This window comes from Pseudomonas sp. S2_B07 (assembly GCF_054668435.1).
Genome location: NZ_CP162769.1, coordinates 1,944,876 through 2,001,960, shown reverse-complemented (window position 1 = coordinate 2,001,960; position 57,085 = coordinate 1,944,876). Strand labels below are relative to the sequence as shown.

Here is a 57,085-nt window from a genome sequence, read left to right as displayed (position 1 = left end):
GTAGGAAGTTTCCTACAGTCGAAATAGTCAGGACACTGTAGTTTTCGGAAATGACGGCAGGACTGCGCAACGGGCGAAGTCTTGCCGTCGTCATTTTCGACGTCAGAACAAGGGGATTGATTGATGGCGGCTGACGATTCGCAACTGCTTGCGCGATTACTGGCCGGCGAGCAAAAGGCTTTCAAGGAATTAGTCAGCACTTACCAGAGCGCCATGCGCGCGGTGGCCTATGCGATTGTGGGCAGCCGGCATGCCGACGAAATCGTCCAGGATGCGTGGCTGTCGGTGGTGCGTAACCTGAGCAAGTTCGAGGCGCGTTCGAGCCTCAAGACCTGGTTGCTGACCATTACCGCGAATGCGGCAAAGGGTCGATACAAACAAAACCGTCGTGAAGTGCTCCTCGATGACCTGCCGTCACCCCATGGCACCATCGATGATGATCGTTTCTCGTCCGGTGATGGTCATTGGCTGGTGGCGCCGTTTGCCTGGCACCAGGACACCCCGGAAGCGCTGCTGACCGAAAACGAGCTGCGCGAATGCCTGGAACACACGCTGCTCAGCCTGTCGGAACTGCAAAGCAGTGTGTTATTACTTCGCGAGCGTCAGGGGCTGGAGCTGGAAGAAATCTGTAATCTTCTGGAAATCTCGCTCTCCAATGTTCGTGTGCTGCTGCATCGGGCACGGTTGAAGGTCTTTGCGACCGTAGAACATTTTGAGGAAACCGGCGAATGCTGACCTGTAAGGAACAAGTGGCACGTTCCAGCGACTATCTTGACGGGCAGTTGAGTTTTCGTGAGCGGCTGATGGTGCGTCATCACCTGATGTTCTGCCCTAATTGCCGGCGGTTCATTCGTCAGATGCGGGTGATGCAGGCGACATTGCGCGCCATGCCGGAAGAGGTCGTGCCGGACGCCGATACGTTGGCCGAAAGTCTGGCTGCCGAACGTCGCAAGGACATTCCGTAGCCGAGGGGATTGTTGGCGGGGGGCAAGAAACAGGCTCGCGTGGATGAATCGAACGGATGATGGGGATCAACCCATCCACGCCAGACTGTAAAAGCAACCCGGGCTTCCTTGCCCGAGTCGTGTAACGGGGTAAATCAGAACTTTGCTTCGGCATCCAGTTGCAGGGTGTTGATGTCGGAGTCGGTCTTCTTGATGCTGGCGTTGGTGTAGTCGGAGTTAGCCATGAAGTACGTGGCGCCGAGGTTGAAGTTCTTGTCCAGTTCGTAGCTCACTTTCAACTTGCTGCCGCGCGAACCGGTGTAGCCGTTGGCGAAGTCGGAGTCGGTGAACGCGCCAACCACAGAGTTCTGTTGCACGTCGCGGTAGTTGTAGTCCACTGCGAAACCGTAGAGCTTGGTCTTGACGCCGGCCAACCAGCCAGTGTCCTGGTCGTTGCTCGCGTCTTTGTTGTTGACGTACTGGCCGTACAGCGAGAGCGGTACTGGCAGGTTGGTGAAGTCGAGCTGACCAAAACCTTCATACAGCTTGAACGTTTCGCCCGGGCTGTTGCCGTTGACGGCCAAGGCGCATGGCGCGGTGGCGGTGCCAGTGGTCGGGCAGGCGCTGTTGGAGTCGTTGTCGTACGAGTAGATGCTGCCGCCCAACGTCATTTTCATGCTGTCGGTGATGGCAAAGCGCGCACCCAACTGGCCAGCGTACAGGCGCAGGTCATGCTTGAACTGCACGCCTTCGCCGTCGACGTTGTCCTTGAGGGTGTAGTGACCGGCGCTGCCGAACAGTTCGGTGCTGCCGCTCAGCGGGTACTTGTAGGACGCCGACAGGCCTTCCGGGCTGATGTCGCTATCCCAGATGATGTCGCCCATGCTCACCCATTGTTGCGGCATCTTACCGCCAACGAGGTGCAGGTTCTTGATCGCGTCCGGGTGGTAGTCGACGTAACCCTGGTCCAGCCAGATCTGCTTCTTGTCGAAGTAGTTGTTCAAGTCCTGGTTGGTGGAGCGCGCGTCGTCGTTGCTGCCGGTGGCGATACGGATGCCGGTGTCGACTTGCGGGTTGATTTCGCTGTAGGCACCCAGGCGGGCACGAATGCGCTGGCGATCCTGGTCTTTGTTGTTTGGAACGCCATCGTTGTGGACGGTTTCTTCACGGAAACGAACGTCACCCTTGAATTGGGTCTTGGCGGCCCAGGCCAGTTTCTGGTCGAAGGCGCTCAGTGTGTCGGTTTTCTTCGCAGTTGCTGCGATCTGCTCGTTGGTCTCTTGCTGAGCCTGACGGGCGATTTGCTGATCTTTCTGATCCCGGGCCAGTTCGGCTTGCAGTTCGCTGTACTGGGCGTTGGTAATCGAGCCGTTAGCCTTGAGCATGTCGAGCAGTTTGGCGTCGACTGCGGCGCTGGCCGGAATGCTCATGGCCAGCAGCAGCCCGCCACACAGGACCGCCGCAGTTTTCGTGGAAGCAAGACGCATATCAATCTCCGAAGATGAGAGTGGATGGCTGAGCCATCCAGGGCACAACCGACCATTGATGGACGGAAAACAGTGGCCGGGTAATAACCAGGCGCTCTAAAAACAGGCGCCAGTATCGCGATGGTTTATGACAAAGCAGTGGCAAAGTGATGGCGTCTTGATGACGATCCAAAGGCTGTTTGAACTTTTTCATCGCAGGTCTGTCGGCGAAACGCGGGTGTGGAATGGACGGCGATAGGCGATACTCGCGAAGCTTTCACGCAAGAAGTGGAGAGGAAGTTGATGCCGCTGCAACGTTTGGAAAATCTGTCCGAAATCGCACCGCACACTTGGGATGCGCTCGTTCCCGAGTGTCAGCCTTTTCTGCGCCATGCTTTCCTCAGTGCCCTGGAGGACAGCGGCAGTGTCGGTCCGCATTCCGGCTGGCAGCCCGAGCATTTACTGCACATCGAGGGTGATCGACTGATCGCCGCGCTGCCCAGTTACCGCAAATGGCACTCCTATGGCGAGTACGTGTTCGATCACGCCTGGGCCGATGCCTGCGAGCGGGCCGGCATCGACTATTACCCCAAATTATTGACCGCCGTGCCCTTCAGTCCGGTCAGCGGCCCACGCTTGCTGGCGGCCAGTGTCGAGGACGGTTTCGAGCTACTCAACAGCCTGCCGGGCTACCTTGAGATCGAAGGACTGTCCAGCGCGCACATCAACTTCACCGACCCGTTTACCGACGCTGCGTTGAGCGAACAGCCAGGCTGGCTGCAGCGAATTGGCTGTCAGTATCACTGGCAGAATCGCGGCTATCGGGATTTCCAGGATTTCCTCGACGCCCTCAGTTCACGCAAGCGCAAGCAGATGCGCAAAGAGCGTGAGCAAGTGGCGGGGCAGGGTATTGATTTCGAATGGCTTGAAGGTCGGCAACTGGATCAGGCGCAGTGGGATTTCGTCTATGCCTGCTACGCCAACACCTACGCGGTGCGTCGGCAAAGGCCTTATTTGACGCGCGAATTTTTCAGCCTGTTGGCCGAACGAATGCCGGAATCAATTCGCGTGGTGCTGGCCAAACAGGGCTCACGGCCGGTGGCCATGGCCTTCAGCCTGGTGGGCGGCGACAGTTTTTATGGTCGTTACTGGGGCTGCCTGGCGGAGTTTGATCGCCTGCACTTCGAGACCTGTTTCTATCAGGGCATGGACTATGCGATTGCCAACGGCTTCCAGCGTTTCGACGCCGGTGCCCAGGGCGAGCACAAGTTGATTCGCGGCTTTGAACCGGTGATCACGCATTCCTGGCATTACCTGCGTCACCCGGGGCTGAAGGCGGCGGTCAAAGACTTTCTGCAGCAAGAGCGTGTCGGGGTGCTGGCCTATGCCGAAGAGGCGAGGACCGCCTTGCCTTATCGGCAAGACTGATCCTCGTCCGGGGCCTTAAGTGTCTTCTTTACCCAGCCAGCGATAGGTTACACCGCCAATCACCGCACCCAGCAGCGGTGCGACCCAGAACATCCACAGTTGTTGAATCGCCCAGCCGCCGACAATCAGGGCCGGGCCGGTGCTGCGCGCCGGGTTGACCGAGGTGTTGGTGACCGGGATCGAGATCAGGTGGATCAGGGTCAGTCCCAGACCGATGGCGATGGGCGCAAGCCCGGCCGGGGCGCGCTTGTCGGTGGCCCCGAGGATGATCAGGATGAACATCGCCGTCATCACCAGTTCACAGACAAACCCCGCCGCCATGGAATAGCCGCCCGGAGAGTGTTCGCCATAACCATTGGACGCCAGGCCCCCGGCCAGGTCGAAACCGGGTTTGCCGCTGGCAATGAAGTACAGCAATGCGGCGGCAATCACCCCGCCGATTACTTGCGCAATGATGTAGGCCGGCAGTTCCTTGGCCGGGAACCGTCCGCCGACCACCAGTCCCAGCGACACTGCCGGATTGAGATGACAACCGGAGATATGGCCAATGGCGAACGCCATGGTCAGCACCGTCAAACCAAACGCCAGGGACACCCCCAGCAATCCGATTCCCACATTCGGGAAGGCAGCGGCCAGCACCGCACTTCCACAACCCCCCAACACCAGCCAGAACGTGCCTACTAACTCTGTCGCAGAACGTTTGAATAGAGACATGAGAGCGTGCCCTTTCGAGGTTTTACTGCCTATCGCATCCAGTAGATGGACTGCAGAACCATCTCCAGAACCTTGGCTGAGTACAGCAGGGTTTTTTGAGAATTCCAGTGCCTGTAAAAAACCGCCAGAGCCCGTGGTTGAGAGGCTGTGGCGGTTTTTGGAGTGTAAAGGTCCCTGTAGGAGTGAACCTGCTCGCGATAGCGGTAGATCAGTCAACAAAGATGTTGAATGTGAAGCCCTCATCGCGAGCAGGCTCACTCCTGCAAAGGAATAGGGGTGGTTTTGGGTTAATCGATTCCTACGAAACCGCCGGTCTGGTGCTGCCACAGCCGTGCATACAACCCGCCATGGGCCAGCAGTTCGGCGTGGGTGCCGGTTTCGGCGATCCTGCCGTTTTCCAGCACCACCAACCGGTCCATCCGGGCGATGGTTGAAAGCCGGTGGGCAATGGCAATCACGGTTTTGCCCTGCATCAGGGTTTCCAGGCTCTCCTGGATCGCCGCTTCCACTTCCGAATCGAGGGCCGATGTGGCCTCGTCCATGATCAGGATCGGCGCGTCCTTGAGCAGCACCCGCGCAATCGCGATCCGCTGACGCTGGCCACCCGAGAGCTTCACCCCGCGCTCACCGACATGCGCATCAAAACCGGTGCGGCCTTCGGCGTCGGACAGTAACGGAATGAACTCGTCGGCACGGGCCTTGTGCACCGCTTCCCAGAGTTCGGCGTCGGTGGCGTCGGGTTTGCCGTACAGCAAATTGTCGCGAATCGAGCGGTGCAGCAGCGACGTGTCCTGGGTGATCATGCCGATGCGCTCGCGCAGGCTTTCCTGGCCAACGTCGGCAATGTTCTGGCCGTCGATGAGGATTCGCCCGCCCTCCACGTCATACAGGCGCAGCAGCAAGTTGACCAAGGTTGATTTGCCGGCGCCGGACGGGCCGATCAGACCGATCTTTTCACCGGCCTTGATGTTCAGGTTGAGGTCGCCAATGATCCCGCTCTTCTTGCCGTAGTGGAAATCCACGTGCTCGAATCGCACTTCGCCGCGAGCGACAGCCAGCGGTTTGGCTTCATCGCGATCGGTCACGCTGACCGGTTGCGAGATGGTCTGCAAACCGTCCTGGACCATGCCGATGTTCTCGAAGATGCCGGTGACCACCCACATGATCCAGCCGGACATGTTGACGATGCGGATCACCAGGCCCGTGGCCAGCGCAATCGCCCCCACCGTGATCAGCGACTGCGTCCACAACCACAGCGCCAGGCCAGTGGTGGTGACGATCAGCAGGCCGTTCATGCTGGTGATGACCACGTCCATGCTGGTGACCACGCGGCCGGCCAGTTGCGCCTTCACGGTCTGTTCTTCGATGGCTTCCTTGGCGTACTGCTGTTCGAAATTGGTGTGGGCGAACAGCTTCAGCGTGGTGATGTTGGTGTAGCCGTCGACGATCCGCCCCATGAGTTTGGAGCGAGCATCGGATGACACCACCGAACGCTCTTTAACCCGTGGCACGAAGTAATAGAGCGCACCCATGTACGCGGCGATCCAGCTCAGCAACGGGATCATCAGGCGCCAGTCGGCCTCGGCAAACAGCACCAGCGAACTGATCGCGTAGATCAGCACGTGCCAGAGCGCGTCCACCGCCTGCACCGCCGAATCGCGCAACGAGTTGCCGGTCTGCATGATGCGCTGGGCGATGCGCCCGGCGAAGTCGTTCTGGAAAAAATTGAGGCTCTGTTTGAGCACGTAACTGTGGTTCTGCCAGCGGATCATGCTGGTCATGCTGGGGCTCAGGGTCTGGTGCACCAGCAAGTCGTGCAGGCCCACGAACACCGGGCGCAGGATTAGCGCCACCACCGCCATCCAGGCCAGTTCGATGCCGTGTTCCTTGAAGAAATCGACGTTGGGCGTGCCTTGGGCGAGGTCGATGATGCGGCTCAGGTAGCTGAACAGCGCCACTTCGATCAGCGCACCAAACAGGCCGACGATCAGCAGGGCGGCGAAACTCGGCCAGACCTGCTTCAGGTAATAGGTATAGAAAGGTAGAACCCGATCCGGCGGAGCCGCCGTCGGTGCATCACGAAAGACGTCGATCAATTTTTCAAAACGGCGATAAAGCATCAGTTCTCCGCCCGCGCACGGGCTCTCCTTTGAACAGTGTGAGCGGTGCCGGAGGCCGGCAACCGCTCAAGACTTCCTGTGAAGCTTAGTCGATGACCTTGGCCGACTTGATGAATACAGGATCGGCGGGCACGTCTTTCATGCCGCTTTTGGTGGTGGTCTGGGAATTGACGATGACGTCTACCACGTCCATGCCTTTCACGACTTTACCGAACACGGCATAACCATCACCGCTGTCGAGGAAATCGTTGTCCTTGACGTTGACGAAGAACTGGCTGGTGGCCGATTCCGGGTCAGAGGTACGCGCCATGGACAGGGTGCCACGGACGTTATGCAGGCCGTTTTTCGATTCGTTCTTGATCGGTGCCTTGGTTTCTTTCTGCTGCATTTGTTGAGTGAAACCGCCGCCCTGGATCATGAAGCCCGGAATCACGCGGTGGAAAATCGTGTTGTTGTAAAAGCCGCTGTTCACGTAATCGAGGAAGTTCTTGGTACTGATGGGCGCCTTGACCGGGTCCAGTTCGATTTCGATCTGGCCGTTGGTGGTGTCCAGCAAGACGTGCGGTGCCTTGGCTGGCGTGGCAGCCATCAGGTTGGCGGCAAACAGAACGGAACCGGCGACGAGGGCGATTTTTTTCAGCATGGGTCAGTGATCCTGATTGGGGTGGTATCGACTGCGGTGAGAAACTCGAGCAGTGTTTGGTTGAAGCGTTCGGGTTGGTCCAGCGGGGTGGCGTGGCGCGAATCGGCGATCACCACCAGCCGCGCATCGGGCAGCAGTTTTACATAGGTTTCCTTCAGCGCTACCGGCGTGTAATCACGGTCGGCGCTGACGATCAGGGTTGGACAGGCAACCTTCGAAAGTCGTTCCTGAACCCCCCAGCCAACGATGGCATCGAAGCTGGCGAGATAAGCATGTTTGTCGTTTTTTGCCCAGCGCTCGGCCATCTTTTGACGCAAATCAGCTTGGTCCGGATTCGGGAACAATTTGCCGCCGAGGGCCTTGCCGATGGTGCCCAGGCTGAGGACGCGCATCAGGCTCCAGCGTTTGAACCACTGCCAGTAATCGTCGCGACTGCGCAACTTGACCTCTGGCGCGCTGTTGACGATGGTCAGGCTTTTGAGCAGATGCGACTGGTCCACCGCCAGTTGAAAGCCGATCATGCCGCCCATCGACAGCCCCACGTAATGCACCGGGCCGAGGTTCAGATGTTCGATCAGCGCGACCAGGTCGGCGCTGAAACCGGCAATGCTGTAACGCTCGCGGGGTTTGTCGGAGCGACCATGGCCGCGCACATCCGGGACGATCACCCGGTAGCGTGTGGACAGCGCCGGGATCTGCATTTCCCAGTCCAGCGTGCTGGACCCCAGTCCATGGACCAGGAGCAATGGCGTGCCATGGCCATATTCCTCATAGTGCAGGTTGCAACCTTCATGTTCGAAATAGGCCATGCATTCACTCCTTGTCAGGCTTGTTCAGGGGCGGCGAAAGGCGCGTCCAGCGGTGCGGTGTCGAAGGTGCGTAGCAGTTCGATGAGAATCTGCGTCGCCGGTCCCAAGGGTTTGTCCTTGTTCGAATACAGGTAAAAGCTCGGGTTGCGACTGCCGCCCTGATCCAACGGTAGCAGCTTGAGCGTGCCTTCCTTGAGTTCCCGTTCAATCATGTGCCGTGGCAGCCAGGCGAACCCCAGGCCGCTGCTGACAAACGTCGCGGCGGTGGCCAGGCTGCCGACGGTCCAGCGCTGTTCGGCGCCGAGCCAGCCGACGTCGCGCGGCTGCTGCCGACCGGAGTCACGGATCACCACTTGCATCTGGCTTTCCAGGTCCTGGAAGTTCAGCTCGCGGTTGAGGCGGTGCAGCGCATGGTCGGGATGGGCGACCGCGACGAATTCGACATCGCTCAATTCCGCGCCCAAATAGCCTGGAATGCTAAAACCGGTAATCGCCAGGTCGGCCACGCCTTCGAGCAGGACTTCCTCAACCCCCGACAGTACCTCTTCACGCAGGCGGACCCGGCAGCCGCGGCTCTGCGGCATGAACGCGGTCAGGGCGCGCACGAGGCGGGCGCTCGGGTACGCCGCGTCGACCACCAGCCGCACTTCGGCTTCCCAGCCTTGTTCCATGTGATGAGCCAGGTCTTCCAGTTGGCTGGCCTGTTTCACCAGTTGCCGTGAGCGCCGCAGCAATACGCCACCGGCTTCGGTGAGCACGGCTTTGCGACCGTCGATGCGCAACAGCGGCACGCCTAGCTGGTCCTGCATGCGCGCCACGGTGTAGCTCACCGACGATTGCGAACGGTGCAGCGCTTCGGCGGCCTGGGCGAAACCGCCGTGGTCGACCACGGCCTGCAATGTTCGCCATTGATCAAGGGTCACGCGGGGCGCTTTCATGAATAGCTCCTCTTGTCCTAAGCTGGCAGCCCTTTATGGAGACTGCTGAATGAATAAATTCTGTTGTGTGCTGCTGGCGATGCTGCCGCTGACGGCGTTTGCTTATCCGATTGATGTGCAGAAAGACCTCAACGGCTTGAAAGTCGACTACGAGACCTTCGACACGGATAACGACATCGGCTCTATCCGGGTGGCTAACTACGGCGACGTCGATGTCAGCTGCAAAGCGGTGTTCATTAATGGCCCGGAAGCGCCACGCACCCGCAAGATCGATGTACCGGCGGGCAAGCATAAAAATGCCACCGCGAAGTTCACCCGCAGCATTATCAAGCTGCGTATCGAGCTGACCTGCACCCCGAAATGAATTCAATTCCTTGTAGGTGTGAGCCTGCTCGCTTCTACAAGGTATGCTCAGCTTATAAACGAATTTATTGATGGGTTATAGCAGTTATTTGCGCTTTTTCATCGATATGACTCTGTTTAACCTTCACTCCATCGCCTTACAGCATTCTCAGATGGAGCCTACATCCCATGTCACGCGTTCTGATCATCGAAAGCAGCGCCCGTCAGCAAGACTCGGTTTCCCGTCAACTGACCCAGACCTTCATCAGCCAATGGAAAGCCGCGCATCCGGCCGATCAGATCACCGTACGTGACCTGGCCGTCAATCCGGTGCCGCACCTGGACATCAACCTGCTGGGCGGATGGATGAAACCGGCCGAGCAACGCAGCGACATCGAACAGGCTTCGCTGGAACGCTCCAACCAGTTGACCGATGAGCTGCTGGCCGCCGACGTGCTGGTCATGGCCGCACCGATGTACAACTTTGCCATCCCCAGCACGCTCAAAGCCTGGCTTGACCATGTGCTGCGTGCCGGCGTGACCTTCAAGTACACCGACACCGGCCCGCAAGGCCTGCTCAGCGGCAAGCGTGCCTACGTGCTGACCGCTCGCGGCGGGATCTACGCCGGTAGCACGGCGGATCACCAGGAACCGTACCTGCGTCAGGTCATGGCGTTCATCGGCATCCACGATGTGACCTTTATTCACGCCGAAGGCATGAACCTGGGCGGCGACTTCCAGGAGAAGGGCCTGAACCAGGCGAACGCCAAGCTTGCCCAGGTCGCCTGATCTTTTAATCGCCAGATAATCACCGGATGGTCTAGTGACCTGGCGCAACCCCTTCAAGGCTTTACGCGCAACGAACCTCCCTTTGCACTTGTTGCTCCTGAGTGCCGTCGCCCGATTGAACGCTTTAGCGAGATCGGGCTTTTTTTTGCCCGCGATTTAATAAACATCCAAATCCCCTGTGGGAGCGAGCCTGTTCGCGATACCAGGCAAAACCCGTTATCGTCGCCGCCATTCAAAACGAGGCGAACATGGGCTATCTACTTTTTGTCACGCTGATCCAGGCGTTTTCCTTCAGTTTGATCGGCGAATACCTGGCCGGTCACGTCGACAGCTATTTCGCAGTGCTGGTGCGGGTCGTGCTGGCGGGGCTGGTGTTCATCCCGCTGACGCGCTGGCGTTCGGTGGAACCGGCGTTCATGCGCGGCATGCTGTTGATCGGTGCGTTACAGTTCGGCGTGACGTACGTGTGCCTGTACCTGAGCTTCCGCGTGCTGACGGTGCCGGAAGTGTTGCTGTTCACCATCCTCACGCCATTGCACGTGACCTTGATCGAAGACGCGCTGAACCGGCGTTTCAATCCGTGGGCATTGATCGCCGCGTTGGTGGCGGTGATGGGCGCGGCGGTGATTCGCTACGACCGGATCAACCCGGATTTCTTCATGGGGTTCCTGCTGCTGCAACTGGCCAACTTCACCTACGCCGCCGGGCAGGTGCTTTATAAGCATCTGGTGGCGCGCCACCCGAGCGATCTGCCGCATTACCGGCGTTTCGGCTACTTCTACCTCGGCGCATTGGCCGTGGCCTTGCCGGCATTCCTGCTGTTCGGCAAACAGAACTTCCTGCCCGAAGCGCCGCTGCAATGGGGCGTGCTGGTGTTCCTCGGGCTGGTCTCGACCGCGCTGGGATTGTATTGGTGGAACAAGGGCGCGTGCATGGTGAACGGCGGAACGCTGGCGGTGATGAACAACCTGCATGTGCCTGTGGGGTTGCTGATCAATCTGCTGATCTGGAATCAGCATGAGGCGTTGGGACGGTTGTTTCTCGGCGGGTCGGTGATTCTGATGGCGGTGTGGATCAGTCGGTTGGGTGTCCGCAAACCACTGACCACCACATAACCCCTGTAGGAATGATGCGCATTACTTCTCGGCCAACTGCTCCACCAAAAACTCAATAAACGTCCGGGTCTTTTGCGGGACCCGACGTGCCGAAGGGTACACCGCGTTAATCGTGATCGCGGGTGCCTGCCATTCGCACATCACCGGCACCAGGCGGCCGGCCGCCAACGCATCCTCGACAATGAAATTGGGCAACAGGGCGATACCCATTCCGGCTTCGGCGGCCTGAGCGAGCAAGTCGCCATTGTTGGCATGCAAGGGCCCGGTTACGTTGACCCGTTGAGTTTCCTTGCCATTGCACAACTGCAGGCTGACGCCACTTTGCAGATACCCGTAGTTGAGGCACTGGTGGGCGCGCAAGTCTTGCGGGGTCTGCGGTATGCCTGCGCGCGCCAGATACGCCGGGGACGCCACCATGATGCGCGGGGCCGGCGCGAGTTGCCGGGCGATCATCGTCGAGTCGGGCATGCTTGCAATGCGGATGGTCACGTCGAAACCACCGCGCACGGGGTCCACCTGCTGATCGCTGAGCACCAGTTGCAACTCGATGTTCGGGTGCTGCTCATGAAACAGGGGTATCAGTGGCCCCAGTCGGCGCAAGCCAAAGGACATCGGCGCGTTGACCCGCAACACCCCACGCAACTCGCCAATGCCGTTACGCGCACGCTGTTCGGCCTCATCCAGCGAGGCCAGCACTTCGCGTGCTGCATCGAAGTATTCGGCGCCAGCCTCGGTCAAGTGCAGGCTGCGGGTGGTGCGCTGCAGCAGTTGCACGCCGATGGCTTCCTCCAGCGCCTGAATCTGTTTACTGACTTTTGATCGCGGCACATCCATTGCCCGTGCAGCCGCGGCGAAACCGTTCTCGCCGACCGTGACGACAAAGGCGCGCATACATTCGATGCGATCCATGATTGTCCCTATTTTAGAATCAATGATTCTCGATTTTAGGGAATTGTCCCCTTCTTTGCTAGCCCTTAAAGTGACATCCAAGCCGACGACAACGCCGCAGACGGCAGCGTCGACTCACCCATTACTCACTTTGAAATCGACATCAAAAGGAACGCGTCATGTCTATTCGTGAACTGCTCAACCCAACCAACTCCGCCCTGATCCTGATCGACCATCAGCCACAAATGGCGTTTGGCGTGCAGTCGATCGACCGTCAAACGCTGAAGAACAACACGGTAGGCCTGGCCAAGGCTGCCAAGATCTTCAACGTGCCGACTATCTACACTTCGGTGGAAACCGAAAGCTTCAGCGGTTACATCTGGCCTGAATTGCTGGCGGTTCACCCGGAGCAAAAGCCGATCGAGCGCACCTCGATGAACTCATGGGAAGACAAGGCGCTGGTTGACGCGGTGAAAGCCACCGGCCGCAAAAAACTGATCATTGCCGCGCTGTGGACCGAGGTCTGCCTGACCTTCCCGGCACTGGAAGCGTTGGCTGAAGGTTACGAGGTGTACATCGTGACGGACGCTTCCGGCGGCACCACCAAAGAGGCGCACGACATGTCGGTGCAGCGGATGATTCAGGCGGGTGCGGTGCCGGTGACCTGGCAACAAGTGTTGCTTGAGTACCAACGTGACTGGGCACACAAAGACACTTACGAAGCGGTGATGGAGTTGGTGCTGGAGCACAGCGGCGCCTATGGAATGGGCGTGGATTACGCTTACACCATGGTGCACAAGGCACCGCAGCGGCAGGTCAAGTAACCCGCCAGTCCCGGAAACGATGCGAATCCCTGTGGGAGCGAGCAAGCTCGCTCCCACATTGGTTCAGTGGTGTTTACATGATGTGTTTATCGGCGTCGGGAATGTGGCTTGCACCCAGCATCGCCGGCAGCAACCCCGCACGCATATCCCCACCGCTCGGCTGCTGATAAAGACTCAACCCGAACTCCGGCAGCACCGCCAGCAGATAGTCGAAAATGTCCCCCTGAATCCGCTCGTAATCCGCCCACGCCGTGGTGCTGGTGAAGCAGTAGATTTCCAGCGGAATACCCTGCGCGGTGGTCTGCATCTGCCGCACCATGCAGGTCATGCCGGGCTGAATCTCGGGGTGACTCTTCAGGTACGCCAACGCATACGCGCGGAAGGTCCCGATGTTGGTCATCCGCCGACGGTTGGCGGACATGGCCGCCACATTGCCTTGTGCTGCGTTCCAGGCCTTGAGTTCGGCCTGCTTGCGACCGATGTAATCGGTCAGCAGATGCACTTGCGACAACTTCTCTTCTTCGTCATCGCGGATGAAACGCACGCCGCTGGCATCGATGAACAGGCTGCGCTTGATCCGTCGACCGCCGGATTGCTGCATGCCGCGCCAGTTCTTGAACGACTCGGACATCAGGCGCCAGGTCGGGATCGAAACAATCGTCTTGTCGAAGTTCTGCACCTTCACCGTGTGCAACGTGATGTCGACCACGTCACCGTCGGCGCCGACCTGCGGCATCTCGATCCAGTCGCCTACCCGCAGCATGTCGTTGCTGGTCAGTTGCACGCTGGCCACGAACGACAGCAGCGTGTCTTTGTAGACCAGAATAATCACCGCCGACATGGCACCCAGACCCGACAGCAGCAACAGCGGCGAACGGTCGATCAGGGTGGAGACGATGACGATCGCACCCAGCACGTACAAGACCATTTTTGTCAGTTGCACGTAGCCCTTGATCGAGCGCGTGCGGGCGTGTTCGGTGCGCGCGTAGATGTCCAGCAAGGCGCTGAGCAGGGCGCTGATCGCTAGCAAGAGGAACAGAGTGGTGAACGCCAACGCCACATTGCCGAGGAAATTCAGGCTGGTCTTGCTCAGCTCCGGCACGAGGTGCAAGCCAAATTGAATCACCAGTGACGGCGTCATCTGCGCGAGGCGATGAAAGACCTTGTTGTGCCGGAAGTCGTTGATCCAGTGCAGCGCCGGTTGGCGGCCGAGTATTTTGGTCGCGTGAAGAATGAGGAAACGCGCCACTCGTCCGAGGACCAGTGCAATGACCAGCAACAACATCAGCGCCAGGCTTGAATGCAGGAGCGGGTGCTGATCGAGGGCACCCCAGAGGTCTTGGGCGTTGAGCCAGAGCTGTTTGATATCCATGGGCTAAAACGATTCTCCGGAAGGACACGATCGGGCGATTAGAGCATTTAAGAGGGTTTGGATGACGTTTGAAGACAAATCAGGCAACAAAAAGCCACTGTTTATCGTCGTTTTCGTAAAGAAACTCGGCCTGAGCGCTCGAAACCGTTACCCTATGCAGCTGTTTTTTTGTATTTCTTCGAGGTAGCACCCGTGTTTTCCCAATTCGCCCTGCACGAACGCCTGCTCAAAGCCGTGGCCGAGCTTAAATTTGTCGAGCCAACGCCAGTGCAAGCAGCGGCTATTCCGCTGGCGCTCCAAGGGCGTGACCTGCGGGTGACTGCGCAAACCGGTAGCGGCAAAACCGCTGCCTTCGTCTTGCCGATCCTCAACCGTCTGATCGGCCCGGCGAAAGTCCGCGTCAGCATCAAGACCCTGATCCTGCTGCCGACCCGCGAGCTGGCTCAGCAGACCATCAAGGAAGTGGAGCGCTTTGCGCAGTTCACGTTCATCAAGTCCGGCCTGATCACCGGCGGTGAAGACTTCAAGGTCCAGGCCGCCATGCTGCGCAAGGTGCCGGACATCCTGATCGGTACGCCGGGCCGGATGATCGAGCAACTGAACGCCGGCAACCTTGACTTGAAAGAAGTTGAAGTGCTGGTCCTCGACGAAGCCGACCGCATGCTCGACATGGGCTTTGCCGACGACGTACAGCGTCTGGTAGCTGAATGCACCAACCGCCAGCAGACCATGCTGTTCTCCGCCACCACCGGCGGTTCGGGCCTGCGCGACATGGTGGCCAAGGTGTTGAACAACCCTGAGCACCTGCAGGTCAACAACGTCAGCGACCTGAACGCGACCACCCGTCAGCAGATCATCACCGCTGACCACAACGTGCATAAAGAGCAGATCCTCAACTGGCTGTTGGCCAACGAGACCTATCAGAAGGCCATCGTGTTCACCAACACCCGGGCCATGGCCGACCGCATCTACGGTCGTCTGGTGGCGCAGGAATACAAAGCGTTCGTGCTGCATGGCGACAAAGACCAGAAAGACCGCAAGCTGGCCATCGACCGCCTGAAGCAGGGCGGCGTGAAGATCCTCGTTGCCACCGACGTCGCCGCCCGCGGCCTGGACGTGGATGGCCTGGACCTGGTGATCAACTTCGACATGCCGCGCAGTGGCGACGAATACGTTCACCGTATCGGTCGTACCGGCCGTGCCGGCAACGAAGGCCTGGCGATCTCGCTGATCTGCCACGGCGATTGGAACCTGATGTCGAGCATCGAGCGCTACCTCAAGCAGAGCTTCGAGCGCCGCACCATCAAGGAAGTCAAAGGCACCTACGGCGGACCGAAAAAGGTCAAGGCTTCGGGCAAAGCCGTTGGCGTGAAGAAGAAAAAAGTCGACGCCAAAGGCGACAAGAAGAAAACCGGCGCCAAGGCACCGACCAAGCGCAAAATCGCCAACCGCCCGAAGACCGACGCTCTGTCGCTGGTCAGCAAGGACGGCATGGCGCCGCTCAAGCGCCGCAAGCCGGAAGCGCCAGCTGCTGAATAAGCCGTTGTCGTGACCCAAAAAAACCGGACGGATGTCCGGTTTTTTTATGCGCGGGATTTGTCGGTTGATCAGCTCTCGGCCTTCTTGTCCGCCGTCTTCAGTTCCTTCAAGCGCTGATCAATCAGCTGGCACTTGTCCGGCAAATCCTTGCTCGCTGTGCCCAGGTCCATCTTCTGCAGCTCGGCATTGATCTCTTTGGCTTTGGCCGGATTCTGCTCGGTGAGCTTGGCCACTTCCTGGGCCAGTTGCTCGCGCTTGGCGGTGGCTTCCTCTGGGGTGCAGGCCCAAACGGGGAGGGCGCAGGCGAAGGTGGTGACGAGGGTGATGTTCAGCAGGGTTTTCATAAGTGAGCCTCAGTTCCGGTTAAGGCGGGTTAACCGGTTGAGGGTTGATGGCCTGGAAAAGTTCAGCTAATTGACCACCGCGTCTTGGGTGCTACTGGTCCTTTATGGCGATGCACATGTCCATTTCCAGTACACCGCTGTTCTCATCATAAGAAATCTCCACCGGGTAGCGTTCAAACCCAGGACGCTGGTCGTAGGCCAATCCGCTTTGCGGCATCCACTGTCCACAGAGTTCACCCCAAGCCGCCGGGATTTCACTGGCCGGGCCTTTGAAGTGGGCGACAGCGTAGCGGCCGCCGGGCAGATTAGTGACGGCAAACGGGTATTTCGGTTCGAAGTCGGCGGGCACTTCGACGCAGGCGTCGTAGCGGCAGTATTGCGCGGGTGTGGTGCTCGGGTCGTCGTGGCCGATGCCGTAGCGCACGCGGTTGAGCAGGTTGTTTTCGTTCATCCACGGGGCGACGGTTTCGCGCCAGAAGGTGCCGATTTCCGGGCCGTAGGGGCCGGTGTAGCGCAGGTAGGCGACTCGGGCTGGGGGGAGGGTTTTCAGGGTGACGTTCATTGTCTGGGGCCTTGGAGTCTGGTTCGTTTGAAGGAGCGGTGGCTGGGCGGGGCTCATCGTCGGAACGCCGCCCGGAGCAAGCTCGCTCCCACTGGGGATTTTTGGTGTTTTGAAATTGTGTGTTTGGCACCGATCCACTGTGGGAGCTGGCTTGCCAGCGATGGCCGCGCCTCGGTCTCTGAAGGCTAGCCCCCATGGCAGCAGCTGGCTGCGGCCTTTTCTTCATAGCGGTCGTGATGCCGCACCCATTCCATGATCTCTTCTTCGTTGCGGCCCTTGGGCGTGAGGTCGAGGTAATTGTAGGCGCCGACCAGCATGTCGAGACCCCGCGCATAGGTGGAATAGGTATGGAAAATGTCGCCGGCTTCATTGCGATAAAACACGCTCAAGCCTGGGAGTTCTTCTTCGGCCCCATCAGTTTTTTCGTAGTTGTAGGTGGCTTTACCGGCGGCGACCTCTTCGGCCCGCGCAGAGACGCCGAAGTCGTAGTTGAAATCGCAACCCTCTGACGACACCCAATCGAATTTCCATCCCATGCGCCGCTTGAAAGGCTGGAATTCGGCGAACGGTGCGTGGGAAACCGCCACGACGGCGATGTCATGGTGCGCCAGGTGTTGGTTGGCGCCGTCGATGTGGTCGGAGAGGAACGAGCAGCCTGGGCAGCCTTCGTCCCATCCGGCGGCGAACATGAAGTGGTAGATCACCAATTGGCTACGACCGCCAAACAGGTCGGCCAGTTTCAGTTCGCCGTGGGGGCCTTGGAAGTGGTAGTCCTTGTCGATTTTCACCCAGGGCAGGGCTCGGCGTTCTGCGCTGAGTTTGTCGCGCTCCTTGGTGAAGGCTTTTTCGTGGGCCAGGTGTTGTTTGCGCGCGGCGAGCCATTCTTCGCGGGACACGACGGGATGATGCTGAATGTTCATTGGCTTTTCTCCTGCGGGGGGCTGGGAGGTGACTTACACAGCCTAGTCGTTTGACCTGTGCCGGATTCGACATACCGCCGGTCGGTGCTGTTCAGCGCTCCGGCTGAACGGCTGCGAGCGGTACCGGTCACAACTTAAGAAGGCCATCACAATCACGCGGTCTGGAGGTTGAATCAGGATGACGACTTATAACTGGGATTTGATTGAACGCTTGCTGCACGAAGTGCAAAACGGTGCCAGCAGCTTCACGCCACGGCCCTATGCCGAGCAGTACGTGGCGGAGAAAACGGCGGAAGGCGAGCAGACGGAAAACCTCGATCACCTGAAAGCGGTGGCGGGTGAGTACGAAAAGCTGCTGCTGGCGCGTGGATACATCGAACCGCGGCCTGAGGATCAGGGCGGTTCCGGCTCGAATTACATTCTGACGCCGCGCGGCTCCAGTTTGTTGAGCCTGATCGACAGTAGCATTCCTGGGAATGACCATCCGCGTCAGGTGCTTGATGAGCAGGAAGATGCGCTGGATGCAGTGACGTTTGATGAAGTGGCGTCTAAAGCGCAGATTGCCTGAAGCCCACCACAAACTAATGTAGGAGTGAGCCTGCTCGCGATTGCGGTGTATCAGTTAACAGTAATTGACTGGTGTACCGCAATCGCGAGCAGGCTCACTCCTACGGGGGACCTGTGCCGGATTAGGATTGTTTGGCGGCTTTCAGGCACTTGAGGTCGTTGAAGTCTTTTCTCACGACTCCGATTTTCTTCAACAACCGCTGACGCTGGGCCGGTGTGCTCTCGGCCATCAAATCCACGATCAACCCACGCGCCTGAGCCTCGGTATTGGCGTAGGCCTGACGATAGGCTGGCGTCCACAAGCTCTCGCGATTGACCAGAAGTGTCTCGATTCGCTGTGGGAATTCGGGACTTTGGCGCTGGGCAACCGCCGCGCTGAACTGCGTCTGCCAATGCGCGCGGTTGGCGATCCATTGAGTGTTCTGATCACCCAAGGCCTTTGACCAAGTGACCACCCGTTGCTGCTGGGTAGGGCTTAGTGGGCCGAGCCAGTCATCCAGACGTTTTTCCATGCGATCGGCCCGTTGCTTGATCTGCTGATCGAGAGGGGGCTTGAGGTATTCGACCTGCCGTTTGCGCTGGTCTTTGGCGAAAGCGTCGTTCATTTCCGCGACTTGTTTGTCGTCCAGCCCCTGCAGCAACTCGATGGCCGACGGAGTAATTTCCCGGGCGGTCTGGGCAATCGCGGCTTTGGCTTCCTCGGTGCGGATTTGCAGGGCGTCGTCGCTGACCTGGTTGGTTTCGACCATGGTTTGCAGGCGGTCCAGCCAATCCAGATAACCCGGCAGTTGTGTGCTGCAGTGCCAGCTCAGGTGCTCTTTGAGGCGCTCGTTGAACCAGCCTTTTTGCTCGCCGTTCATGTCCAGATAGTCGCTGAGTGTCCATGGAATGATCACGTCGAGGTTGCGGTAGGCCAGGCCCACCCGGCTGCATGCGCCAAGGACGAGGCTCAAAATGATCAAAGCGGCGAAGCGAATTAGCCAGCGCGACATGGGCGGATCCTTGCGAAAGCCTGGGTATTCATGTGAACGCAAGATGAGCCCGGCAGTTCAGCCGTTCAATAAAACGCGTGTTCAGCCTTGAGAGTTACCAACCCGTCGCATTGGCCGTTGTGCCCGGAATAGGCTGAACAGTTGCTGCCGCTGAGGTTGGAGTCACTGTAGATGAGGTCCAGATCGATGCCCATGAATGGCCGGGAAAGTTGCACCGACCAGTCGGTAAAACTGTCGACGTACCCACCGTCGACCGACACCGGGGTGTAGAGCTGGTGGGTGGTGTATTTCATGCTGATCCCGATGCCGAACGGCTGGTTGCCTCCGAGGTCGGCGAACAGCGTTCTGTTCAGCTTGTCCGGGTCGTTGCTGAAGGCCGCGCCAAATCGGCTGCCGAGCAGGGTCAGGCCGCCGAAGAGCTCCTGGCTGTCGAGGGTGTCCACTTTCGGATAGCTGTAGTGGATCATGCCGACTTCGTAGCCGAGGGTTTGATCGAAGGGCTGTTTAAATCCCGCGTAGGAATCGACTTCGAGGTTTTTGCCCGGACTCAACCCCATGCTCGGTGCCCATTGGCCGACGTAGAAGCCACTGTCGTGGGTCAGGTCTAGGCCGCCATGGAATGAGCCGGTGCTGGAGGGTTTGACCAGCCCCTGGGCCATGCTGCGGCTGGGCGTGGTGCCGAGCTTGAGGTCGAAGTCGCCCAGTTCACGCTGGAAGATTTGCGCATTGGCGAGCGGACAGGCGAGCACTGTACAGAGCAGCAGGAGAAAGGGTTTGAGCATGCGTCACTCCATTGACAGCGAGGAGCAGGGATCGGGAACCTACTGGAACGCTTGTTCTAGACGTGTGCAAGGATACCGGCGAATGCTCGGCATTGAGGGCCGTTCGTCGTTTTCTGAAATTTAGAGGGGGTTGGCGGGGTGTTGCGAGAGGGTTCCAGTCCAAGCGCTTCGAAGCTCAAAGCGCTTTGGGACCAGTTAAAGCAGGGTGTTACTTCTTGCCGAGCGTGATCTGCTTGGACGGGCCGAACGTCTGGCCGCTGACGCCTTTGGCAATTTGCTGGATTTCACCACCGGACTTGAGGAACGCAGCAATCTGGTTGTTGATCGATTCGCTGGTTTCAACGGCTGGAGCTGGCTTTGCTTTGCTGTTGGATGCTTTTACACGCATGGCGGCCATTAACCTGTAGAAAATTAACTTGGCCAGGCATCGTACAGGAAATACTTGACAATTGCTTGGCTAATATCCCCTCAAAATACACAGCACAGGGCTGGAATTTATCTCAGGGTATTATCTGAAATAGGTCTCTAACACACTGTTTTAACTAACAACGTTGATGAAAATGGCCCGTGTTCGGGTGGGTTGGCAGGGGACAAAACCGCCTCGTCGGGCTGACGAGTGGCGAAGCCGTACAGGTCAACCCCTCAGGAAAATCAGGGATTGCGCAGTATTTTCGCCCGCCACCCGGCCGGCCGCCGAACGTCGCCCGCAAAACCGGGTAGAATGCCGCCCACGTAATGAGGGTATTTGAAATGGCTTTAGTCGGGCGTTACAACAGTTTGCAAGTGGTTAAACACACTAACTTCGGTTTATATCTGGACGGTGGGGCGGAGGGTGAAATCCTCTTGCCTAATCGTTATATCCCCAAAGATATTCCCAGCGAAGATGAAGACTGGCTCAACGTTTTTGTTTATCTGGACAGCGATGACAAACTCATCGCAACTACCGAAAAGCCGAAAGTTCAGGTCGGTGAATTCGCCAGTTTGAAAGTCGTTGAAGTCAACAGCATCGGCGTGTTCCTGGATTGGGGTCTGCCGAAGGACCTGCTGCTGCCGTACTCCGAAGAAAAACGCCAGATGACCGCCGGTGAGTATGTGGTAGTGCATGTCTACCTCGACAAGCACACCCGTCGCATCACCGCGACCGCGCGTCTGGACCGCTATCTGGACAAGACGCCGGCCAGCTACACCCCGGGCCAGGAAGTTGATTTGCTGGTGGCCGAAGCGACCGACATGGGCTTCAAGGCAATCATCAACAACAAGCACTGGGGCCTGATCCACAAGAACGAAATCTTCAAGTTCATGCGCGCCGGCAAAGAAGAGAAGGGCTTTATCAAAGAAGTCCGTGCCGACGGCAAGATCAGCCTGAGCCTGCAACCGGTGGGCGAAGAAGCGGCCACCAGCCTCAACTCGAAGATCCTCGCCAAGTTGCGTGAAAACAACGGCTCCCTGCCGGTCAGCGACAAGAGCGACCCGACGGTGATCACCAGTATGTTTGGCGTCAGCAAGGGCAACTTCAAGAAGGCCATTGGTGCGCTGTACAAGAATGGCCAGATCGTCATTCATGCGGATCGCATTGAACTAAGCTGACCCTGCACCAACAGTAATGAAAAGCCCCGGCCCCGTGCCGGGCTTTGCTTTTTGACTACCGGGTTTCTGCCATGGATTGTGTTGTCGAGGTGTCACAGTGAGCGCCAGCCGGCGTAGCGCCGACGGGTTTGCCCTGCAGGTGATGATCGGGTTGTGCCTGATCTGGGGCGTGCAGCAGGTAATGATCAAGTGGGCGGCACCGGACATCGCGCCGGTCATGCAGGCGGCGGGGCGGTCTGGCATGTCCGCAGTGCTCGTCGGCTTGCTGATCTGCTGGAAAGGCGGCTGGGATCAGGTCGGCGCAACCTGGCGCGGCGGTTTGCTGGCCGGCGCGCTGTTTGGCCTGGAATTCTTTTTCATTTCTGAAGGCCTGCAACTGACGACGGCCGCGCACATGTCGGTGTTCCTCTACACCGCGCCGATTTTCACCGCGCTGGGCGTGCATTGGTTGCTGCCGAGTGAGCGTTTGAGGCCGGTGCAGTGGCTGGGGATTTTCCTCGCCTTTGTCGGGATCGCCATCGCGTTTGCCGGTGGCGTGTCCTGGGATAACCTCGATCACCGCATGTTGCTGGGCGATGCGCTGGGCGTACTGGCCGGCGCCGCGTGGGGGGCAACCACGGTGGTGGTGCGCGCTTCACGGCTGTCGGAAGCGCCGGTGACGCTGACCTTGTTCTATCAACTGATCGTCGGTTTCTTCGGCCTGATGCTGATCGCGATTCTCAGCGGCCAGGTCACTCACGTCAGCCTGACCACCGTGGCGGTGGCCAGCGTGCTGTTTCAGGGGTTGGTGGTGTCGTTCTTCAGTTACCTGACCTGGTTCTGGCTGTTGCGGCGTTATCTGGCGGCGAACCTGGCGGTGTTTTCGTTCATGACGCCACTGTTCGGCGTCACGTTCGGCGTGGTGTTATTGGGCGAGGCGTTAAGCCTCAACTTCGTCATCGGTGCTGTGCTGGTCTTGCTCGGGATCACTTTTGTCAGCGCTGAGCAGTGGGTGCGCCGTCGTTTGCGCAAAGCCCTCGGGCAGTACTGAGCGGGCGCAGCAACAGGCCGCCGGCGATCAGTAATCCGCTGCCGGCAACCACCAGCGCGGGCTGCAAACCGCCACTGAAATGGCTGCTCAGGGCGGCCAGCAACGGCCCACTGAGCTGTCCCACGGCGAAGCATGCGGTCAGCAGCCCGGCGTTGCGCTGGGTGGCGTGGGGCGCCAGTTCGCGGGAGCGTTGCATCACCAGTTGCATGCAGGCCAGGAATGGCGTGCCACACAGCAGCACGCCCAACGCCAGACCCGTTCCGCTGCCCAACAGGCACGCGAAGACCCCGACAGCTTGCAGCCACAACGTGATCATCAGCCAATGGCGTGTGCCATTCGGGGATTGTCGACGCAGGCTCACCAGCAACACTCCGACAGCCGACGCCAGGCCGAAGCACGGCCAGAACAGGTCAGCCTGCCATTGCCCATGAAACTGCGCGTTGGCCATTTGTGAGAGGAATGTGGCGGGGATGATGTAACCCAGACCGTACAAGCCATAGATCACGCCCAATCGAGCGATGCCCTGATTGTTCGATGTGGCGGCGGCGGGCGCAGCCGCCACCGTTTCCGCAGGTTGTGGCAGGAACGGCAGAATCCCCAGCAGCATCACCAGCGCTACGCCGGCATACACCAGCCACAGCGTCGCGGAGGTCTGCCCCAGCAAGTTCGACCCTAAAGCCAACAAACCCGTTAGAAAAATCCCCAGGCCCGGTCCGGCAAACACCAATGCGCCCAGCCGTGGACGACCGGCTGCGGCCGCTAATGGCTGGCTCAGCGCGGTGATCATCACCAGCACCCAGGCGCTGGCCACGCCGGTGCCGAAACGCAGCAGCAGATGCGACCAGAACCCGTTGGCCCAGAACGACGCCAGGGTCAGCAGCACACACAGCCACAACCCGCCCAGCAAGCGCTGACGGACTTGCGCCGGCTTGCGCGAGAACATCGCATCCAATGCGCCGACGAAGTAGCCCAGGTAATTGGCGGCGGCAATCAGGCCCGCTGCGGTCAGGTCGATCTGACCTTCGCTGAGCAAGTGCGGCATTTGCGGGGTGAGGGCGAAGCGCCCGATGCCCATGGCCATCATCAGGGCGATAAAACTGGCGGTTAAGCGAATCAGCGGAGACATGGTCTGAGTTCCGGCAAAGGATCAATGACCGTCAGGCTAGGACTGATTGACTTTCTTTTAAAATGAATAATAGTGAGTAACTTGTTCTGATTTGGAGAAGATCGTGGAGTTCAGCCAATTGCGGATCTTCCAGGCCGTGGCGCAGGAGGGTTCGATCACCCGTGCCGCCGAGCGATTGCATCGAGTGCCGTCCAACCTGTCGACGCGTCTCAAACAACTCGAGGAGCAACTCGGCGTAGAACTGTTCGTCCGCGAGCGTCAGCGTTTGCAGTTGTCGCCTGCAGGAAAAGTCCTGCTGGACTACACCGCCAAGCTGTTCGCCCTGCATGACGAAGCCAGTGCTGCCGTGCAGGGTGGGCAACCGGCCGGGGACTTTGTGCTCGGCACCATGTACAGCACGGCGGCGATTCATCTGCCGCCATTGTTGGCGGGTTATCACCGCACGTACCCGGCGGTAAACCTGCAAGTGCAATCCGGGCCGAGCGGTGAGTTGCTTGAAGGCCTGCTCACCGGCCGGCTGGATGCGGCGCTGGTGGACGGCCCACTGGAGCTCGCGGGGCTGGACGGCGTGCCCTTGTGCGACGAACGGCTGGTGCTGATCACGGAGGCCGATCACCCGCCGGTGCGCAGCGCGCTGGATGTGGAAGGGCGCTCGGTGTTCACGTTCCGCCAGGGCTGTTCCTACCGCATGCGCCTGGAGGCCTGGTTCGCCCACGACCATGCAGCGATGGGCCGGGCGATGGAGATCGAATCCTATCCAGGAATGCTTGCATGCGTGATTGCCGGCTCAGGCGTGGCGTTGATGTCGGAGTCGATGCTTGCCAGCCTGCCGGGCCGTGAGAGTGTCGCGGCGCACCCGCTGGCCGAGCCGTTCGCCCGCGCGACGACGTGGCTGATGTGGCGCAAGGGCATGGTCGGGGCCAATTTGAATGCGTGGATCGAGCAGCAGCGAACGGTCTATCCGTGGGCGCCGGTTGAAGCCCAGGCGATTGCCTGAACGAACGGTCAGGTATTTTGTTCAATTCAGTAACAGATCATTGCGACTTTTGATGAGCATTGCGTAGGACTTCGGACTATTATCAGTGCGAAGCGGCCTCAGAATTCCGGTCGCTCGGCACTACCCTGAAGGGGGCACCATGAAAGAGAAAATCCAAAACTGGCTGCACGACTTGGGTGTTGCACTCGGTTTGATCGAACCGCCTCTGCAACCTGTGCCTATTCGGACGGACGACGAACAGCGCCGACGCCAGCCGCGCCGCCGGTAATCGCGCCGCATGTAGCAGCTGTCGAGCACCGCGAGGCAGCGTTCGGCTGCGCAGCAGCCGTAAATCCTGCATGCACGATCTACCTGACTCACGTCGAAACCTGACTCCACCGACGGCTCCGTCCGAACGCGACTCGCGCCGAACGCAGCCTCGCGGTGCTCGGTAGCTGCTACAGGGGTCAGCTGAATTTCAGAGACCGGGCACACTCAATGCCGCCCGATCTCCAGCAAAAACCGACTCAAATCATTCGCCGTCCTGGCGGTCTTGAGCATCCGGTCTTCTTCCGCCGTAAACGCCGTCAACCCCAGTTCATCTTCCAGATGGAAGATCAGGTCTTCAATGTCCGCTTTATCCAATCCCAACTCCACCAGACTGGCGTCGTCGCTGAAGTCATCGCGGCCCTCCAGCAAGCGGCTGATGAACTGATGGACGGCGAGGCGAACGGCAGCTCTTTTCATGGTTGCTCTTGGAGGGCGTTATTGTTGTTGTCCCTGCGCTTGAGTACAGCAGGCTTCAGCCGTGTGAGCGCTGCCACTCGTCAATCATCGTGCGCAAATGCTCACCGGAAAAACTGCCGAAATGCCCGCCATGCACTGTGCGGATCGGCAAGGCACGCAAGCGTTGCAAGCTGCGGGCGTAGGCATCGAGGTTGGAGTGGTAAGCGTCTTCGATCAGCGGTCCGTCATAGATGATGTCGCCGCTGAACAGCGTCTCCGTCGCCGCTTCATACAGGCTGATGCCGCCCGGTGAATGCCCCGGTGTGTGCAGTACCTGCAGCACGCGGTCACCCAAATCCAGCACATCACCTTCTTCAATCAGACCCGTGGCCGGCGCAGCCTTGACCCGGTATTCGGCGTAGCACAGCGGGCAATCGGGGTGAGCCTCGAACATGTCGTCGCCGACAAAGGCCTTGCTCAAATCGTTGTCGCCGTCCGGTGCGGCGAGGATGTCGGCCTCAGCCGGGTGCACCAGCCGTTCAGGAAACTCGTGATGCCCGGCGATGTGGTCGAAATGGCAATGACTCGCCACCGCCACCAGCGGCCGTTCAGTGATCCACGGCAATTGCTCGCGCAGGCTGACCAGTCCCGAGCCGCTGTCCAGCAGCAGGTCCTTGTCGCGGCCCTGAACGTGCCAGAGGTTGCAGCGATAGAAAGGTCGAATGTACGGCTCGTGAATCAGGCGAATGCCGTCGCTGAGCTGTTTGACTTCGAACCACTGATCGCGGCTGACGATCTTCATAAGCAGTTTCCTTCAGACGAAAAAAAACGGGTGTGGCAACCGACGCCACACCCGTCGAAGAAAGCATCAAGTCGTTATGTTCAGCTTAGGCGGCGCTGGCCAGCACTGCCGGGCGGCGGGACATCAAGCTCACCACCACGAACGCCACCAGACCTACGGCGAGGCTGTAGTAGATCGGCGAGTTGGCATCCAGACCGTCCTTGAACATGAACACCAGCGCAGTGGCGAAGCCCATGCCCATGCTGGCGATAGCGCCGGCGGTGGTGGCGCGTTTCCAGAAAATCGCGCCGATCAGCGGGATCAGCATGCCGCCTACCAGCAGGTTGTACGCCAGGGTCAGGGCGCTGATCACGTCGTTCACGACCAGAGCGATGCCGAGTACGACAAGGCCGGTCAACAGGGTGAACAGGCGGTTCATGCCCAGGCTCGAGTGTTTACCGCCGCGCAGTTTCGGCAGCAGGTCTTCGGTCAGGGTGGTGGCAGCGGCGAGCAGGCCGGCGCTGGCGGTGGACATCATGGCCGCCAGGGCAGCAGCAATCACCAGGCCACGGATGCCGTCCGGCAGGGACAGTTTGACGATGGCGGCGAAGGCGTTGTTGACGTTGTCCAGGTCCGGGATCAGCACGTGAGCGGCCATGCCGATCAGGGCGCAGGCCAGGCCGTAAAGGATGCAGTAGACGCCTGCGAACGTACCGGCGACTTGAGCCACCTTGGCGCTCTTGACGGTGAACACCCGCTGCCAGATGTCCTGGCCAATCAGGATCCCGAAGAAGTAGATCATGAAGTAGGTGATGATGGTGTCCCAGCCAATCGTGGTGAAGCTGAAGGCCGTGGCCGGCAGTTTCAATACCAACTCATCCCAGCCGCCAACGCGGTACAGGCAGATTGGCAACAGGATGAACATCAGGCCGACGGTCTTGATCACGAACTGGACGATGTCGGTCAGGGTCAGGGACCACATGCCGCCGATCGCCGAGTAGATCACTACCACGCCACCGCCGACCAGTACCGAGACCCAGAACGGCAGGTCGAACAGCACTTGCAGCACGGTGCCGATGGCGAGGATCGAAACCACGCCGATCATCAGCGCGTACGCCAGCATGATCACCGCGCTCGCGGAGCGGGCCATCGGGTTGTAGCGTTTTTCCAGGACCTGGGTAACGGTGTAGATCTTCAGCTTCAACAGCGGTTTGGCGAGGAACAGGTTCAGCGCCACGATCCCGCAACCGAGGGCCGCGCAGAGCCAGAAACCGGAAATGCCATGGACGTAGCCCAGACGCACGGTGCCGACGGTGGACGCGCCACCCAGAACGGTGGCGGCCATGGTGCCCATGTACAGGCTCGGGCCGAGGTTGCGACCGGCGACCAAAAAGTCTTCGTTGGTCTTGGCCTTGCGCATGCCGTAGTAGCCGAGTATCAGCATCGCGGCGGCGTAGATGAGTACGACGAATAAATCCAAAGCCATTGTGGCGTGTCTCCGATTGTCTTTTTTATGGTGAAGCAAAAGTATTTCTGTAGGGCATCCCTCTGTGGGAGTGAGCCTGCTCGCGATAGCGGTCTTGCAGTCACATCAATGTTGGATGTGCTGCCGTCATCGCGAGCAGGCTCGCTCCCACAGTTGGATCAGTGTCAGGCGGGCTGACGGAGTTCAGGCTTTGCCATGGTGTGGCTGCCCTTGCTGCGTGAATCATTCGGGCCAAACACCGCGGCTGTTTCCGGGAACAGGCTCAGCAGCGCCAGGTACACCAGCGAGGCCAGGCCCAGGGTGACCGGCAGGCTGATGTCGATACCGCCGGCCATTTCGCCCAATGGTCCGACAAACTGCCCCGGCAGGTTCACGAAGCACAGGCCGATGGCCGCGCTCGGGATCCAGGCACCCAGGCCACGCCAGTTCCAGCCGTGGGTGAACCAGTAGCGGCCACCTTTCTCGCCGCGGGTGAACACTTGCAGGTCATCCGGGCAATAGAAGCCGCGACGCACCACCAGGCCGATGATCATGATCACCATCCATGGAGTGGTGCAGGTGATGATCAGCACGGCGAAGGTCGACACGCTCTGCACCAGGTTCGCCGCAAAGCGCCCGATGAAGATGAAGGCAATCGACATCACACCGATCAGCAGCGTGGCCTTGACCCGCGACAGCACGCGAGGGAACACGCTGGACATATCCAGCCCGGTGCCGTACAGCGACGTGGTGCCGGTGGACATGCCGCCGATCACTGCGATCAGGCACACCGGCAGGAAGAACCAGCTCGGCGAGACAGCCAGCAAGCCGCCGACATAGTTGTTGGCGGCGATGTAGTCCGGTGCCTTGATCGCCACGATGGTCGCGGTGGCCAGGCCAAACAGGAACGGGATGAAGGTGGCGATCTGCGAGATCACCACTGCCGCCATGATCCGGCCTTTTGGTGTGTCACGCGGGATGTAGCGCGACCAGTCACCGAGAAACGCACCGAAGGAAATCGGGTTGCTCATTGCTACCAGTGCAGCACCGATAAACGCGGCCCAGAAACCTGGCTGACCCATGCTGACGGTGCCGGCGTAGTTCACATCGAAAGGACCGGCGAAGGCGAAGACACCCAGCAGGAACAGCAGGCTGGCGCTCCACACCGCGATCTTGTTGACCCACAGCAGGAAACGGAAACCATAGATGCAAACGGTCAGCACCAGAATCGCGAACAGGCCGTAGGCCAGGCCCAGGGTCAGGTCGGTTTCCGGCAGGCCGATCAGACGCTTGGCGCCACCGATCAGCGCATCACCCGAACTCCATACCGAGAGCGAGAAGAACGCGATGGCGGTCAACAGCGAGAGGAACGAACCGACGATCCGCCCGTGCACGCCGAAGTGCGCACCCGACGACACGGCGTTGTTGGTGCCGTTGATCGGACCGAACAGGCCCATGGGTGCAAGGATCAGCGAGCCCAGCAGCACGCCCAGCACAATCGCCAGCACACCGGCCTGAAACGACAGGCCGAACAGCACCGGGAAACTGCCGAGCACGGCGGTGGCAAAGGTGTTGGAACCACCGAAGATCATCCGGAACAAATCCGTCGGGCCTGCGGTGCGTTCGCTGTCGGGGATCTGTTCGACCCCGTAGGTTTCAATGTGCGTAAGGCTTTGGTCGTTGTTGTTTTTATTCATGATCAGCTCCGATCATAAAGGCGCGCTCATCGTGCGTGAGCGTCACCTGTTTGGCTAAGGGGTTGGCAGCCCTTCCGGCATCGCGGACAAATGTTCGTGGCAGGCCAGCCATAGGCCTTGTTGTTCTTGGCCAGACGCTTGTTTTTTGAAAACAATCGTCTCGCGCTCCTGGCTGAAGTGTTGCTCCCCTTGCATGCGCAGCTCGGTGGCCACGTCATGGATGAAAATCGCCACGTCACCCTGCAGGCTGACGAAGGCGTTGCTCGAGGTGCACGAAAGCACCTCGAAGCCATCCTCCGAGCGCCAGGTGTCCCACAACGCCTGATAGGCATCGCGCGACAGCAAAGGCTGCTCGAGGGTGTAGAAGACGAAGCTGGCATCGGTGCTGAACGCACCGAAGTAGGCTTCGCGATCGTTACGGGCGAAAGCGGACACCAGATCGGCGGCGGCTTTCAGCACCTGATCACGTTCGTTCATGACCAATCCTCAGCGGTGGACCACGCCAGGCAGTACGCAGAGCATTTCGTACAGCAGGTTGGCGGCCAGCAGCGAGGTGTTGCCGGTGGTGTCATAAGCGGGCGAGACTTCTACCAGATCGCACCCGACCAGGTCGAGGCCTTGGCAGCCGCGAACGATTTCAATTGCCTGAATGGTCGTCAGACCACCGATTTCCGGGGTGCCGGTGCCAGGTGCCCAGGCCGGGTCGATGCCGTCGATGTCGAAACTCAGGTACACCGGACCGCCGCCGACTTTCTCGCGAACTTCGGCCATCAATGGGGCCAGGGATTTGTGCCAGCACTCTTCGGCCTGAACCACACGGAAGCCCTGGTTACGGCTCCAGTTGAAGTCGTCAGCGGTGTAGCCCTGAGCGCGCAGGCCAATTTGCACCACGCGGTCGCAATCCAGAAGGCCTTCTTCGACGGCGCGACGGAAGGTGGTGCCGTGGGCGATTTTCTCGCCGAACATGTGATCGTTCACGTCAGCGTGAGCGTCGATGTGCACCAGGCCGATCTTGCCGTGCTTTTTATGGATGGCACGCAGGATAGGCAGGGTGATGGTGTGGTCGCCGCCCAGGGTCAGGGGGATCACATCGTGTTCGAGGATCTTGTGGTAGGACTCTTCGATGATCCGTACCGCGTCCAGCAGGTTGAACGTGTTGATCGCGATGTCGCCGATGTCAGCCACCGACAGCGAATCGAACGGCGCCGCGCCGGTCGCCATGTTGTATGGGCGGATCATGACCGATTCAGCGCGGATTTCGCGAGGCCCGAAGCGGGTGCCGGGGCGCAGCGAGGTACCGATGTCCAGTGGCACGCCAACGAAGGCAGCGTCCAGGCCGGCTGCGGTATCCAGGTGGGGGAGTCGCATCATGGTGGCGATGCCGCCGAAGCGCGGCATTTCATTACCGCCCAGTGGTTGGTGAAGAATCTTGTCCACGGGTAGGGCCTCATCGTCGTTGTTTTATTTATGTCGGTTGCACAGGTCAGGACAGACACAGGCACCGTTGGAGGCCGATTCTGCGAAATGTAGTGGCCGGGAAGAATCGCTACGGGCAAATACTTAGTTCAGATTTTTCTAAACTAATGGTTGGCACGACGATAGACTTGCGGCCATGTGCCGCACTCCTGTGGCGAGGGAGCTTGCTCCCGCTCGGCTGCGCAGCAGTCGTAAAATCGGCTGATGCGGTCCGTCTGACACTACGAGGTGAATGGTTGTAGGGCCGCTTCGCAACCCAGCGGGAGCAAGCTCCCTCGCCACAAAAGCGCAACACGCATGACCTTGCAAACGGAGCCCCCATGGCCAACGCTTTACCCGACCTGAAACTATTGCGCATCTTCGTCAGCGTGGTCCGCCATCAGGGCTTCGCTAACGCCCAGCAAGAGCTCAACCTCTCGACGTCGGCCATCAGCACCTACATGAGCCAGCTCGAAGCGGCCCTGGGCCTGGTGCTGTGTCATCGCGGTCGCGGTGGGTTCAGCCTGACCAGCAAAGGCGAACTGTTCCATCAGGAAACCCTGCGTCTGTTGGGCGAGCTCGAAGGCTTCGAGCAATACGCCGCCGCCCTCAAGGGCGAGTTGCGCGGCACCCTGAACCTCGGCGTGATCGACTCCACCGTCAGTGACAAAGCGTTGCCCTTCGCCGAAGCCATCGGCGCCTACAGCCAGGAACACCCGGCCGTGCATTTGCATTTGTCGGTGATGAGCCCTTACGAATTGCAACTCGGCGTGCAGGACAATCGCCTCGACCTCGCCATCGGCGCGTTCTCCACGCGCATGAGCGGCCTGGTCTACATGCCGCTCTACCGCGAACAGCACTGGCTGTATTGCAGCAGCCGTCATCCGCTGTTCACCGAGCGGCGTATCCCCGAGCAAGTCATCACCCAGCAACGCATGGTCGGCCGGGGTTACTGGAGCCAGGCGGAACTGGCGCGACACGGTTTCAAACACAGCGCGGCCACGGTGGAGAGTATGGAAGCGCAGCTGATCCTGGTGCTGTCCGGTGCCTACATCGGCTACCTGCCGGAACACTACGCCCAGGCCTGGGCGGACAAGGGCGATTTGCGTGTGTTGCTGCCGGCGACCTTTGGTTATCAGGCGCCGTTCTCGATGATCGTGCGCCGTGGCCGCAGCCGCGAACCGCTGATCCAGACCTTCCGCGATTTGCTCAAAGCACAACTGAATCAGGCTTGATCGATGTCCAGAATCCAGTGTCCCCGTTGCCTGCGTCCGCAAACTCATTGTTTGTGCGCGCTGATCCCGAGCCTCGACAGCCGCACTCGGGTGCTGCTGTTACAGCATCCGAGCGAAGTGAATCACGCGCTCAACACGGCCCGGTTGGCAGCGTTGGGCTTGAACAATGCCGAGCTGATAGTCGGCGAGGTGTTCGAAGATTTGCCGGCGTTGTTGAATCAACCGGGTTATCAGGCACGGTTGTTGTTTCCGGGTGAGCACGCGCAGCCGATGCAAACGTATACGGCGACTGACGAGCCGCTATTGCTGGTGGTTCCGGACGGCACCTGGCGCAAGGCGCGCAAGATGCTGCACCTCAATCCGCTGTTGGCGGCGTTGCCGAGGGTGACGTTGGCGGAGGGTGGAGTGTCACGATACCGACTGCGCAAGGCACCGGGGCCGGGGGCATTGTCGACGGTGGAGGCAATTGTTCAGGCGCTGCAAACGCTGGAAGCGCCGGGCTCGTTTGAGCCGTTGTTGAAACCGTTCGAGGCGTTGATCGAGGGGCAGATTGCGGCGATGGGGGAGGAGACGTTCCAGCGTAATCATGGGCCAAAATGATCGCTGAATTTAAGGGCCTCATCGCGAGCAAGCTCGCTCCCACAGGGGATTTGTGAACGACACAGATCCAGTGTGGGAGCGAGCTTGCTCGCGCTGGCGGTGAAACAGTCACCGCAAACCCAAGCCAGAGACTACCGCTCGCGCATCGCCTCAGTCCGGGCCTTCAACACCGGTTTGAGCAGGTAATCCAGCACGCTCTTCTCACCCGTAATAATGTCCACTGTCGCCACCATCCCCGGAATGATCAGCAGCGGTTTCACATCCCCGCCCAAGTGGTTTTTATCCGTGCGCACCTGAATCAGATAAAAGCTGTTGCCCTTGTCATCGGTGATGGTGTCGGCGCCGATCAGTTCGAGCTTGGCGCTCAATCCGCCATAAATCGTGTAGTCATACGCACTGAACTTCACCATCGCTTTCTGCCCCGGATGCAGGAACGCCACGTCCTGCGGCCGCACCTTGGCCTCGATCAACAGGTTGTCTTCCAGCGGCACGATTTCCACCATGTCACTGCCGGGCTGGACCACGCCGCCGATGGTGTTGACCTTCAGCACTTTGATAATCCCGTGCACCGGCGACACCACCGTCGTGCGCGTCACGCGGTCATCGATGGCGATGCTCGACGCCGTGATTTTCGACAGGTCAGTGCGTTTCTCATTCAGCTCTTTCGCTGCGTCGGAACGGAAGGATTGTTCCGACTCGTCAATCTTGCTCTTGATCTCGTTGATCGCCGATTCCGCCCGGGGAATCGCCAGTGTCGTTGCGTTCAATGAACCGCGAATCTCCACCGCACTGCGTTTGAGGCGCAGGATTTCCACCGGTGATACCGCGCCGGTGCCCACCAGCGGCGTGGACATGTTCATCTCTTGTTGCAGCAACGCCAGGCTGGAGCTGAATTGCCCCTGTTTTGAGCGGAACTCTGCCAGTTCCTGGGTTTTTTGCCGAAGTTGTTCGCTCAGCGTGCGCTGCTCACTGGCGAGTCGACGCTGGCGCTGTTCGTACAGCGAGCGCTCGTCTTCCGCCACTTGCGGGGCCTTGGCGATCACTTCTTCTGACAGTTTGAAGGGGCGTCCTTCCGCTTCCGCCGACAGGCGTTCAACCTGCGCGGTCAGTGCATAACGATCCGCTTCGCTTTCGCCTTTGTTCGACAGAAATCGCGTGTCATCCAGGCGCAACAAGGTATCGCCCTTGTTCACCATTTGCCCTTCGCGCACGAAGATCTCGGTGACGATGCCGCCCTCCAGGTTCTGGATCACCTGGACCTTGCTCGACGGAATCGCCTTGCCTTCGCCCATGGTGACTTCCTGAAGCACCGCGAACTTGGCCCACACCACCGCGCTGATAATCAGCCCGGCAGCCAGCCACACGGTAATGCGCGACCAGCGCGGGGAATCCTGCAACGAGGCACCGGCCGTTTCCGGCATGAACTCGCTCTCGGCGGTTTTGCCGAAGCTGCCGAAGTAGCCGCGGTCCTTGGAGGTGTCGGACGATGAACGGGCCATGGGTAGCTCCTAGACAGCCGCAGAGCCGACGCGGCCCTTGCGCAGTGCATCGATGACCGCTTCTTTGGGACCGTCAGCGACGATCCGTCCGTTATCCAGCACCACCAGTCGATCCACCAGGCTGAGCATCGAGGTGCGGTGCGTCACCAGCAACAAGGTCTTGCCCTCGACCCAGGTGTGGAGCTTCTGCCGCAGAACATCTTCACTGCTGTTGTCCATGGCGCTGGTCGGTTCGTCGAGCAGCATGATCGGCGGGTCGAGCAACAGGGCCCGTGCCAACAACACCGCCTGACGTTGCCCTCCGGACAGCAATTGCCCGCGTTCGCCGACCGGGCGATCAAACCCTTGCGGATGCTGGCGGGCGAGTTCGGTGACGCCGGTCAACTCGGCCACTTCGAGCATCCGTGAATCGCTGATGTAGCGGGCGCCGAGCGTCAGGTTGTCGCGCAGGCTGCCGGCCAGCAAGGGCAGGTCATGGGCGACGTAACCGATCTGTTGGCGCAGGTCGGCGACGTCCAGTTGCCGCAAGTCCAGGCCGTCAAGCAGTAACTGGCCCTCTTCCGGTGCGTAGAACCCCATGACCAGACGCGCCAGGGTGCTTTTGCCCGAACCGCTGCGTCCGATGATGCCGATACGTTCGCCCGGCTTCATGCTGAAACTGACGTTGGACAGCGCTGGCGCGTTCTGGCCGTTGTAATGGAAGGTCACGCCGCTGACTTCGATCGCGCCTTGCAGTTGTGTGCGTTCCAGCGGCCGCTGTTTGGCGTCGCGCTCCTGCGGCAGGCCCATCAGCGCATCGGTGCTTTTCATGGTCAGCTGCGCTTGCTGGTAGCGGGTGATCAGCCCGGCAATCTGCCCCAGCGGCGCGAGTACGCGGCTGCCGAGCATGTAGGTCGCCACCAGCGCCCCGACGCTGAGGTTGCCGGCGATGATGCTGTAGACCCCGGCGACAATCGTTGCCATGCCGGAGAACTGCTGGATGAACAAGGTGCCGTTGGTGGCCAGCGCCGAGAGGTTGCGCGCATGGCTGTCGAGGCGGGTGAGGGCGCCGTGGGTGCTTTCCCATTTGTGCTGGCGCTCGCTTTCGGCGCTACAGGCCTTGAGGGTTTCCAGGCCGCCGAGGGTTTCGATCAGCAAGGCCTGGCGTTCGGCGCCCAGGCTCAGGCTTTTTTGCACGGTGTCGCGCAGGCGCACCTGGATCATCATCGCGAAGATGATCGTGATGGGGAACGCCAGTAGCGGAATCACCACCAGCCAGCCGCCGAGCAAACCGATCACCACCAGCATCAACACGGCGAAGGGCAGGTCGATCAGGCTGGTCAGGGTGACCGCGGTGAGAAACTCGCGCAGGCCCTGGAAGTCATGAATGCTTTGGGCAAAGCCGCCGATGGTCGCCGGGCGGGCTTTCATCGACATGCCAGTGATGCGCTCGAACAAGGTCGCTGACAGGATCACGTCGGTTTTCTTGCCGGCGGTGTCCAGCAAATGGGCGCGCACAACGCGCAACACCAGTTCGAAACCGGTGCCGATCAGCAGGCCGATCGACAGCACCCACAAGGTCGAGGTGGCCTGGTTTGGCACTACCCGGTCGTAGGTCTGCATGACGAACAGAGGGACCATTAACCCGAGCAGGTTGATCAGGAAACTCGCCAGGATCGCATCGCTGTACAGCCACTTTGACAGTTTCAGCGTGTCGCGAAACCACGCTTCGACGCGCGGCACCAGGGGCGAGCGCAAGTCTTCGAGTTCATGGCGTGGCCGGGCAAACAAGGCCTGGCCACTGTAATTTTCGGCCAGCTCTTCACGGCTGACCCATTGTTCGCCACCGTCGGCTTCGCTGGGCAGGATCAGCACCTGACCGTTGTCACCAAAGCGTCGCAGGATGGCCGTTCGGCCGTTGTTGAGGATCAGCATCACCGGCAGGTTGAGGGCGGAAATATCCCCCAGTTCCCGGCGCAGCAGTCGCGCCTGCAAACTGGCCCGGGCCGCTGCGCGGGGCAGCAGGTCCAGGCTCAGGCGCTGTTTGTGCAGCGGTAGCCCCGCACTCAGGCTGGCGCGACTGACCGTCGCGCCGTGGAGTTTGCAGAGGATCAACAGACCGTCCAGAAGCGGGTCATCGAAGCTCAGCCGCGGATCGACACCGGTGTTGCCGGATTCCATGCTGGTCACATTGATCGCTCCAGTGAGCTACTTCAGTTCAGGCAAACGGGCTTCGTTCTTCACTTCGGTAGCGGCGATCGCATCGGCGGGCAACACCACCCGTTGCTTGCTGAGCAACTCACCCATACTGGCCAGCACGCGGTACATCGAGTATTCCTCGGTGTAGCGCACTTCGGTGTAGCGACGGTTGGCGTTGTAGAGCTCGTTTTCACTGTCGAGCAAGTCGAGCAACGTGCGTTGACCGAGACCGAACTGGTCCTGATACGCCACGCGCACTCGCTTACTGGTTTCGGCGTATTCGCGTGCGGTCGGGGTTTGTTTCTTCGCATTGACCATGGCGTTCCAGGCCAGGTGAATGTTCTCGTTGAGTTGGCGCAGGGCGTTGTTGCGGATGTCCATGGCCTGGTTGATCTGGTGCGCATCGGACGCCAGGCGTGCCTTGTCGCTGCCACCGCGGAACAGGTTGTAGTTCATCACCACACCCACGCGCCACTCGTTGTCGTGGCCTTCATCGCCTTGCACGTTGTTGTTCGCGCCCACGGCGGCTTCGGCGTCGAAGCGTGGGTAGAACGGCGACTTGGCAACTTCGTACTGGCTCTCGGCCGATTGCACGTCAGCCTGGGCGGATTTCAGATATGGGTTGTTTTCCACCATGCTCTGCTGGGCTTCTTGCAGGGAGGTGGGCAGTTCACCGCGGGTCGACGGCGGTGTTTCGAGCTCATCGGGCAGGCGCCCGACAACGGCGGCGAAGTTCGACTCGGCGTCCGCCAGATCGACTTCGGCGGTGTCGAGGTTGTTTTGCGCCAGTGCACGGCGAGCGCCGGATTGATCGGAGTCGGCGTTGCTGCCGACGCCACGCTGGGTGCGCAGGCCGATCTGGTCGTTGACGCGCAAGTGCGCTTGCAGGTTGTTGGTAGCCAGGGTCACCAGTTCGCGGCGCTTGAGCACTTCGAGGTAGACCTCGATGGTGCGCAGGGCCAGGTCCTGAGCGGTGCCTTGAGCGTAATAGGCCCGGGAGTTGACCACGCCTTTGGTGCGTTCGACTTCGTTCGCGGTGTTGAAACCGTCGAACAGCATCTGCCGCAGGCGCAGTTCCGACTGGGTGTAGTTGAGGATTTCGGTGTGGTGATTGCCGAATGCCCGGGTGTTGGTGTTATCGCTGTACCCGCGCCCGTAGGCGGCGTTCAGATCAACAGATGGATAAAAGCCCCCCTTGGCCACTTTCACCTGTTCATCCGCGGACAGGCGCGAATCCACGCGCGAGGTCAGTTCCGGATGGGTTGCGATAGTGCTCTGGATTGCCTCGGTCAACGACATGGCTTGAGCGCCGGAAGTGCAGGCCATGGCCAGCAGAACCGCGCTGCAGAGGGGGGTTAAAACGCGCATGGGTGCATCTCCCTGAATTCCTGATGGTGCTTATCAGTCGCCAATTATTTGACGGCATTTATAGGTAAAACCGTTTCACCCTTGTAACAACAGAGCTAAGAACATTCTAGAGAATAGCTAAGAAATTTTTCTCATAACCCTTATGCCAAAAAAACTTATGCCGTCAGCAAAATCCAGCACATTGTTCAATACGAAAGCCTTTGAATTACGAGCTTTAGGGAGCTTTCAAAGGTTTCAGGAAAAGTTCCATCCACTTATCGACATAGGGCGGAGAAGTGCTGGAGGGGAGGGACGCGTAACGAGTTGTGGTGACGGTTTTTTGTCACTTTGATGAGTCAGGATCGTTACGCATCGCTCACCGGGCAAGTGCGACGCAATTGGGCCTTCGAAGCCATTGATTGCAGAGGGGTTTATCCCGCAGTCGCCGATGTTGCCGGTGAGCGACACGCTGGGCGAGGACATCGCCAGGGCAGCGGCTTACTCAGGTAAACGCGTCCTGCAGGCGATCCGCGCAGCCACCTGCTTTCAAACCATGAGCACATTCTTCGCTAAAAACAGGATGCCGACAGCGGTTGGCAGCGGAGGAAATGCACATGGCTACGCTCATCGGTATCGTCACTAAAGTCATTGGTCAGGTGTTCGTGGTCGCGAGCGACGGTACCCGGCGCGCGGTGATCGAGGGCGATCATTTGTTCGCTGGCGATCAACTGGTCACGGGGGCCGAAGGCGCGGTGGCGGTCCATCTGCAAAATGGCAAGGAACTGACCCTCGGGCGTGGCAGCAGCATGCAGATGGACCCGCATCTCCTCGCCAACGAGTCGCCGCACCTCGGCACTTCAGAAGCGGTCACACCGAGCGAAGCGCAACTGACCGATGTCGAGCAACTGCAAAAAGCCATCGCGGCGGGCGCTGACCCGACGCAAACCGGTGAAGCCACTGCGGCCGGGCCGAGCTTCACAGGGGCGCCCAATGGTGCGCAGGGCGGTGGTCACAGTTTTGTCATGCTTGAAGAAGTGGGCGGGAAGGTCGATCCGACGATTGGCTTCCCGACCGCTGGATTTGGCGGTATTCCTGAATTCCCTGAAGAACGCCATAACGCCGATGTCCAGCAGAACGCCGACGGCACCCCGGCCGTCATCGCTCCGCCACCAACGCCGGTCAATAACCCGGTCACGCTCGATGGCTTGTCGGTGGCGGGTGGCGAACTGACCGTCAACGAAGCCAACCTGGCCGACGGCTCAGCGAGCAATCCGGGCGCATTGACCCAGAACGGCACGTTCAGCATTTCGGCGCCGGACGGGCTGAGCAGCTTGAGCATCGGCGGTATTAACGTGATCACCGGTGGCGTGGCGATTGGCTTTCCGCAGTCGATCACCACGCAACTGGGTAACACCCTGACCATCACCGGTTACAACCCGGCCACAGGCGTGGTGAGTTACAGCTACACCCTCAACGGCAACGAAACCCATTCGGCCGGCGACGGCGCCAACGCTCTCAGCGAACAGTTCACCGTGGTGGCCGGCGACAGCAACGGCGACACCGCCACCGGCACGCTCGACGTCAACATCACTGACGACGTGCCCAAGGCTGTCGATGACAGCAACGCCAACACCGCGTCGGAAACCCTGCTGACCCTGACCGGCAGCGTGCTGCCAAACGACACCCAGGGTGCCGACCGCATTCCCACGGGCCCCAATAGCGGCCCGGTGATTGGCGGCACCTTCACCGGCACCTACGGCACCCTGGTGCTCAATCCCAACGGCACCTACACCTACACGCTGAACACCAGCGATGCCGATTTCAAAGCGCTGCACGGCGGCGGTAGCGGCACGGAAACCTTCACCTACACGCTGACGGATGCTGATGGCGACACCAGCACCGCCAACCTGGTGCTGCAGATCCACAACAACGACGATCCGGTGACGATTGGTGGCCTCAATATCGAGGGCGGCGAACTGACCGTCTTCGAGAAAAACCTGAGCCTTGGTAGCTCACCGGATTCCACCGCGCTGACCCAAAGCGGCACCTTCACCATCACCGCCCTCGACGGCGTGCAGACCCTGAGTGTCGGCGGCATCAACGTGGTGGTCGGCGGTGTGTCGTCAGGCTTCCCGCAATCCATCACTACCCCGTTGGGCAGCACGCTGACCATCACCGGGTTCGACGCCACCACCGGCGTGGTCAGTTACAGCTACACACTGGCCGATAACGAAGCGCACCCAACCGGCAACGGCGCGAACACCCTGCCTGAGCAATTCGCCGTCACCGTGGTCGACGACAACGGCACCACCGCCAACGGCACGCTCGATGTGAACATCGTCGACGACTTGCCGAAAGGCGTGGACGACAGCAACGCCGGCACCGCGTCGGAAACCCTGCTGACGCTGAACGGCAACGTGCTGACCAACGACGTGCAAGGCGCTGACCGCGTGACCGTCGGCGAAAATGCCGGCCCGATCACCCCGGGCACATTCGCCGGGACTTACGGCACTTTGGTGCTGAACGCCAACGGCACCTACACCTACACCCTGAACACCAGCGATGCCGATTTCAAAGCGCTGCACGGCGGCGGCAACGGCACCGAGAATTTCACTTACACCCTCACCGATTCGGACGGCGACACCAGCACCGCCACGCTGGTGCTGCAGATCCACAACAACGACGATCCGGTGACCATCGATGGCCTCACCGTCAACGGCGGCGAACTCACCGTCTACGAGAAAAACCTCGGCGACGGCAGCAGCCCTGATGCTCCGGCGCTGACCCAAAGCGGCACCTTCACCATCACCGCCCTCGACGGCGTGCAGACCCTGAGTGTCGGCGGCATCAACGTGGTGGTCGGCGGTGTGTCGTCAGGCTTCCCGCAATCCATCACTACCCCGTTGGGCAGCACGCTGACCATCACCGGGTTCGACGCCACCACTGGCGTGGTCAGTTACAGCTACACGCTGGCCGATAACGAAGCGCACCCAACCGGCAACGGCGCGAACACCCTGTCTGAGCAATTCGCCGTCACCGTGGTCGACGACAACGGCACCACCGCCAACGGCACGCTCGACGTCAACATCGTCGACGACCTGCCCAAAGGCGTGGACGACAGCAACGCCGGCACCGCGTCGGAAACCCTGCTGACGCTGAACGGCAACGTGCTGACCAACGACGTGCAAGGTGCTGACCGCGTGACCGTCGGCGAAAATGCCGGCCCGATCACCCCGGGCACATTCGCCGGGACTTACGGGACATTGGTGTTGAACGCCAACGGCACCTACACCTACACGCTGAACACCAGCGATGCCGATTTCAAAGCGCTGCACGGCGGCGGCAACGGCACCGAGAATTTCACTTACACCCTCACCGATTCGGACGGCGACACCAGCACCGCCACGCTGGTGCTGCAGATCCACAACAACGACGATCCGGTGACCATCGATGGCCTCACCGTCAACGGCGGCGAACTCACCGTCTATGAGAAAAACCTCGGCGACGGCAGCAGCCCCGATGCTCCGGCGCTGACCCAAAGCGGCACCTTCACCATCACCGCCCTCGACGGCGTGCAGACCCTGAGTGTCGGCGGCATCAACGTGGTGGTCGGCGGTGTGTCGTCAGGCTTCCCGCAATCCATCACTACCCCGTTGGGCAGCACGCTGACCATCACCGGGTTCGACGCCACCACTGGCGTGGTCAGTTACAGCTACACCCTGGCCGATAACGAAGCGCACCCAACCGGCAACGGCGCGAACACCCTGCCTGAGCAATTCGCCGTCTCCGTGGTCGACGACAACGGCACCACCGCCAACGGCACGCTCGATGTGAACATCGTCGACGACCTGCCCAAAGGCGTGGACGACAGCAACGCCGGCACCGCGTCGGAAACCCTGCTGACGCTGAACGGCAACGTGCTGACCAACGACGTGCAAGGTGCTGACCGCGTGACCGTCGGCGAAAATGCCGGCCCGATCACCCCGGGCACATTCGCCGGGACTTACGGCACTTTGGTGCTGAACGCCAACGGCACCTACACCTACACCCTGAACACCAGCGACGCCGATTTCAAAGCGCTGCACGGCAATGGCAGCGGTACGGAAACCTTCACCTACACCATCACCGACTCCGACGGCGACACCAGCACTGCCAACCTGGTGCTGCAGATCCACAACAACGATGATCCGGTGACCCTCAACGGTCTCGATGTGTACGGTGGCGAGTTGACCGTCTACGAGAAAAACCTCAGCGACGGCACCAGCCCGAACACCCCGGCACTGACCCAGAGCGGCACCTTCACCGTGACCGCGCTCGATGGCCTGCAAACCCTCGATGTCGGCGGCATTCATGTGGTGGCCGGCGGCGTAGCGGCGGGGTTCCCGCAGTCGATTGTCACGGCATTGGGCAACACGCTGACTATCACCGGGTTCGACCCGGTCACCGGCGTGGTCAGCTACAGCTACACCCTGGTGGATAACGAAACCCATCCAACCGCCAACGGTGCCAACAGCATCACCGAAAACTTCAACGTGGTGGCGACAGACACCGACGGCAGCACCGCGAGCAACCAGCTCAACGTCAACATCGTCGATGACCTGCCCAAGGCCAACCCCGATCACACCTCGGTGGCGGAAGGCGCAACAGTCACGGGCAACGTGCTGGATAACGACATCGGCGGCGCCGATGGCCCGGCGGCCAGTGGCGCAGTGATCGGCGTGCGTGCCGGCAGCGACACCTCGACCTCGGCCATCGGTGGCCTGGGTTCGAACATCAATGGCACCTACGGTTACCTGACGCTGGATGCCAATGGCAACGCGACCTATCACAGCAATCCGAACAGCGTCGGCCCAGCGGGCGCAACCGACGTGTTCACTTACACCGTGCGTGATGCTGACGGCGATGAAAGCACCACCACCATCACCATCGACGTCTCGAACAGCTGCATCGTCGCGGCCCGCGACACCGACGTGACGGTCTACGAAAAAGCCCTGGACCTGACCCAGGACGGGCAGGACCTGGCCGCTGGCACCGTCACCGGCAGCGACCCGACCAGCACCGGCGAAACCGCCAAAGGCACGCTGGTGGGTTCGGTCACCGGCGCGGTTGGCGCGATCACCTACACCCTGGTGAGCAGCGCCACGGGCAACTACGGGCAGATCCAGCTCAACCCCAACGGCACGTACACCTACACCCTGACGTCGCCGGCGACGACCACGCCGCACGCGAACGACGGCGCCAATACCCTGACCGAAAGCTTCACCTACCAGGCCACCGATTCGCTGGGCAACAGCACCACCAGCACCATCGTGGTGAGCATTGTCGATGACGTGCCAAAAGCGGTGAACGACACGAACTCTGCGACCGCGACGGAGAACGCGCTGACCCTCACCGGCAACGTCCTGACCAACGACATTCAAGGGGCGGACCACGTTGCGACCGGTCCGAATGCCGGGCCGATCACGCCTGCCACACTGAATGGCACGTACGGCACCCTCGTGCTCAACGCCAATGGCACCTACACCTACACGCTTGACACCAATGATGCCGACTTCAAAAACCTGCACGGCGGCGGCAATGGCACCGAAACCTTCACCTACACCCTTACCGATGCCGACGGCGATACCAGCACCGCCACGCTGGTGCTGAACATCCAGAACGCCAACGATCCAGTGACCCTCAACGGCCTCGACGTCAGTGGTGGCGAACTGACCGTCTACGAGAAAAACCTCAGCGATGGCACCAGCCCCAACACCCCGGCTCTGACCCAGAGCGGCACCTTCACCGTGACCGCGCTCGACGGCCTGCAAACCCTCGACGTTGGCGGCATCCATGTGGTGGCCGGTGGCGTGGCGGCGGGCTTTCCGCAAACCCTCGTCACCGCGTTGGGCAACACGCTGACCATCACCGGCTACAACCCGACTACAGGTGTAATCAGCTACAGCTACACCCTGGTGGATAACGAAACCCATCCAACCGCCAACGGCGCCAACAGCCTCACCGAGAACTTCAACGTGGTGGCCACGGACACTGACGGCAGCACCGCGTCGGGTCAGATCAACGTCAACATCGTCGATGACCTGCCTACCGCCGCACCGAATACGGCGAGTGCGGCCGAAGGCGCAACGGTCAATATCAGCGTGCTGGGCAACGACGTATTTGGCGCCGACGGTCCGGCGGTCGATGGCGCGGTGATTGGTGTACGTGCCGGCAGCAACACCTCGACCTCGGCGGTCGGCGGCCTGGGCACCAATATCAATGGCACCTACGGTTACCTGACCCTGGATGCCGCCGGCAACGCCGTGTACCACAGCAACCCGAACTCGGTGGAGCCGGAGGGCGCCACTGACACGTTCACCTACACCATTCGCGATTCCGATGGCGATGAAAGCACCACGACCATCACCATCAACGTCTCCGACACCGGTCTCAAAGCCGTGGTGGATCAGGACGTGACGGTTTACGAAAAAGCCCTCGACCTGAACCAGGACGGTCAGGACCTGGCGCCGGGCACCGTCACCGGCAGCGAACCGGGCAACACCGGGGAAACCGCCACCGGGACGCTGGTCGGCTCGGTCACCGGCGGCAGCGGCGCGCTCACTTACAGCCTGGTCGGCAGCGCCACTGGCACGTACGGGCAAATCCTGCTCAACCCCAACGGCACGTACACCTACACCCTGACGTCGGCACCGAAAACCTCGCCGAACGCCAACGACGGGCCCAACACCCTGAGCGAAAGCTTCACCTACAAAGCCACCGATGCCCTGGGCAACAGCACCACCAGCACGATCGTCGTCAACATTGTCGATGACGTGCCCAAAGCGGTGGCCTCGGATCGCTCGGTGGCCGCGGTGGAAATCGACTCCAACATACTGATCGTGCTCGACATCTCCGGCAGCATGATCGACCCCTCTGGGGTGGGTGGGCTGTCACGGCTGGACCTGGCCAAACAGGCCATCAGCGCCTTGCTCGACAAGTACGACGACCTTGGCGATGTGAAAGTGCAACTCGTCACCTTCAGCAGCAACGCCACTGACCGGACCTCGGTGTGGGTCGACGTGGCGACCGCGAAGACGCTGCTCGCCGGGCTGTCCGCGGGCGGTGGCACCAACTACGACGCTGCCGTGGCCACCATGCAGACGGCGTTCAATACGTCCGGCAAACTCACCGGTGCGCAGAATGTCGGCTACTTCTTCTCCGACGGCAAACCCAACGAAGGCGACATCGGTACTACCGACGAGGCCGCACTCAAAGCCTTCCTCGACGCCAACGGCATCAAGAACTACGCGATCGGCCTGGGCAGTGGCGTGAGCAATGCCAACCTCAATCCGCTGGCCTATGACGGCAGCACCCACACCGACACCAATGCGGTGGTGGTGACCGATCTCACCCAACTCAACTCGGTGCTTTCGGGCACTGTGGCCGGCGCGCCGGTCACGGGTACGTTGCTGGAGAACGGTACGTTCGGCGCCGATGGCGGCTTCATCAAAACCCTCACGGTCGACGGCACCACGTACACCTTCGACCCGAAAGGCAACGCTAACCAGGGGTCGCTGAACTTCAGCGGCGGCGCTAACCACGGCACGTTCAACACGGTGAACAACAGCATCAGCATCGCCACCAACAATGGCGGCACGCTGGTGGTGAACCTCGACACCGGCGAGTACAACTACACTTCGCAAAAAACCACCGCCGTGGTCATCACCGAAAACATCGGCTTCACCGTCAGCGACAACGACGGCGACCTGGCCAGCTCCACGCTGACGGTCAAAGTCATTCCCAACGCGGCGCCGGTGGCAGTCGATGACCACATCATCACCAACGTGCTGTCGGGCAACATCGTGGTGCCGGGCGAGCTGTTGCTGGCCAACGACACCGATGCCGACAAGGATCCGCTGACCGCATCGCCGACCAACTTCACCACCGGCTGGGTGGCCAAGGGCGCGGACTTCACCGGCAGCGGTGCGATCAATTTCAAAGGCACCAATGACACCTTGGCCAACCAGGCCCTGGCAGACGTGCGTAGTTCTTTTGCGGCCAACACCGCCGCGATGACGGCACTGCTGGTGGTCAGCGGGTATCTGGGCCAGGTGGCTGCCAACAACGCCAATGATGAAGACCTCATCACCGTGAAGCTGAAAGCGGGTGAAACCCTCAATCTGGATCACAATCTGGCGGGCGGACACATCACCATGGAGTATTCGCTCAATGGTGGCGCCTTCACGACCATCGCGGACGGCGGGACGATCACTGCCTCGTCGGATGGGACCTATCAGATCCACATCACCAACATAGATAACAACAGTGGCAGCAACCCCAAAGGCGCAGAGAACTACCAGTTGACCATGACCGTCAACTACGCCGGCGCCCACGACATCGCACCGGACGCCCACGGCACCTACACCGCCAGCGACAACCATGGCGGCAGCGACACCGCGGGCGTGACCATCACCTACCAGGACGGCCACACCCTCACCGGCACTGCGGGCGATGACACATTGATAGCCGGCACCGGCAACAACATCATCAATGCCGGCGACGGCAACGATGTACTCACCGCCGGTTCCGGCAACAACGAACTGCACGGCGGCGCCGGCAATGACTTGCTGTTCAGCGGCACCGGTAACGATCTGCTCGACGGCGGCACCGGCATCGACACCGTGAGCTACGCCCACGCCACCGCCGGGGTCACCGTCGACCTGAGCCTGCTCACCCCGCAAAACACCGGAGGCGCCGGCACCGACACCCTCACCGGGATCGAAAACCTGGTCGGCTCCAACTTCAACGACAGCCTCACCGGCGACAACAGCAGCAACGTCATCAACGGTGGTCTGGGCGATGACATCCTCAACGGTGGCGGTGGTGACGACTTCCTGATCGGCGGCCTGGGCAACAACACCCTCACCGGCGGGGCAGGGGCCGACACCTTCCAGTGGCTCAAAGGCAACAGCGGCCACGACGTCGTCACCGACTTCACTCCCGGCACCGACAAACTCGATTTGTCGCAACTGCTGCAAGGTGAAAACGGCACGTCGGCGTCGCTGGATGATTACCTGCACTTCAAAGTCACCGGCAGCGGCGCCTCGCTGGTCACCAGCATCGACGTCAGCGCCATGGCCGGCGCCACGCCGAACCAGACCATCGACCTGGCCGGCGTCAACCTCGCCAGCCACTATGGCGTCACGCCGGGGGCGGGTGGTGTGGTGGCGGGCGGGCACGATACGGCGACCATCATCAATGGCATGTTGAATGACCATTCGTTGAAGGTGGACACCGTGTGACCTGAAGGCTGAAACGACAAAACCCGCCATTCCTGGGTCAGGAATGGCGGGTTTTTTTGTTGTCTGTGAGAAAGCAATCGCGAGCAACCACCACAAACCTCTACTACCAACCCGGTCATTGTGGCGAGGGGGCGGAGAGTTAGCCGTGCGGATCGACGTTATCGAGCATCCGGTTCACCGCCAACTCACCCAGCATGACCGAGTGTTGAATCCCCAGCAGCGTGTGGCGCTGCGGGCCATTCAACTGTCCCGCGAAATCACTCAACATCACACTCGCTGACGCCAACGTCTCACAGGCATTCACCAGCAGGGTTTCGTTATCGGTGTCGGGCCCGACGAAGTAGATCGTGCTGGGTTTGCGCGGGGTGTCTTTGGGAATGACCGGTTTGAGATAGTAGTCGAGGGCGCGGTCGGCGGCGTTGTTGAGCTTTTTGGGATCGGTGGATTCGTAGGGGGAAACGTCGTCGGTGTCGGTTTCTGGTGGGTTGGGTGTGATTTTGAACATGGTGAAGCGCCTATACCTGATGGAGCCACCAGAACCTGTCGCTAAACAAGTAAGGGTGGCGGCTGTTCGCAGGTTAGCGAACCGAGAGGTATAAGACCCGGCAGACCCGAGGGTCTCCCGCGCACAGCCGCCATATCGAAACTGCAGACGTTCGCCTGCAGTAAGACTGAAGTGTTGCGCTTATACCTGGTCGGGTCGCTAAACCCGATCGCTGATTGGCAGCGATGCGGAAACGATAAAGATCAGGGTCAAAGCACACAAGCCGGCGGATTCTGACGTAGCCATAGGCTACGGCGCAAGGATGCGTAGCCGGAGTGAGTGTCTGGAAGTGTTTTTTTAAACATCGCTGTTTATTCCGCATCGGATGTCGGCAGTAAGACGAGCGGTCGAACCCTTCACATCGGCTCCGGCGGCCCAATCAACCGCCCCATCACCCCAAACAACCCCAGCTCGCGAATCACCTCCAACTCCCCCTGCGTCTCGACCATCTCCGCAATCAACGGCAGATCAATGCTGTTGGTCGCGCGGAAAATAGCATCGATAAACAGCCGCTTGTCAGGCTGCACATCAATGCGGCGGATGTACGCGCCATCGATTTTCAGATACGCCAACCCGAGCTGCGTCAGGTTGCCGATCTGGCTGAAGCTGCCACCAAAGTGCTGCAAGCCGAGGCCATAACCGGTATCGAGCAGGCTATGGCTCAGGCGCTGCAGTTCTTCGGGCGGCGGCAACTGGCGTTCGTCGATTTCCAGGGTCAGCAGCGGTGCCAGTTCCGGCAGCGAATCAAGCAAGTCGATGATGTGTCGCAGCGGCGCCGGGTCGCGCAGGGTGCTGCCGGACAGGCTCAACGCCAGGGGCCAGCGGTTGACGACGAGGTAGTCGAGGGTCGCTTCGAGCATCGCCAGGTCAAACCGCGCTGACCAGCCGAGGCGCTCGATCCACGGCAGGAAATGCCCGGCGGCAATGGCTTCGCCGTTGGGGTCGAGCAGGCGCGCAAGGACTTTGTGATGCAGCACCTGGCTGGTGTCGGCGCATTGCACCACAGGTTGGAAATACAGCTGCAGTTTGCCGTGGGTCAGGGCGTCGTCGATCCAGGCGCGCCAGTCATGTTGGGAGTGGTTGTTCGCGGTGGCAGTGTCGGCCAGATGCACCCACGGCCGCTCGGGATGTTGCCGGGCTTGCGTCAGCGCCTGATCGAGACGCAGCAGCACGTCGCTGGCCGGTTCGCCGGGGTGGTAGGGGACGATGCCCAAATGCGCCACCGGCATGCAATCACTGGCGCCGGTCAGGCGCAGGTTCTCCAACGTTGCACTGATTTCCGAGGCCAGGCGCTCGGCGTCGGCGCCATCCAGGCCCGGCGTCAGCAGGCTGAACTCACCGCCGCGGTTGCGTGCCGCCAGCCAGGTCCGACGTTCCGGCAAATGCGTCAGGCGCTTGAGCAGCTCGCCGACGGCGCTGATCAACGCGTCGGTGCGTTGACCACCCAGACGCTGGTTGAGGCCGATCAGGTCGTTGACTCGCAGCATCAGCAAATGGCCGGTGCTGCTCTGTTCGCTGATCAACAGATGATCGGCCAGTTGTTCATCCAGCAAACGGCGATTGGCCAGGCCCGTGAGGCTGTCCTGATAGGACTCGGCCCGCAGTTTTTCACTGCGCGTGGCTTCTTCGGCGAACAGCGCCTTGAGCTTCTCGACCATCTGGTTCATGGCCAGTACCACGCGGCGCAATTCCGGAGTGCGCGGCAGTTTTGGCAGGCTCAGGAACTCGCGTTTGCTGATGGCCTCGGCCTGTTTGACCATTTTGTCGAGCGGGCGCAATTGCCGACGCAACAGCCAACCGCCGAATATCGCGCTGAGCAACCCACAGACCAACAGCCAGAGCAGGCTGCCAAGGGTACTGTCCCAGAGTTTGGCCAGGGCAAATTGCGGATTGCTCAACACTTCGACCCGGGCCACCTGTTCCCAGCCGCGCATGATCAGCGCGTCGCCGCCTTCGGGGCGCAGGTTGACGAGCCTGACGAACCAGCCTGGAACGCCGTCGATTTTTGCGGGGGCGCTGCGTTCCACCAACACCTGTTCGTCGACGATGTTGACGACGCGAATGCTGCGGAAGTAGCCGCTGTCATAAATCGAGCTGACCATCAACTCGATCATGGCCGGGTCGTCGATCTGCGCGGTCAGCGACAGACCCAGTGCGGTGGCGGCGTCCTGGGCATGCGAGCGCAACTGGCCGAGCATCTGTTCGCGGGAGCTTTCCAGACTGACAAAAAAACTGCCGCTGAAGGCCACCAGCAGGAACAGGCAAATGGCGAGAAACAACTGTTTGCGCAGTGACATAAAACGCTCCTTGCTATAACGGCTAGCCGTCGCCCACGGCGAATCCTTCGGCTTGCATCTTTTTCAACACGTCTTGCCAGCGCGACAGCTTTTTTGTGTCGCCGCTGCGTTTGCCGCCGTTGGCACCGGGCAAGTACAGGCCTTCGGCGTTGAAGGCGTACACCGGCAACAGGTCTTTACGCTGGGACGCGGGGCGGATTTCGCCGATCAGGTTATCCAGCACCAGCGGTTCGGCCGTGGGGCTGCTGTAGAAGGTCAACACCATGTGCGCCTGGTTTTGGGCCAGGGCCTTGACGTAGGTGATGCGCAGTTTTTCGCTGGGAACGCCGAGGTAGCGCAGGCTGAAATACTTTGCCAGCGCGTAGTCTTCACAGTCGGCGGCGCCCTTGATCAGCGATTCTTCTGGCGTGGCCCAGTAATCGGTCTGATGCCAGATGCGCATGTCATCCTGAAAATTCAGCTGCTGATTGAAGAACTGATTGACCGCATTCAGTTGCTCGCGCTCGGGTTGCTTGAGTTCGCTTTTGAGCATTTGACTCCAGGCCTCGACTCTTCCCTTGGCGGGGCCGAGAGGGCCATAGCGCTTTTCGGCGGTTTGCAGAATCTGCGCAAAGTCCCAGTCGGCAAGGACACTGCCCAACCCTGTCAGTAGAAAACTGGACAACAGCAACCAGCCGCCGAGCCGAAGTCGGAGCGTTGACCATCCTGGACTACGCGGACGACGTGACATGTCTGGCTGCTCGCGTGCAGATGACTGAAGTCTAGGCGGTGTTTTGGGCGAGGATGGACAAATTGTCGGGTGGGTACACGGACCTGCACGGACCTGCTACAGGGATCGAGGTTTTTGCAGGGTTTTTTGCTTGAGGATGTAGATCGTGACGAGCACGGCGCTGGTCAGCATGAAGCCGCGCGCCCACGGCAGGGGCACCAGGTAGCAGGAGAACAGGATGCTCACCCACATCAGCCCGATGGCGTAGACCTTGCCTTTGAGGGGGATGCCGTTGCCGTCAAGGTAGTCGCGAATCCACGGGCCCAGCCATGGATGCTCCACCAGCCACTGATAAAAACGCGGCGAACTGCGGGCGAAGCACGCAGCGGCCAGCAACAGAAAGGGCGTGGTGGGCAAAACCGGCAGGAAAATCCCGATCACCCCCAGCGCTACGCTCAGCCAGCCGATGGCCAGCAGCACGTAACGCAACATCAGGGAGCGGTTGCCTATGGGGTTGTCCATAGGCAAGACCTTAGTGATGACGTGGCTTGAGGATCGCCGGTTTTTCGTCTGGCGCGTTGCACAGCAGGTACAGCGCGGTCAGGGCTTCCGGGATCTGTACGATCATGTCGTCCATCAGGTTGGCATCTTTGGCGATGTCTTCGAACTCTGGCTGTTCGTCGAACAGTCCCGAACCGACCATGATCGGCAGGAGCATTTCGCTGACTTCGTCTTCGGCGGTTTCGAACCAGGCGGCTTCGCGCAGGAACACGCCTTCCATGAAACCGATGCACCAGCCGCGCAGGTCGGAGTCATCCGGATCTTCGCCCAGGTCCAGCTCGCACGGCAGCTCGAACTCTTCATCGGACGCCAGTTGGCGGGCGATGTGAGCCTTGAGGGCCAGCAGGGTGGATTCGATGGCTTCACGCTCGGTGTCATCGGCGTAGTGCGGCTCTTCGGCGAAGAGGGCGTCGATCCATTCGCGGTCCGGTACTTCTTCGGAGCAGATCGACAGCGCAGTGAGGTAGCCGTGGGCGGCCACGTAGTCCAGCGCCTCGTCATGCAGTTCGTCGGCGTCGAGGAAGACTTGCAAACGGGTTAGTTGCTCAGCGAAGGACATTAAAGGGCTACCTTGGGAAATAAACAGATGCGGGAATTCTAGGCCTTCTTGAGCGCTCAGGCCAGCCGCGCGGCATATTTGCAGCCTCAGAACACCGCATTCCCTATAGGAGTGAGCCTGCTCGCGATAACGGTGCCACATTCAACATCAATGTTGACTGACCCACCGACATCGCCGGCAAGCCGGTCTCACTCCCCTACAGGGTTCTTTGTTGCATTGGGTTGATGTGTCTTATCAGCGGTGCCCTGCGCAAGGGAGGGCTCGGGTATACTCGCGCGTTTTGTGATGCCCTGCTGGCGTCGCGGCTGGAATGTGAAGCGTCATGCAACGCGCACTTACGATTTGTCAGTGCAGCGTGCGTGGTTCTGAACCAGCCTTGCAGGGATGTTTTTGTGATTTTTGGAGTTTTTATGCTCGAACAGGCTCAACGCGTCCTCAAGGACATCTTCGGCTACGACAGTTTTCGTGGCCGTCAGGGTGCAATCATTGAGCGCGTGGCCAGTGGTGGCGACGCCCTGGTACTGATGCCTACCGGTGGCGGCAAATCCTTGTGTTTCCAGGTGCCGGCGCTGTTGCGCGAAGGCCTGGCCGTGGTGGTGTCGCCGCTGATCGCACTGATGGACGACCAGGTCGCCACCCTCGAAGAGCTGGGCGTCGCGGCCGCAGCCTTGAACTCGACGCTGAGCGCCGAACAACAGCGCGATCTGGCGGCCCGCATCAAGCGCGGCGAAGTGAAGATGCTCTACCTCGCGCCCGAGCGTCTGGTCCAGCCGCGCATGCTGGCCTTCCTGCAAAGCCTTGAAATCGCCCTGTTCGCCATCGACGAAGCGCACTGCGTGTCGCAATGGGGCCATGACTTCCGTCGCGAATACCTGCAACTGGGGCAGTTGGCGGAGTTATTCCCGAACGTTCCGCGCATCGCCCTGACCGCCACGGCCGACAAGCGTACCCGCGAAGAAATCGTCGAGCGCCTGCATCTGCAAGACGCCGAACGCTTCCTGTCGAGTTTCGACCGCCCAAATATTTTCTACCGCATCGTGCCCAAGGAGCAGCCGCGCAAGCAGTTGCTCGCGTTCCTTGCCGAGCGGCGCAGCGATGCCGGTATTGTTTACTGCCTGTCGCGCAAGAAAGTCGACGAAGTGGCGGTGTTCCTCAGCGAACAAGGCTTCCCGGCGCTGCCGTATCACGCGGGTCTGCCCAACGAAACCCGGGCCCATCACCAGAAGCGCTTCCTTAACGAGGAAGGCCTGATCATGGTTGCCACCGTGGCGTTCGGCATGGGCATCGACAAACCCAACGTGCGCTTTGTCGCTCACCTCGATTTGCCAAAATCCCTTGAGGCCTATTACCAGGAAACCGGTCGCGGTGGCCGTGACGGTCTGCCAGCAGACGCCTGGATGGCCTACGGCCTGCAAGACGTGGTGATGCTCAAGCAAATGTTGCAGAACTCCGAAGGCGACGAGCGCCACAAGCGTCTGGAACAGCACAAGCTCGACGCGATGCTCTCGCTCTGTGAAGAAACCCGCTGCCGTCGCCAGACATTGCTGGCCTACTTCGACGAAGACATGCCCGAGCCGTGCGGCCATTGCGACAACTGTGTCGACGGCGTGCAGACCTGGGACGCCACCGAGCCGGCCCGTCAGGCGCTCTCGGCGATTTACCGCACCGGCCAGCGTTATGGTGTCGGGCATCTGGTCGACGTGTTGCTGGGCAAGGACAACGAAAAAATCCGCAGCATTGGTCATCAGCATCTTTCAGTGTTCGGGGTCGGCAAGGCGATGGGCGAGAGCGAATGGCGCTCCCTGTTCCGACAGCTGGTGGCCCGTGGGCTGGCCGACATCGACCTCGAAGGCTATGGCGGCCTGCGCCTGAGCGACACCTGCCGGCCGCTGCTCAAGGGTGAAGTGACCCTGGAGCTGCGCCGCGACCTCAAGCCGCAAACCACCGCGAAAAGCAGCAAGAGCCAGGCGAGCCAACTGGTGCGTGGCGAAGAGCGCGAGCAGTGGGAGGCGCTCCGTGCCTTGCGGCGCAAACTGGCCGAAGAACATGGCGTGCCACCGTACGTCATCTTCCCCGATTCGACGTTGCTGGAAATGCTCCGCAGCCAGCCGACGTCGCTGGCAGAAATGGCCACGGTCAGTGGTGTCGGTGCACGCAAGCTCGAGCGTTACGGCGAGGCCTTCCTCGAAGTGCTGGGCGGTCAGGTCGAGGCACCGAAAGTCGTGGCCGACGTGCGCCACGAACTGATCACCCTGGCTCGCGCCGGCATGACCCCGGTGCAAATCGCCGGTCAGCTGCAATGCTCGGAAAAGAACGTCTACACCATGCTCGCCGAAGCGATTGGCAAGCAGCAGCTGTCTTTGGAACAAGCGCTGGACTTGCCGGAAGAATTGATGGGCGAAGTCCAGGATGCGTTCCTCGACGGCGAAGGTGAATTGCCAGCGGTTTCTGAGATCGCTGCCCTGTTTGCCGGGCGAGTGCCGGAAGGCGTTTTGTACTGCGTGCGTGCCGCCCTGCAATCGGAATTTGAGGTTTGAGTGGCCCTGTAGGTTGATGTAACGATTCACTACAGACCAAACCTTGCCTCCAGCCAACGGCCATGCTTAGCTGACTAATAATTAGTTTTAATTAATTTCAGTCTAATCATGAGTGTTTTATGCCGTTAACCGATCAACACCGCTTTGGCATGCAACTGGCCCAGATGTCGCGTGGCTGGCGTGCCGAACTGGACCGCCGTCTCGCCGGGCTGGGATTGTCCCAGGCACGCTGGCTGGTGCTGCTGCACCTGGCCCGTTTCGAGGAAGCCCCGACCCAACGTGAGCTGGCGCAAAGCGTCGGTGTCGAAGGGCCGACGCTGGCCCGTTTGCTCGACAGCCTTGAATCCCAGGGCCTGGTACAGCGCCAAGCTGTTCTGGAAGACCGTCGGGCGAAAAAAATTGTCCTCTGCGCGCCGGCCCGTCCCCTGATCGAACAAATTGAAACCATTGCCACGCAACTGCGCCACGAATTGTTCGCGGGCGTCGATGAGGCGGATCTGAAGGTGTGCATGCGGGTTCACGGGCACATTCTGGCCAACCTGGAAAAATCTTGAGGCATAACCACCCGCCAGACTTTTGAGATACCCCGTTGGGCAGACTATAAAGAACTACTAGGCAATATCGTGTTCGTACCGGATGTGCAAACACGCATAGGTTGGTTCTGTTCTCTAAGGGATGCTCATGCTTGAGAGTTGGCGGTTGGTTTTACGGTGTGGCGTCAGGTCGTTTCTGGTCAGTGGCGCTATCACCTACTCGGCATTGGCACCTGCGCTGGGTTTGGGGGACATCACGCTCCACTCCGCGCTGAACCAGCCGTTGAGTGCCGACATCGCCCTGGTGGATGTCGGTGGTCTGGAGGAGGGCGAGTTGTCCGTCAGCCTGGCGACGGCGGATGAATTCAGCCGTGCCGGCGTCGAGCGGGTGTTCTTCCTCAACAATCTGAAGTTCACCCCGATCCTGCGAGGCAATCGCAACCTGATCCGGGTGACCTCCACCAAAGCGGTCAAAGAACCTTTCCTGAATTTCGTGGTGCAGCTCAATCAGCCCAACGGGCGCTTGCTGCGCGAATACACGGTACTGATTGATCCGCCGGGCACCCCGGGGATTGAACCCGCCGCTGATGAGCCGGTTGGCGAACCCCAGCCTTCTGCATTTCCGGTCGTCAAACCGGCCAGTCCGCCAGTTGCACCTGCGAAGAACCCCGCTCCCCCGCAACCGGCCGTCACGCCTGTGAGTGATCCCGTTGTGGCCGAGCAACTGGCCGCCGCTGTCCTGCAAAACCAGCAACTGCAAAAAACCATCGATGAGTTGAAGGCGAAGCTGGCGGCTCAGGATGAGCAGATCGCCGGTCAGAAAAAGCAGATCACCGAACTGCAGACCCAATTGGCCGACGTCAGACAAACGCCAGCCGAGCCCGCTGCGCCGACGGCGGTCGTGCCCGCGCCTGTGGTTGTCGAGGAAGCGACCCATTGGCAATTGATCATCGGCCTGCTGGCACTGGTGGCGTTGGTGCTGCTCGGGTTGTTCCTTCGTCATCGACGTCAGCAGGTCGCGGCCTTGCCCGAGGCAACCCCCGATTTGCCGTCACGGCAGGAGCCGATGCTTGATCCTGCTGTGCAACCGTTAGTCCAAAAGACCCTGCTCAAACCGGCGTCCGATCATCGTGAAGAAACCTCAGCGGGTGATGTGCTGGAAGGGGTCGGCATCTACCTGACGTATGGCCGGTTTTCCGAAGCCGCTGCCATGTTGCGAGAGGCGCTGATGAAAGAGCCTGAGCGCACGGAGCTGGCGGTGCAGCTGCTGGAGGTGCTCGGCAAACAAGGCAATGTGACGGCCTATGACGCGCAGGAAAGCAGCCTGCGCGACGCCGGGTTCGACCCGCAAAAACTACAGGACATCCGCGCCAGCCATCCGAAACTGAGCAGTGCCGCACCCGTGGTGGCCGCGCCCGTAGTCGCACCGGCGGAAGCTGTGCCCAACGATGAATTCCAGTTGAACCTGGATGAGTTATCGATGGATTCAAATTGGGATCTGGTCAGCCCTTTTGACAGCCCACCGGCTTGCGCCAAACCGTCGGACGAGCTGACCTTCACCTCGAACCTGCACGTGTTGCCCGAGGTGTACGAACTGCCCGGCGAATCGTCGCAGCAAGCGCCCGAACTGGAATGGGACCCCGTGCCTGACACGCCATCACTGGATGACGACTTCCTCGACGAATTCAGCGAGGCGCCTCAGTCGCTGCACCTTGAACCGCTGAGCCTGGCCCCGGCGGCGCCATCCAACGCCGGCAAACTGGAACAAGCGCAGACCTGCATCGACGATGGCGACCTGGATCGCGCGATCACGCTGCTCAACGAATTGCTCAAGGACGGCGACGAACCGCTCAAGCAGACCGCCCGCAGTCTGTTGGCCGGTATCGGCTGAGGCTCTATGATGGCTGCGCTCCCAGACTCAGAGACTTGCCTGTCATGACCGCGCACAAACCGGAAATCATCATCACCTATTGCACGCAATGCCAATGGCTGTTGCGTGCCGCCTGGCTTGCTCAGGAACTGCTCAGCACCTTCGGTGATGACCTGGGCAAAGTGTCGCTGGTGCCCGGCACCGGTGGGGTGTTCCATATTTTTTGTGACGACGTGCAACTCTGGGAGCGTAAGGGCGATGGCGGTTTTCCCGAGGCCAAGGTGCTCAAGCAGCGAGTCCGCGATCAGATCGATCCGGACCGCGACCTGGGCCACAACGATCGCACTCAGTGAGACGCCGCTTCCGCCGCCACGGTTTTTTTGCTTGAACCACC

Annotated in this window: 49 protein-coding genes and 1 pseudogene (1 of these 50 running past the window's edge); 20 read left to right on the top strand and 30 right to left on the bottom strand. The window is 60.3% G+C overall.

The window, feature by feature from the left end:
* The first annotated feature begins 120 nt into the window (after positions 1-120).
* Both AB4N43_RS09325 and AB4N43_RS09320 read left to right on the top strand, forming a co-directional pair.
* Positions 121-735, top strand: a complete 615-nt coding sequence (locus AB4N43_RS09325) for an RNA polymerase sigma factor (RefSeq protein ID WP_194939850.1) — start codon at positions 121-123, stop codon at positions 733-735.
* Positions 729-965 (top strand): anti-sigma factor family protein, encoded by a 237-nt coding sequence (locus AB4N43_RS09320; RefSeq protein ID WP_460153833.1) that lies wholly within the window; start codon positions 729-731, stop codon positions 963-965. Before AB4N43_RS09325 ends, AB4N43_RS09320 begins: the two co-directional genes overlap by 7 nt.
* Before the next feature lie 134 nt (positions 966-1,099).
* Here the strand turns inward: AB4N43_RS09320 and AB4N43_RS09315 are convergent, their stop codons facing one another.
* Positions 1,100-2,431, bottom strand: a complete 1,332-nt coding sequence (locus AB4N43_RS09315) for a putative porin (protein ID WP_027925837.1) — start codon at positions 2,429-2,431, stop codon at positions 1,100-1,102.
* Between the two features lie 282 nt (positions 2,432-2,713).
* Here AB4N43_RS09315 and AB4N43_RS09310 point away from each other — a divergent pair, with 282 nt between their 5' ends.
* Positions 2,714-3,838, top strand: a complete 1,125-nt coding sequence (locus AB4N43_RS09310; RefSeq protein ID WP_410921383.1) for a GNAT family N-acetyltransferase — start codon at positions 2,714-2,716, stop codon at positions 3,836-3,838.
* 15 nt (positions 3,839-3,853) lie between these two features.
* On the opposite strand, the gene aqpZ is transcribed toward AB4N43_RS09310, so the two are convergent.
* The 5 genes and pseudogenes from aqpZ to AB4N43_RS09285 all read right to left on the bottom strand — a co-directional run bounded on the left by aqpZ (position 3,854) and on the right by AB4N43_RS09285 (position 9,062).
* Positions 3,854-4,552: an aquaporin Z gene (gene aqpZ, locus AB4N43_RS09305; RefSeq protein WP_027925835.1), complete on the bottom strand. Its 699-nt coding sequence runs from the start codon at positions 4,550-4,552 to the stop codon at positions 3,854-3,856.
* 287 nt (positions 4,553-4,839) lie between these two features.
* Positions 4,840-6,672: an ABC transporter ATP-binding protein gene (locus tag AB4N43_RS09300; protein WP_027925834.1), complete on the bottom strand. Its 1,833-nt coding sequence runs from the start codon at positions 6,670-6,672 to the stop codon at positions 4,840-4,842.
* An 85-nt stretch (positions 6,673-6,757) separates the two neighbouring features.
* Positions 6,758-7,315: a peptidylprolyl isomerase gene (locus tag AB4N43_RS09295; protein WP_059181415.1), complete on the bottom strand. Its 558-nt coding sequence runs from the start codon at positions 7,313-7,315 to the stop codon at positions 6,758-6,760.
* A gap of 3 nt (positions 7,316-7,318) precedes the next feature.
* A pseudogene (locus AB4N43_RS09290) lies at positions 7,319-8,124 on the bottom strand (alpha/beta fold hydrolase).
* 14 nt (positions 8,125-8,138) lie between these two features.
* A complete protein-coding gene (locus AB4N43_RS09285; RefSeq protein ID WP_027925831.1) occupies positions 8,139-9,062 on the bottom strand; it encodes a LysR family transcriptional regulator in 924 nt (307 codons plus the stop codon).
* Positions 9,063-9,111: 49 nt separating this feature from the next.
* On the opposite strand from AB4N43_RS09285, the gene AB4N43_RS09280 reads away from it, so the two are divergent.
* The 3 genes from AB4N43_RS09280 (at position 9,112) to AB4N43_RS09270 (ending at position 11,308) form a co-directional block, all read left to right on the top strand.
* Complete coding sequence (locus AB4N43_RS09280) at positions 9,112-9,426, top strand: hypothetical protein (RefSeq protein ID WP_027925830.1); 315 nt, start codon at positions 9,112-9,114, stop codon at positions 9,424-9,426.
* A gap of 167 nt (positions 9,427-9,593) precedes the next feature.
* Positions 9,594-10,193, top strand: a complete 600-nt coding sequence (locus AB4N43_RS09275; RefSeq protein ID WP_027925829.1) for an FMN-dependent NADH-azoreductase — start codon at positions 9,594-9,596, stop codon at positions 10,191-10,193.
* Positions 10,194-10,441: 248 nt separating this feature from the next.
* Entirely contained in the window at positions 10,442-11,308 is an 867-nt protein-coding gene (locus AB4N43_RS09270; RefSeq protein WP_460153829.1) for a carboxylate/amino acid/amine transporter, read from the top strand.
* Between the two features lie 21 nt (positions 11,309-11,329).
* Here AB4N43_RS09270 and AB4N43_RS09265 read toward each other — a convergent pair whose 3' ends face one another.
* Positions 11,330-12,217, bottom strand: coding sequence for a LysR family transcriptional regulator (locus tag AB4N43_RS09265; protein ID WP_410921381.1), 888 nt, complete (start codon positions 12,215-12,217; stop codon positions 11,330-11,332).
* Positions 12,218-12,375: 158 nt separating this feature from the next.
* Between AB4N43_RS09265 and AB4N43_RS09260 the strand changes: the two genes are divergently transcribed.
* Positions 12,376-13,020, top strand: a complete 645-nt coding sequence (locus AB4N43_RS09260) for a hydrolase (protein WP_027925826.1) — start codon at positions 12,376-12,378, stop codon at positions 13,018-13,020.
* A gap of 73 nt (positions 13,021-13,093) precedes the next feature.
* On the opposite strand, the gene AB4N43_RS09255 is transcribed toward AB4N43_RS09260, so the two are convergent.
* Positions 13,094-14,392, bottom strand: a complete 1,299-nt coding sequence (locus AB4N43_RS09255; protein ID WP_027925825.1) for a mechanosensitive ion channel family protein — start codon at positions 14,390-14,392, stop codon at positions 13,094-13,096.
* 192 nt (positions 14,393-14,584) lie between these two features.
* Between AB4N43_RS09255 and AB4N43_RS09250 the strand changes: the two genes are divergently transcribed.
* Positions 14,585-15,931 (top strand): DEAD/DEAH box helicase, encoded by a 1,347-nt coding sequence (locus tag AB4N43_RS09250; RefSeq protein ID WP_027925824.1) that lies wholly within the window; start codon positions 14,585-14,587, stop codon positions 15,929-15,931.
* Between the two features lie 68 nt (positions 15,932-15,999).
* Here AB4N43_RS09250 and AB4N43_RS09245 read toward each other — a convergent pair whose 3' ends face one another.
* The 3 genes from AB4N43_RS09245 to AB4N43_RS09235 all read right to left on the bottom strand — a co-directional run bounded on the left by AB4N43_RS09245 (position 16,000) and on the right by AB4N43_RS09235 (position 17,757).
* Positions 16,000-16,275 carry a hypothetical protein gene (locus AB4N43_RS09245; RefSeq protein WP_027925823.1) on the bottom strand — a complete coding sequence of 92 codons (276 nt, stop codon included), beginning with the start codon at positions 16,273-16,275 and terminating at the stop codon, positions 16,000-16,002.
* A 91-nt stretch (positions 16,276-16,366) separates the two neighbouring features.
* Positions 16,367-16,837, bottom strand: coding sequence for an AraC family transcriptional regulator (locus AB4N43_RS09240; protein WP_410921380.1), 471 nt, complete (start codon positions 16,835-16,837; stop codon positions 16,367-16,369).
* A 185-nt stretch (positions 16,838-17,022) separates the two neighbouring features.
* Positions 17,023-17,757, bottom strand: coding sequence for a DUF899 domain-containing protein (locus AB4N43_RS09235; RefSeq protein WP_194939848.1), 735 nt, complete (start codon positions 17,755-17,757; stop codon positions 17,023-17,025).
* Between the two features lie 178 nt (positions 17,758-17,935).
* Here AB4N43_RS09235 and AB4N43_RS09230 point away from each other — a divergent pair, with 178 nt between their 5' ends.
* On the top strand, positions 17,936-18,325 hold the full coding sequence (locus tag AB4N43_RS09230) for a hypothetical protein (RefSeq protein WP_027925820.1): 390 nt from the start codon (positions 17,936-17,938) through the stop codon (positions 18,323-18,325).
* Between the two features lie 121 nt (positions 18,326-18,446).
* On the opposite strand, the gene AB4N43_RS09225 is transcribed toward AB4N43_RS09230, so the two are convergent.
* The 3 genes from AB4N43_RS09225 to AB4N43_RS09215 form a co-directional block, all read right to left on the bottom strand.
* A complete protein-coding gene (locus tag AB4N43_RS09225; RefSeq protein WP_059181412.1) occupies positions 18,447-19,316 on the bottom strand; it encodes a DUF6279 family lipoprotein in 870 nt (289 codons plus the stop codon).
* 65 nt (positions 19,317-19,381) lie between these two features.
* Positions 19,382-20,098, bottom strand: coding sequence for a TorF family putative porin (locus AB4N43_RS09220; protein WP_027925818.1), 717 nt, complete (start codon positions 20,096-20,098; stop codon positions 19,382-19,384).
* Between the two features lie 208 nt (positions 20,099-20,306).
* Entirely contained in the window at positions 20,307-20,495 is a 189-nt protein-coding gene (locus AB4N43_RS09215) for a hypothetical protein (protein WP_017337097.1), read from the bottom strand.
* Between the two features lie 353 nt (positions 20,496-20,848).
* Between AB4N43_RS09215 and AB4N43_RS09210 the strand changes: the two genes are divergently transcribed.
* Positions 20,849-21,685 carry a CvfB family protein gene (locus AB4N43_RS09210; RefSeq protein WP_027925817.1) on the top strand — a complete coding sequence of 279 codons (837 nt, stop codon included), beginning with the start codon at positions 20,849-20,851 and terminating at the stop codon, positions 21,683-21,685.
* Between the two features lie 97 nt (positions 21,686-21,782).
* The gene (locus AB4N43_RS09205; protein ID WP_059181411.1) at positions 21,783-22,715 is read left to right on the top strand and encodes a DMT family transporter; all 933 of its coding nucleotides are present in this window, start codon (positions 21,783-21,785) and stop codon (positions 22,713-22,715) included.
* On the opposite strand, the gene AB4N43_RS09200 is transcribed toward AB4N43_RS09205, so the two are convergent.
* On the bottom strand, positions 22,660-23,841 hold the full coding sequence (locus AB4N43_RS09200; RefSeq protein ID WP_027925815.1) for an MFS transporter: 1,182 nt from the start codon (positions 23,839-23,841) through the stop codon (positions 22,660-22,662). The two genes, AB4N43_RS09205 and AB4N43_RS09200, sit on opposite strands and share 56 nt — an antisense overlap.
* A 103-nt stretch (positions 23,842-23,944) precedes the next feature.
* On the opposite strand from AB4N43_RS09200, the gene ptrR reads away from it, so the two are divergent.
* Complete coding sequence (ptrR, locus tag AB4N43_RS09195; protein ID WP_027925814.1) at positions 23,945-24,838, top strand: putrescine utilization regulator PtrR; 894 nt, start codon at positions 23,945-23,947, stop codon at positions 24,836-24,838.
* A 139-nt stretch (positions 24,839-24,977) separates the two neighbouring features.
* Positions 24,978-25,106, top strand: coding sequence for a PA1414 family protein (locus AB4N43_RS09190; protein WP_003184145.1), 129 nt, complete (start codon positions 24,978-24,980; stop codon positions 25,104-25,106).
* A 206-nt stretch (positions 25,107-25,312) separates the two neighbouring features.
* Here AB4N43_RS09190 and AB4N43_RS09185 read toward each other — a convergent pair whose 3' ends face one another.
* The 6 genes from AB4N43_RS09185 to speB form a co-directional block, all read right to left on the bottom strand.
* Complete coding sequence (locus AB4N43_RS09185; RefSeq protein WP_027925813.1) at positions 25,313-25,564, bottom strand: phosphopantetheine-containing protein; 252 nt, start codon at positions 25,562-25,564, stop codon at positions 25,313-25,315.
* Between the two features lie 55 nt (positions 25,565-25,619).
* Complete coding sequence (locus tag AB4N43_RS09180) at positions 25,620-26,345, bottom strand: MBL fold metallo-hydrolase (RefSeq protein WP_059181409.1); 726 nt, start codon at positions 26,343-26,345, stop codon at positions 25,620-25,622.
* An 85-nt stretch (positions 26,346-26,430) separates the two neighbouring features.
* On the bottom strand, positions 26,431-27,810 hold the full coding sequence (locus tag AB4N43_RS09175; RefSeq protein WP_027925811.1) for a sodium:solute symporter family protein: 1,380 nt from the start codon (positions 27,808-27,810) through the stop codon (positions 26,431-26,433).
* A gap of 164 nt (positions 27,811-27,974) precedes the next feature.
* A complete protein-coding gene (locus AB4N43_RS09170; protein ID WP_027925810.1) occupies positions 27,975-29,486 on the bottom strand; it encodes a purine-cytosine permease family protein in 1,512 nt (503 codons plus the stop codon).
* 54 nt (positions 29,487-29,540) lie between these two features.
* Entirely contained in the window at positions 29,541-29,963 is a 423-nt protein-coding gene (locus tag AB4N43_RS09165; RefSeq protein ID WP_027925809.1) for a YybH family protein, read from the bottom strand.
* Between the two features lie 9 nt (positions 29,964-29,972).
* Positions 29,973-30,923 carry an agmatinase gene (speB, locus tag AB4N43_RS09160; RefSeq protein WP_027925808.1) on the bottom strand — a complete coding sequence of 317 codons (951 nt, stop codon included), beginning with the start codon at positions 30,921-30,923 and terminating at the stop codon, positions 29,973-29,975.
* Positions 30,924-31,282: 359 nt separating this feature from the next.
* On the opposite strand from speB, the gene AB4N43_RS09155 reads away from it, so the two are divergent.
* Both AB4N43_RS09155 and AB4N43_RS09150 read left to right on the top strand, forming a co-directional pair.
* Positions 31,283-32,176 carry a LysR family transcriptional regulator gene (locus AB4N43_RS09155; RefSeq protein ID WP_007945995.1) on the top strand — a complete coding sequence of 298 codons (894 nt, stop codon included), beginning with the start codon at positions 31,283-31,285 and terminating at the stop codon, positions 32,174-32,176.
* A 3-nt stretch (positions 32,177-32,179) separates the two neighbouring features.
* Complete coding sequence (locus AB4N43_RS09150; protein ID WP_027925807.1) at positions 32,180-32,776, top strand: tRNA-uridine aminocarboxypropyltransferase; 597 nt, start codon at positions 32,180-32,182, stop codon at positions 32,774-32,776.
* A 131-nt stretch (positions 32,777-32,907) separates the two neighbouring features.
* Here AB4N43_RS09150 and AB4N43_RS09145 read toward each other — a convergent pair whose 3' ends face one another.
* The 3 genes from AB4N43_RS09145 to AB4N43_RS09135 are packed head-to-tail and all read right to left on the bottom strand — an operon-like array spanning position 32,908 to position 37,821.
* Entirely contained in the window at positions 32,908-34,275 is a 1,368-nt protein-coding gene (locus AB4N43_RS09145) for an HlyD family type I secretion periplasmic adaptor subunit (RefSeq protein WP_027925806.1), read from the bottom strand.
* Positions 34,276-34,284: 9 nt separating this feature from the next.
* Entirely contained in the window at positions 34,285-36,444 is a 2,160-nt protein-coding gene (locus AB4N43_RS09140) for a type I secretion system permease/ATPase (protein ID WP_027925805.1), read from the bottom strand.
* Between the two features lie 18 nt (positions 36,445-36,462).
* Positions 36,463-37,821 (bottom strand): TolC family outer membrane protein, encoded by a 1,359-nt coding sequence (locus AB4N43_RS09135; RefSeq protein WP_460153820.1) that lies wholly within the window; start codon positions 37,819-37,821, stop codon positions 36,463-36,465.
* 593 nt (positions 37,822-38,414) lie between these two features.
* On the opposite strand from AB4N43_RS09135, the gene AB4N43_RS09130 reads away from it, so the two are divergent.
* On the top strand, positions 38,415-47,081 hold the full coding sequence (locus AB4N43_RS09130; RefSeq protein WP_460153819.1) for a retention module-containing protein: 8,667 nt from the start codon (positions 38,415-38,417) through the stop codon (positions 47,079-47,081).
* A 139-nt stretch (positions 47,082-47,220) separates the two neighbouring features.
* Here the strand turns inward: AB4N43_RS09130 and AB4N43_RS09125 are convergent, their stop codons facing one another.
* The 5 genes from AB4N43_RS09125 to AB4N43_RS09105 all read right to left on the bottom strand — a co-directional run bounded on the left by AB4N43_RS09125 (position 47,221) and on the right by AB4N43_RS09105 (position 51,751).
* Complete coding sequence (locus AB4N43_RS09125; protein WP_460153817.1) at positions 47,221-47,586, bottom strand: DUF6124 family protein; 366 nt, start codon at positions 47,584-47,586, stop codon at positions 47,221-47,223.
* Positions 47,587-47,981: 395 nt separating this feature from the next.
* Positions 47,982-49,922, bottom strand: coding sequence for a cyclic di-GMP receptor LapD (lapD, locus tag AB4N43_RS09120; protein ID WP_027922282.1), 1,941 nt, complete (start codon positions 49,920-49,922; stop codon positions 47,982-47,984).
* A 22-nt stretch (positions 49,923-49,944) separates the two neighbouring features.
* Complete coding sequence (gene lapG, locus AB4N43_RS09115) at positions 49,945-50,652, bottom strand: cysteine protease LapG (RefSeq protein ID WP_027922283.1); 708 nt, start codon at positions 50,650-50,652, stop codon at positions 49,945-49,947.
* 96 nt (positions 50,653-50,748) lie between these two features.
* Positions 50,749-51,153, bottom strand: a complete 405-nt coding sequence (locus AB4N43_RS09110; protein ID WP_027922284.1) for a YbaN family protein — start codon at positions 51,151-51,153, stop codon at positions 50,749-50,751.
* Positions 51,154-51,163: 10 nt separating this feature from the next.
* Positions 51,164-51,751, bottom strand: a complete 588-nt coding sequence (locus tag AB4N43_RS09105) for a UPF0149 family protein (protein WP_027922285.1) — start codon at positions 51,749-51,751, stop codon at positions 51,164-51,166.
* A gap of 410 nt (positions 51,752-52,161) precedes the next feature.
* Between AB4N43_RS09105 and recQ the strand changes: the two genes are divergently transcribed.
* The 4 genes from recQ to AB4N43_RS09085 all read left to right on the top strand — a co-directional run bounded on the left by recQ (position 52,162) and on the right by AB4N43_RS09085 (position 57,044).
* The gene (gene recQ / locus AB4N43_RS09100; protein WP_027922286.1) at positions 52,162-54,288 is read left to right on the top strand and encodes a DNA helicase RecQ; all 2,127 of its coding nucleotides are present in this window, start codon (positions 52,162-52,164) and stop codon (positions 54,286-54,288) included.
* 119 nt (positions 54,289-54,407) lie between these two features.
* Complete coding sequence (locus AB4N43_RS09095) at positions 54,408-54,842, top strand: MarR family transcriptional regulator (RefSeq protein WP_027922287.1); 435 nt, start codon at positions 54,408-54,410, stop codon at positions 54,840-54,842.
* A gap of 127 nt (positions 54,843-54,969) precedes the next feature.
* Positions 54,970-56,712 (top strand): FimV/HubP family polar landmark protein, encoded by a 1,743-nt coding sequence (locus tag AB4N43_RS09090; RefSeq protein ID WP_460153814.1) that lies wholly within the window; start codon positions 54,970-54,972, stop codon positions 56,710-56,712.
* A gap of 44 nt (positions 56,713-56,756) precedes the next feature.
* The gene (locus AB4N43_RS09085) at positions 56,757-57,044 is read left to right on the top strand and encodes an Rdx family protein (protein ID WP_027922289.1); all 288 of its coding nucleotides are present in this window, start codon (positions 56,757-56,759) and stop codon (positions 57,042-57,044) included.
* Here the strand turns inward: AB4N43_RS09085 and AB4N43_RS09080 are convergent.
* Positions 57,038-57,085: the end of a DMT family transporter gene (locus AB4N43_RS09080; RefSeq protein WP_460153812.1), read on the bottom strand. It continues 846 nt past the right edge of the window; the window shows 48 of its 894 coding nt (coding positions 847-894); its start codon lies off the right edge, out of view; the stop codon is at positions 57,038-57,040. The genes AB4N43_RS09085 and AB4N43_RS09080 overlap by 7 nt on opposite strands.

Excerpts from the sequence above, each read along its gene's own strand:
- AB4N43_RS09280 (WP_027925830.1), top strand. The coding sequence starts at position 9,112 with ATGAATAAATTCTGTTGTGTGCTGCTGGCGATGCTGCCGCTGACGGCG.
- AB4N43_RS09170 (WP_027925810.1), bottom strand. The coding sequence starts at position 29,486 with ATGAATAAAAACAACAACGACCAAAGCCTTACGCACATTGAAACCTAC.
- AB4N43_RS09110 (WP_027922284.1), bottom strand. The coding sequence starts at position 51,153 with ATGGACAACCCCATAGGCAACCGCTCCCTGATGTTGCGTTACGTGCTG.
- AB4N43_RS09245 (WP_027925823.1), bottom strand. The coding sequence starts at position 16,275 with ATGAAAACCCTGCTGAACATCACCCTCGTCACCACCTTCGCCTGCGCC.
- AB4N43_RS09270 (WP_460153829.1), top strand. The coding sequence starts at position 10,442 with ATGGGCTATCTACTTTTTGTCACGCTGATCCAGGCGTTTTCCTTCAGT.
- AB4N43_RS09135 (WP_460153820.1), bottom strand. The coding sequence starts at position 37,821 with ATGCGCGTTTTAACCCCCCTCTGCAGCGCGGTTCTGCTGGCCATGGCC.
- lapD (WP_027922282.1), bottom strand. The coding sequence starts at position 49,922 with ATGTCACTGCGCAAACAGTTGTTTCTCGCCATTTGCCTGTTCCTGCTG.
- AB4N43_RS09275 (WP_027925829.1), top strand. The coding sequence starts at position 9,594 with ATGTCACGCGTTCTGATCATCGAAAGCAGCGCCCGTCAGCAAGACTCG.
- AB4N43_RS09155 (WP_007945995.1), top strand. The coding sequence starts at position 31,283 with ATGGCCAACGCTTTACCCGACCTGAAACTATTGCGCATCTTCGTCAGC.
- AB4N43_RS09130 (WP_460153819.1), top strand. The coding sequence starts at position 38,415 with ATGGCTACGCTCATCGGTATCGTCACTAAAGTCATTGGTCAGGTGTTC.
- AB4N43_RS09260 (WP_027925826.1), top strand. The coding sequence starts at position 12,376 with ATGTCTATTCGTGAACTGCTCAACCCAACCAACTCCGCCCTGATCCTG.
- AB4N43_RS09200 (WP_027925815.1), bottom strand. The coding sequence starts at position 23,841 with ATGTCTCCGCTGATTCGCTTAACCGCCAGTTTTATCGCCCTGATGATG.
- AB4N43_RS09215 (WP_017337097.1), bottom strand. The coding sequence starts at position 20,495 with ATGGCCGCCATGCGTGTAAAAGCATCCAACAGCAAAGCAAAGCCAGCT.
- AB4N43_RS09295 (WP_059181415.1), bottom strand. The coding sequence starts at position 7,315 with ATGCTGAAAAAAATCGCCCTCGTCGCCGGTTCCGTTCTGTTTGCCGCC.
- AB4N43_RS09310 (WP_410921383.1), top strand. The coding sequence starts at position 2,714 with ATGCCGCTGCAACGTTTGGAAAATCTGTCCGAAATCGCACCGCACACT.
- AB4N43_RS09230 (WP_027925820.1), top strand. The coding sequence starts at position 17,936 with ATGACGACTTATAACTGGGATTTGATTGAACGCTTGCTGCACGAAGTG.
- AB4N43_RS09225 (WP_059181412.1), bottom strand. The coding sequence starts at position 19,316 with ATGTCGCGCTGGCTAATTCGCTTCGCCGCTTTGATCATTTTGAGCCTC.
- AB4N43_RS09125 (WP_460153817.1), bottom strand. The coding sequence starts at position 47,586 with ATGTTCAAAATCACACCCAACCCACCAGAAACCGACACCGACGACGTT.
- AB4N43_RS09095 (WP_027922287.1), top strand. The coding sequence starts at position 54,408 with ATGCCGTTAACCGATCAACACCGCTTTGGCATGCAACTGGCCCAGATG.
- AB4N43_RS09240 (WP_410921380.1), bottom strand. The coding sequence starts at position 16,837 with ATGAACGTCACCCTGAAAACCCTCCCCCCAGCCCGAGTCGCCTACCTG.
- AB4N43_RS09180 (WP_059181409.1), bottom strand. The coding sequence starts at position 26,345 with ATGAAGATCGTCAGCCGCGATCAGTGGTTCGAAGTCAAACAGCTCAGC.
- AB4N43_RS09220 (WP_027925818.1), bottom strand. The coding sequence starts at position 20,098 with ATGCTCAAACCCTTTCTCCTGCTGCTCTGTACAGTGCTCGCCTGTCCG.
- aqpZ (WP_027925835.1), bottom strand. The coding sequence starts at position 4,552 with ATGTCTCTATTCAAACGTTCTGCGACAGAGTTAGTAGGCACGTTCTGG.
- lapG (WP_027922283.1), bottom strand. The coding sequence starts at position 50,652 with ATGTCACGTCGTCCGCGTAGTCCAGGATGGTCAACGCTCCGACTTCGG.
- recQ (WP_027922286.1), top strand. The coding sequence starts at position 52,162 with ATGCTCGAACAGGCTCAACGCGTCCTCAAGGACATCTTCGGCTACGAC.
- AB4N43_RS09315 (WP_027925837.1), bottom strand. The coding sequence starts at position 2,431 with ATGCGTCTTGCTTCCACGAAAACTGCGGCGGTCCTGTGTGGCGGGCTG.
- AB4N43_RS09150 (WP_027925807.1), top strand. The coding sequence starts at position 32,180 with ATGTCCAGAATCCAGTGTCCCCGTTGCCTGCGTCCGCAAACTCATTGT.
- AB4N43_RS09235 (WP_194939848.1), bottom strand. The coding sequence starts at position 17,757 with ATGAACATTCAGCATCATCCCGTCGTGTCCCGCGAAGAATGGCTCGCC.
- AB4N43_RS09255 (WP_027925825.1), bottom strand. The coding sequence starts at position 14,392 with ATGGATATCAAACAGCTCTGGCTCAACGCCCAAGACCTCTGGGGTGCC.
- AB4N43_RS09185 (WP_027925813.1), bottom strand. The coding sequence starts at position 25,564 with ATGAAAAGAGCTGCCGTTCGCCTCGCCGTCCATCAGTTCATCAGCCGC.
- AB4N43_RS09300 (WP_027925834.1), bottom strand. The coding sequence starts at position 6,672 with ATGCTTTATCGCCGTTTTGAAAAATTGATCGACGTCTTTCGTGATGCA.
- AB4N43_RS09145 (WP_027925806.1), bottom strand. The coding sequence starts at position 34,275 with ATGGCCCGTTCATCGTCCGACACCTCCAAGGACCGCGGCTACTTCGGC.
- AB4N43_RS09285 (WP_027925831.1), bottom strand. The coding sequence starts at position 9,062 with ATGAAAGCGCCCCGCGTGACCCTTGATCAATGGCGAACATTGCAGGCC.
- AB4N43_RS09265 (WP_410921381.1), bottom strand. The coding sequence starts at position 12,217 with ATGGATCGCATCGAATGTATGCGCGCCTTTGTCGTCACGGTCGGCGAG.
- AB4N43_RS09210 (WP_027925817.1), top strand. The coding sequence starts at position 20,849 with ATGGCTTTAGTCGGGCGTTACAACAGTTTGCAAGTGGTTAAACACACT.
- AB4N43_RS09105 (WP_027922285.1), bottom strand. The coding sequence starts at position 51,751 with ATGTCCTTCGCTGAGCAACTAACCCGTTTGCAAGTCTTCCTCGACGCC.
- AB4N43_RS09165 (WP_027925809.1), bottom strand. The coding sequence starts at position 29,963 with ATGAACGAACGTGATCAGGTGCTGAAAGCCGCCGCCGATCTGGTGTCC.
- AB4N43_RS09190 (WP_003184145.1), top strand. The coding sequence starts at position 24,978 with ATGAAAGAGAAAATCCAAAACTGGCTGCACGACTTGGGTGTTGCACTC.
- AB4N43_RS09090 (WP_460153814.1), top strand. The coding sequence starts at position 54,970 with ATGCTTGAGAGTTGGCGGTTGGTTTTACGGTGTGGCGTCAGGTCGTTT.
- AB4N43_RS09320 (WP_460153833.1), top strand. The coding sequence starts at position 729 with ATGCTGACCTGTAAGGAACAAGTGGCACGTTCCAGCGACTATCTTGAC.
- AB4N43_RS09085 (WP_027922289.1), top strand. The coding sequence starts at position 56,757 with ATGACCGCGCACAAACCGGAAATCATCATCACCTATTGCACGCAATGC.
- AB4N43_RS09175 (WP_027925811.1), bottom strand. The coding sequence starts at position 27,810 with ATGGCTTTGGATTTATTCGTCGTACTCATCTACGCCGCCGCGATGCTG.